The organism is Virgibacillus sp., from assembly GCF_013393565.1.
GTDB classification, from domain to species: domain Bacteria; phylum Bacillota; class Bacilli; order Bacillales; family Amphibacillaceae; genus Virgibacillus; species Virgibacillus dokdonensis.
In genome coordinates this window covers 1-57671 of sequence record NZ_JABXHF010000017.1, presented here as the reverse complement: position 1 = coordinate 57671, position 57671 = coordinate 1, and the positions used below count along the sequence as shown (strand labels likewise).

Sequence of the window (57671 nt, the reverse complement as noted above, 5' to 3'; positions counted from 1 at the left end):
TTAACGAAACTTTATTCGAGGAATTACTTAGAAGGAAAAATTAGTCAACAGCGACAAATAACACGAAATGGTTCTTTAATTCTTTTTGATATTGATGATTTTAAGAAAGTAAACGATACATATGGACACCATATTGGTGATAATGTGTTAAAACAAGTAGCGAAAATTATTCGGCAATTTTCGAATCATCACGCAATCCCAGCGAGATGGGGTGGGGAAGAGTTAGCGATTTACACACCGGATAAGGAAATTAACGAAGTGGTAGTATTGGCAGAAGAAATTTGCAACTATGTGGAAAATAATACGGATCCGCCGGTAACGCTATCTTGTGGTGTGTCTACTTGGAAAAACAACTGCAATGATTCTATTAGTGAGTTATTTGTTCGTGCAGATCGTGCACTTTACAAGGCAAAGCATAGAGGTAAAAATAGTGTTGTAAGAGGGTAGGTGTAATAAAAGAAGTACTTAACTTGAAAAAAATGGTGCAAGCCCCACCCTATGACAGTGTAAAAAACTACAGCTTCCGCTATAGAGCGTTGGCGGTAAGCCAAGATTTTTCTAATAAGTCGTTTCAGACATTTTTAAATAGTACTGCAACGTTTGAACGAATTTCTCCAAATAAATTCGATCTGTTTCATCAAATCGATCATGTATAGGGCTATCAATATCTAGCACGCCAAATATTTTATCATCTAGTATAATAGGTACGACTATTTCCGAATTAGTGTCCCCGTCGCAAGCAATATGACCAGGGAATTGGTGGACATCTGCAAGAAGTTGCGTCTTTTTTTTCGCAATAGCTGTACCACAAACGCCTTTTCCATAACCAATTCGAATACAAGCTGGTAAACCTTGAAAAGGTCCTAGTACTAATTCATTTTCTTCTTCTTTCCAAATATAAAATCCAACCCAGTTTGTGTTATCTAGAAATTGGTTTAAAAGCGCAGATGTATTAGAAAGAATGGCTATTTCATCTTGTTCACCATCGCTTAACGCTTGAAGCTGTCGAATTAACAAATCATAATCTCTCTGTTTATCTCCCGAATAATAAATAGTTTGAAACATAAAAAACGTCCCCTTTATTAAAGTTGATTTCGACAAAGGTGTTATTTTTGTCGAGTAAAAAATGCAGGATAAGTGATTCCGTTTGTCGTAAAGTTGATATAAGGAGTTGAATAAGATGAAAATGAATCCCTCGAAACAAAAGGTTATTGAAGCGGCTACTGAACTCTTTTTTCAAAAAGGGTTTCATGGTACATCTGTACGTGATATTGCAGATAAAGCAAGAGTCAATGTATCCTTAATCAGCTATTATTTCAAAGGAAAACAAGGTTTACTTGAATTCGCTGTTACAGACTATTATGAAAAATACCTTGAAACAGTAGAAGCTACCATTGAACAGAATCAACATCTAAACAAATTGCATCAATTAAAAGAATTAATTTTTTTTATTATACAGTATAAACAAACAAAGCATCAATTCTCTTGTTTTATCCACAGAGAGTTGTCATTAGATTCCGTTTTTGTAAGAGAAATTTCTGTTACATACTTAGCGAAGGAAAATCATCTATTGACTCAAGCGTTTTACGGAGTGCTAGATGAGCAACGGACATCAATTAATGATCGAACCTATTTGTTTATGCAATTGAAAGGTATGTTAGTAACACCATATATGATGCCGAATGAATGGAAACATCAAATAATTGGAGAATACTCGCACCAAATCTTTGTTCGGAATTATGTGAAAACAATTCATGACTGGCTTGATTGTTTAGTTATGAAGCAAAAAAATTATGTATAAAGGATAAGTTTGATAGCCAAATAAAGTTATCTCGTATAAGGTTTACTGATTGTATAATGAGAGAAATACTTGCTAGGGGTTATTTTTGTTTATCAAACGTAATATTTTTAACGATTATGCAATTAATTTGTATTTTTTTAGCAAAAGGTACGTGGAACATGGTATTATAATAGGTAGATTTATTATGATTCGCTGAATATAATGTTAAAAAACCATTCTCTAATTTTGTTATTATAAATATACCTATACGAACTACAGTCGAAAGTTGTGTGTATTTCCAACTTCCCTGGTTTAAGAGAATGTTTGTTATATATAAGAGTTACGTGATACCTGGACACCGCGTGAGTAGCGGTTTCAATTAAATACAGAAGGCGCACCGTTTTGATTATCGAAGCGTTGTAATTGAAAAATTAGGAATAGGTTCTTAGGAGATTTAGTTGGGAGGCATTTTATGGCATACATCATTGGCATTATACTTGTAGTTATCGCACTTGTTATTACAGGACTAATTTTACGTAAAAGGGTATATGATGTTGTCGATCGCAATGAAGCTTGGAAAATGGATATCATGGGTCGAAACATCAATGCCGAGCTCTCCCGTATAAAAATACTTAACTTATCTGGAGAAACGCAAGATAAGTTTGAGGCGTGGAAAGAGCGTTGGGAACATATTGTTACAAAGGAATTAACAGATATTGAGGAGCATTTGTTTGATGCGGAGGAAGCGGCAGACCGTTATCGCTTTTCAAAAGCAAAAAAAACTTTAGTAGAAGTGGAAAAAATACTTCAAAAAGTAGAAATGGAAATTGAACAAATTATTAAAGAAGTGGATGAGTTACTCAATTCTGAGGCAGAGAGTCGAAAAGAAATGGAATATGTTGAACCAGCGCTAAAAGATTTGCGGAAGAAACTATCGCAAAATCGTTATCAATATGGGAAAGCAGAGAGTTATTTTGAAACAAAATTAGATGAACTGTTTAAAGAGCTTGCTTCTTACTATGAACTAATAGAAGAAGGGAATTACATAGAGGCAAAACAATTGGTTGATAATCTAAACATATCTCTTGATCATTTGCAAATACAGCTTGAGGAATTTCCACATGTATATAAAATGTGTAAACAAGAGCTTCCTTCTCAATTAGATGATCTACTTTCGGGAATTAAGGAAATGAAAAGTGAAGGGTACCGCGTTGAGCACCTTGCGTTTGAAAAAGAAATTCGCAACTATCAGCAAAAGCTTACACAGATCGTGGATAAACTGGATAAAGGTGACATGGCTAATGGCGAGACATTAATTGAAGAGATCGAAACACGTTCCAAAGAAATGTATCAATTATTGGAAAAAGAGGCAATTGCTAAAAATTATGTGGAAACAAAATTACCCACTTATCAACAAACGATGCAAGAAGTTACAGCTACTTTTAATGACACAAAGCAAGAGGTAGAGCAGCTACAAAAGGCTTATTATTTTGAAGATAGTGATATGGAAAAATATATATCTTTGGAAAAATTAATTTCGAAATTAAATTCACAAATGGAAACAGTCGTCTCCGATATGGAAGAAGAAAAATCGCCGCATACAAAGCTTCGTAAAGAAATAGAAGAAGCACTTGAAGAAATTGAGACATTAAAAGAAAGCCATAAAGCATTCAAAAAACGAATTCAAAATCTACGCAAAGATGAGCTAAAGGCTAAGGAAATGTTGACAGAAATGCGGAATGAGTTGTATTCTGTACAACGAAAGCTTAAAAAGAGTAATGTTCCTGGAGTTCCTACATTTATTTGGAATCTTATGGAAACAGCTAATGATAAAAATCAACGTGTTGTAAAAGCATTAGAAAATCAGCCTTTAGAGATGGCAGAAGTGCAACAAGCATTAAATGATGCGAAAAACGCTGTGACCTATTGTGTAGAACAAACAGAATTGATGTTAGAACAAGCCTATTTGACTGAGCAGGTCATTCAATATGCGAACCGATACCGGAGCCAATACCCGCTGTTAGCGGAAAAATTGGCGGAGTCGGAGCGTTTATTTAGGAATTATGAATATGAATTAGCACTTGAGAATGCGGCTAAAGCAATTGAAGAGGTAGAGCCGGGAGCCCTAAAGCGCATTGAGGCTTACCAATCTGCTGTTGAGGAATAAGTATATACAAGGTCGTATGGAAAAAGGATATGCATTCGATGGTATCCTTTTTTTACTTTAAAATAGGTAATTAGAAGAACTTGAGTTATCGCCAAAAGCTGTAGTTTTTCTTACTATAAACCTTTGTTTTTATATTTATCCATAGATAACATGGCTTGTCGCCATAAAAATTTAGCGACAAGCCAAGTTTTTTGTAACACGTTTTAACTTGGGTATGAAACATAAAAAAAGAGAGGTATGGCAATATAGAAAATGATTTATTTAGATAATAGTGCAACTACTAAACCAGAAGCATCTGTGTTAAAAAGCTATGAAAAAGTGTCCATGAATTTTTTTGCGAATCCTTCCTCTATCCATTCACTAGGGGGAGAATCGGAGAAGTTGTTGCATCAAGCAAAAGGCGAGGCAGCTAAGTTATTAGAAGTTGCTCCTTCCGAAATTGTATTTACTTCTGGTGGAACGGAAGGGAATAATCTTGCAATTAAAGGAATTGCTTTTGAACATCAGCATAGAGGAAAGCATATAATTACAACTGCTATTGAGCATGCATCTGTATACGAGGCGTGCAAAGGCCTAGAAACATTAGGTTTTGATGTCACCTATTTACCTGTTAATCAAGAGGGTGTTATTAATTTAAATGATTTACAGGCGGCCATTCAAGATGACACAATTTTAATAAGTATCATGCACGTAAATAGCGAGCTTGGATCGATACAACCTATTGAGGGAATTGCAAAAATTGCCGAACATTATCCAAAATTATTCTTCCATGTTGACTATGTGCAGGGGTTAGGCAAAGTGCCTTTGACTCTCACAGATAGTGGAATAGATCTGTGTACAATGTCAGGCCATAAAATCCATGGTTTAAAAGGAACTGGTATTTTATATGTGAAAGATCGAACCACACTCTATCCATTATTTCATGGAGGGTCTCAGGAACAAGGAATACGTTCTGGAACAGAAAACCTGCCAGGAGCAGTTTCATTCATAAAAGCATTACGATTGATTTTGGAAAAAGAAAAAAATCAAAGAGACGACCTAATACAAATGCAACAATACATTCGTAAGGAGCTAGAGGAACTGCCGGATGTTTTTATTAATACACCGTTACATGCAGCACCACACATTATCAATTTTTCTGTTCCTGATATAAAGCCAGAGGTTCTCATTCACACACTAGCCAATCATGGTATTTATATTTCAACAAAGTCCGCTTGTTCTTCTAAGCAATCCGAGGAAAGTAGGATTCTTATAGGTTGCGGTTTACCTAAGTCAAGGGCAACATCTGCACTTCGTATTAGCCTTTCCTATATGAATACAATGGAAGAGTTACAAAGATTTATTAATATATTAAGCAAGAGTATACAGCAATTAAAAAATGTACTGGGGTAGATATATTATGCAATACGATCATATATTAATTCGTTACGGAGAAATGGCTTTAAAAGGAAAAAATATGAAAGCATTTGTTCTTCGTTTACAAGAGAATATTCAAAGTAAGTTGCAGGATTATAAAAATGTAAAGGTAAAACGCACGCAAGGAAGAATGTTTATTTTATTAAATGGTCATGATCCAGAACCGATCATAGCGAAGTGTAAATATATTTTTGGTATTCAGAGTTTAAGCTTGGCCATTAAAGAAGAAAATGAACCTGAAAATATTAAAGTAGCAGCGTTATATGCACTAAAGAAAAATACTGCTGCTAAGACATTTAAAGTGACAGTAAAGCGCATAAACAAAGCCTTTCCAGTCCGATCGCAAGAATTTAACCATGTAGTAGGACGATATTTGTTATTGAATACAAATGGTATTACAGTAGATGTTCATCACCCAGATATAGAAATTAAAATTGAAATTCGCCATGAAGCAACGTATATTACGTCCAGTGTTGTCCAAGGAGCTGGTGGGTTACCAGTTGGCACTTCGGGTAAATCGTTATTGCTATTATCCGGCGGAATTGATAGTCCTGTAGCTGGTTATCTAGCAATGAAACGAGGTGTTCAATTGGAGGCTATACACTTCCATTCCCCGCCATTTACGAGCGAGCGAGCAAAGCAAAAAGTGCTTGATTTGGCTAAACAATTGACACATTTTGGGAAATCTATTCAAGTTCATCTGGTGCCATTTACGAAGTTACAACAGGAAATATTTCGGCAAGTGCCCGATGGTTATGCAATGACGATTATGCGTCGAGTAATGATGCAAATTAGTGAAAAAATTTGTCAAGATCATTCCATTTTATCCTTAACTACAGGAGAAAATTTAGGTCAAGTTGCTAGTCAAACGATGGAAAGCATGCATGTTATTAATGAAGTTACAAACTTGCCTATACTGAGGCCATTGGTTGCAATGGATAAAACAGAAATTATTGACATAGCTAAAAGAATTGGCACATATGAGACCTCCATTCTCCCTTATGAAGATTGCTGTACGGTCTTTGTGCCAAAATCTCCAAAAACCAAACCAAAAAGAGATAAAGCTAACCATTTTGAAGCAAAAGCAGATTTCACGAAGTTAATGGATGACGCTATAATGGAAGTGGAGACAATTAAAATTACTTCTAACGAAAATGCTTACGTTGATTTATTTTAAGACAAAATGAATGGCTTGACATAATTGACGTTTTGTCGGTGATGTTTTTGTTTCTGGCCACTTATTCTAAGAATTTTTAGTGGAATATACGCTGTTTAGTTAGACGTGGCATCTTCTTGTGAAAGGTCTTATGGTACTTTGTTGTGTTTGGGTTATTTTAATGTAACATCTATTCAATTATTTACAGTAACTACCAAACAAAATTATGAATGGATTTTCTTCTTGGTACACATTCTATAAGTACCAAGGAGGTGATTTAATATGGCAACTAACAATTCAAATCAATTAGTAGTCCCTGGTGTACAACAAGCTCTAGATCAAATGAAGTATGAAATTGCTCAAGAATTTGGTGTTCAATTAGGACCGGATTCAACTTCTCGCTCTAACGGATCTGTTGGTGGGGAAATTACGAAACGTCTAGTACAAATGGCAGAGCAACAATTTGGTGGTCAACAAACTTACTAAAATAATATGTATGGTAGAAGAGGACTATCCGTTAAAGGGTAGTCCTTTTATTTGCTTTAAAAACTAAATTTCGCAATGCGTAGAAGAAGCAGGGTATAAACTAACTTACAGAAAGGTTCGTTTGACACGATCCCAGAAAGAGTTATTCTTTAATTTTACAGTTTTTACAACTTTGTCGCTTAAAGTAACAGTGATATCCTGAATGTTTTTAATGGAATATGCTTCATTATCAAGGCCAATAATTGGGTAATCATTTCCATCTTGACGCACAGACAAACGTAAAGTTCTGTCTTTGTTAAGTATAAAAGAAGAACCAAGTGTACGATAACGGTTATTGTTAATGGATGCCAGTTCTGTTACTTGGAAACAAGGAATGCGAGGGTCTATAACAGCACCATTTGTAGATTTATTATATCCTGTACTCCCAGTAGGAGTAGCAACAATTAAACCATCTCCGCGAAATGTTTCAAAATGTTGCTCATCAATGAATACATCCATCACAATGGACTTAATAATGGTAGAGCGAACACTTAGTTCGTTAAGGCAAAAGAAGCTAGTTTCATCGTTAATATTTGCTTTAATAATAGGAAAACGTCGTATTTCAAGTTCTTCATGCTGCATAGTATGCATCATTTTATCAAAATTGTCCAAATGAAAATCACAATATAAACTGGATTCTCCTGAGCGATTAATTCCAATATAAATGCAATCTTGGCGGTATTGTGTTTTTCTAGCTGCCTGCAGAAAAGCACCATCGCCACCGATACTCACAATTATATTTGCGTGTTTAGCATCTTCTACAACTTTAAAACCGTTTTCAATTGCGGCATGATGAAGAGTTGCTATCTTTTCTTCTATACCGGTTGGATTTAAGTAGTAAAAAAACAAGTTATTTCGTTCCATCCTATTATACCCTCCGTCTATGTAAGCTTCTATGTCGTTTTAATATGAAAGATTGTTTCACTTCATTCTACCATGTTTATCAAAAGTTTTAAAAATAAATACCGTTTGTAGTTAATTTTGGATAAAAATAGAATTGCAGTAGAATAATACCTTGTAATGGGGTGAAAAGCGTGTGGATTACATTTTGGGTTTTATTTATTTTGTTAATAACTATGATCATGATTTGTTCAATTAATTGGAAGATGAGTATTCGCATTGAATATTCTTCAACACAATTTATGTTACATATAAAAATAAGTTGGCTTTTTATTCAAATAGTAAATAAGACAATTCAACTTCAGCAACTGGAAACGTATGAAGAGCGTTCTTTTGATTCTTTATCTGACCAGTTACAAAAAATGTATCGTCTTCTAAAAGAGATCAATGCCATAGCCAAAGCTACTTTACAACATATAGTTATTCAGCAATGGCAATGGTATACGAAAGGAGGGACAGGAGATGCTGCTGTAACAGGCACACTTTCTGGTTTCGTTTGGGGAATTAAAGGTGTCATAACTAGCTGGATTATGGGGAAAAGTAAGCAAAGTTGCAAATCAGACTTGCAAGTGCAACCTTTATTTCAACAAAGATATTTAGAGGTGTATTTTTCTTGTATGGTATCCATTAAAATCACACAAGCTATAACTAGTTTTATACAAGTGTTACGAATAGTAGATATGCAAACAAAGCAAAGTTAAAGGAGTGTAAAGTATATGGAAGATCATCCAATACAAGGTTTAATGACAACAGCAATGGAAAACTTAAAGGATATGGTGGAGGCAAATACCATTATAGGTAATCCTGTACAATCTCCAGACGGTAGTATAATTATTCCTGTATCTAAGGTTGGGTTTGGTTTTGCAGCAGGCGGCAGCGAATTTCAATCAACAAGTAACCTTTCATCAGACAGTGAAGCGACATTGCCTTTTGGCGGTGGTAGTGGAGGTGGTGTATCCATTACACCTGTAGCCTTTTTAATCGCAAGTAATCAAGGAATTAAGATGGTGCATTTGGATGAGCAAACACATATTTATGAAAAAATGTTGCATTTTGCTCCTCAAGTTGTCGAAAAAGTACAAGAGATTATTCAATCTGCTGATAAAAAAAAGTCATCGAAGAAAGATACCGAAAAAAAAGATAAACAAGCTCCGACGCAATATGATGTTTGATTTAGGAGCAAGGATTACTTTCTTTTGGGGTGATTCTGTAAAAAGGAAAATTATTATTTTCCTATAAAATGGCAATTGGAGTGGTTTTTACACAGAATAGACGAAACAAAGTTGAATGCAAGTAAACAAAAATGAAAGCGGTTGTTATTTTGTTCACAAATTATTCCTCGTAAAATAGTGGACATGGATCATGAATCAATTCATAATAGTAGGGGAATACAATTATTTAGGAAGGAATGATTCTTATGGCAAATGTGACATTCCAACATAAACCAGTTACCCTGTTAGGTACAGAGGTGCAAGTTGGTGATCAAGCACCAAATTTCAGGGTATTGACGACTGATTTACAAGATGCAACGTTGGATGATTACAAGGGAAAAATAAAGCTAATCAGTGTTGTTCCTTCGATTGATACTGGTGTATGTGCTGATCAAACAAAGCGGTTTAATGAAGAAGCATCCGCAATAGGTAACGTTCAAGTACTAACAGTGAGTATGGATTTGCCTTTTGCACAAAAGCGTTGGGTAACCGAGCATAATATCGATAAATTAGAAATGTTATCCGACCACCGTAATGCAAATTTTGGTCATCAATACGGAGTTCTTATAAAAGAATTACGCTTACTGACGCGAGCTATTTTTATCATCGATCGTAACGACAAAGTTCAATACGTAGAATATGTGAGTGAAGTGAGCAATCATCCAGATTATGAAGCTGCTCTGGAGGCTGCGAAAAAAGCAATTTAACATCTCTCTCCATTGGGAGGGGGATTTTTACTGTCCAATCGGGTGAAAGCACAATTCATTGTATTCATTTAATCCTTTTGATACAATAGATGACGCTTTATAGCAACCGAATGGAGGCTGCAATGAATGAAGAATTCAAAATCAAATGTAGAGACACTTTATAGTTGGATAGATGAGATTACTACAACTATCCAAGAATATGTGAATGAAACTTATTTAGACAGCTTGATATATGCACAAGAATGTATTTTTCACTGCACACCTACGATAAATCATGACGAACAACTAACTCATAAGCTGGAAACATTATTACAAACCACATCCATAGCTGACTATACAGTTGAAGAGATTAGAAAGGCAAATCAGCTAGCAATATTAAAAGGAATGAAAGGCTCAATTCAAGCACAGCATATGATGACTCCTGAAACAATTGCTTTAATTATTGCTTATCTAAGCAACAAACTAATGGAAGGGCAAAAATCAATTCGTATTTTTGATCCAGCAAGCGGTACTGGAAACTTGTTGACAACTGTGTATAGCCAACTTCCTCAAGATAAAGAAGCGTATGCAAGTGAAGTCGATCCAACATTAATTCAACTAGGTGTATGGAATGCCAATCTACAAAAGCAGCAAATTGAATTTTTTCACCAAGATAGTTTGCAACCTTTTTTACTAGACCCGGTTGATTTAGTTGTAGCAGATTTACCAGTGGGCTATTATCCTGACGACATGCAGGCGTCACGCTTTGAATTACAAGCAAAAGAAGGACATTCCTATGCACATCATTTATTTATGGAGCAAAGTCTTAAATATACTGTAGATGGAGCATATCTTTTATTTGTTATTCCTGAGTTTTTGTTTGAAAGTGATCAAGCAGATCAATTAAAGAAATTTTTACATGAACATGCACATATTGTAGGACTACTAGGTTTACCTGATACAGCATTCCAAACAGATAAACAAAAAAAGAGTATTTTAATTTTACAAAAAAAAGGTCACCATACCACCACTCCTAAACAACCATTATTGGTGAAAATGCCTTCTTTTTCAAATACCAATGCAATGGGAGATATTTTAGGTCAAATAAATAATTGGTTCCAAACGTATAAAAAGAGGAGTTGAACAGCAATGAGTAACGTATTGGCTATTAATGCCGGTAGTTCATCTTTGAAATTCCAACTAATAAAAATGCCAGAAGAAACGGTTCTTGCTAAAGGGCTTGTAGAAAGAATTGGTCTTCATGAAGCTATCTTTGAAATGAAAGCACAAGAGAAAAAAGAGAAATTCGTAGGTGATATTCCTAATCATGAAGAAGCTGTAAGGAAATTATTAGAAGGTTTGAAAAAATCAGGCGTCATTACGTCACTTGATCAAATTAATGCAGTAGGTCATCGTATTGTTCATGGAGGAGAAAAATTTAGCGATTCTGTGTTAATAACTGAACATGTTATTCAAGGAATTGAAGAAATTTCTGAATTGGCTCCTTTGCACAATCCAGCACATTTAACAGGCATTCATGCATTTCGCCATATCTTGCCAGAAGTGCCTATGGTTGCTGTGTTTGATACTGCATTTCATCAAACAATGCCGCCTTCATCTTACTTATATAGTTTGCCATATAATTATTATGAAGATTATGGTATTCGTAAATATGGTTTCCATGGAACATCGCATAAATACGTTTCCCAGCGTGCAGCAGAATTGTTAGGTGCGCCACTTGAAAATTTAAGGTTAATCTCTTGTCACTTAGGAAATGGGTCTAGTATCGCTGCTATTCAAGGTGGAAAATCACTTGATACGTCAATGGGATTCACACCACTAGCTGGTTTAACAATGGGGACTCGCTCTGGAGACATTGATCCAGCACTTATACCATATATTATGGAAAAAACAGGGAAATCAGCTTCAGAAGTCGTTCATGTGCTAAATAAAGAAAGTGGTATGTTAGCTCTATCTGGTTTTTCTAGTGATTTAAGGGACATTGAGCAAAAGGCTGAAGAGGATACTAGAGCTAAGCTAGCATTAGATGTATTTGCTGAACGTATCCATAAATACTTAGGTTCTTATGCAGCTAAAATGAGTGGCGTCGATGCCATCATTTTCACAGCTGGTGTTGGAGAAAACAGTGTATTAATTCGAGAAAAAGTTTTACGCGGCTTAGAGTTTATGGGTGTATACTGGGACCCTACATTGAATAACACACGAGGAAAAGAACAATTTGTTAATTATCCTCATTCCCCTGTAAAAGTAATCATTATTCCTACAAATGAAGAAGTAATGATTGCAAGGGATACAGTTCGACTAACAGAATCAATTTAATTAAAAAGGTTTTGCGTGGTTTAGCCATGACAAAACCTTTTTAAAAACTTGTTGCTATAGTAAAAACAGTTCAGACAGCGCTTCGCTAACGGAAGCGCTGTGTACGGTTAAAGCCTTTATCGAACGACAAGAACGTCACATGTAGCGTAACGAGTAATGTTTTCGGATACGCTTCCAATTAAAAATCTTTCTACCGCGTTCATACCTGTTGCTCCACAAATAATTAAATCCGCTTCAAATTGTTTGGCAATATCTTTTGCGATTTTTACTTTCGGAGATCCATATTCCACACAACGTACTAAATCGTCCACTCCCGCTCCTTTAGCGTTATCAACATAAGTATCTAGTAGCTCTTTTGCATACTCATCTGCTCTTTCTGCTAAAGTACGATCGTATGCTTCTGCAGTAGCAAATGTTCGAGAATCAACAACATGTGCTAGAATGAGCCTTGCATCGTTATTCCTTTTGGCGATAGCGAGTGATTTCTTAAATGCTTTTTCAGATGCTTCAGATCCATCTACAGCAACAACAATATTTTTATATTCCACTTTTCATCTCCCCTTCCTATTTCCACTATATACCCATTTTACTTTTACAACAATCAATATATGGTGTTTTTGTTAAAATAATATTATAATATCGCTACATATCAAGGCAATACTATAAGTAAGTTCAAAAGCAATTTCGCTTTTGCTACAATCTCTATTCAGTGAAAGAGGGATATATTTGGCGAAAAATAATCAGCAAAATCATGGTTCTAAGAAATTGTTTACAGATGAAAAAGGTGTAGAGGCAGTTCGAAATCAGTTAAATGAAAGCTATCAAAGTGGGGTTGTGGAACAACTGCATAATAATAAGGGGATCTATACTTTTAATAATCGAAAAAATTAATTCTTCTTAATAGAGACTCTCGTCGCTACGGTTTTCCGTTAAAGACTAGTGAGTCTCTTTTCCTGTAGGCAAAGAAACGGTCGTTCATCATAATTTTTCTTCCTATCCCCTTCATTCCAATTGTTAATGATCACTTATCCCCATTTTAAACATTTTCATAAGCTGTTAGGAAATTTTTTCAAAAAAATGTATGTTTCAGTTTCTTTCTACTTCCTATTTTTTTAAATATTTGATACTGTTAGATTATAAATGAATTATATTTATGAAGGAGGTATTTACAAAATGAATATCGGAGTACCAAAAGAGATAAAAAACAATGAAAATAGGGTGGCCATGGCTCCGTCTGGTGTATTAACATTAACAAAGGCTGGTCATCAAATTTTCATGGAAACAAATGCAGGTTTAGGCTCAGGTTTTTCTGATGAGCAATACGTAAATGCTGGGGCTACCATTGTTTCAAGCCCGAAAGAAGCATGGTCACAAGAAATGGTAATGAAAGTAAAAGAGCCTTTACCAGAAGAATATAGTTATTTTTATGAAGGTCAAATTTTATTTACATATTTGCATTTAGCTGCAGAAGCAGAATTAACGAAGGAACTAGTTAATAAAAAAGTAACTGCAATTGCTTATGAGACAGTGCAATTACCAAATAATACATTGCCGCTTTTAACACCTATGAGTGAAGTAGCTGGGAAGATGGCTTCACAAATCGGCGCTCAGTTTCTAGAGAAAACAAAAGGTGGAAAAGGTATTCTGTTAAGCGGAATTCCTGGCGTCAGACGTGCCAAAATCACTATTATTGGTGGTGGAGTTGTTGGAACAAACGCGGCCAAAATAGCTGTCGGTTTAGGAGCAGATGTAACTCTAATTGATTTAAATCCAGAACGTTTACGACAGCTTGATGATATTTTTGGTTTCTCGATTAATACGATGATGTCGAATCCAATGAATATAAGTCTTGCTTTAGCTGAGTCGGATCTTGTCATAGGAGCCGTGCTAATCCCTGGAGCGAAAGCACCAAAATTAGTAACGGAAGAAATGGTACAAAATATGTCTGATGGGTCTGTCATTGTAGATGTAGCTATTGATCAAGGAGGAATATTTGAGACGAGTGATCATGTGACTACGCATGATGACCCAACTTATACGAAGCATGGTGTCTTACATTACTCGGTAGCTAATATGCCAGGAGCTGTTCCTAGAACGTCTACTATTGGGTTGACGAATGTCACTGTGCCATATGCTTTGCAATTGGCTAACTTTGGAGTCGAGACCGCTTTTCAAAATAACGAATCACTCTTAAAAGGGGTAAATACATGGAAAGGAATTGTAACTCATCAAGGTGTCGCAAATGCTCATGAAATGAACTATGTCGACCCACACACATTACTTGAGTTGTAATAATATATGAACCCAACATAAATAAGGTTTCTTGGTTTTTATCAAAGACCAAAGTCGCGGGGCGCCTGTTTTTAGTCGGCCTTCCTCTTAGCGACGAACCGATGATGCCTTAGCTTAGGATGATTTCGTGAAGTCGCCTAGTTGCTAGGCGATGGAGCTAGACGTGACTATTTGGTGATTTCTTTATCCATTTTATAATTTCCTGGACAATAAAAAAGCAGCGTGGCTACCCACCGCTGCTTCTTGTTACATTCATTGCTACACTTTCGATCATTTTTCAATTAACTAATCAACAATTATTAATTCCTTTGGAAATTGCGTTAAAACTTTTGGATCACTTTCTTTGATAAACAGCATATCTTCTATCCGTACACCTCCAATATTAGGTACGTAGATTCCTGGCTCAACAGTAAAGCACATATTTTCCTGCAATGGTAACGTGTTATCACTATGCATAGATGGATATTCGTGAGTTTGAATACCTAAACCGTGCCCAATTCGATGTGTGAAATAGTCCCCATATCCATTTGAGTTTATTTCGTTTCGTGCGACTTGATCTAATTTCCCTACAGCAACACCTGCTTTTGCTGTTTCTATCGTTTTTTGTTGTGCATGTAACACATTGTTATAGATACGATCTTGTTCCTTGGTAATCGATTTAAAGGCAACTGTTCTTGTAATATCAGAACAATAACCTTCATATACAACGCCTAAGTCAAATAAAACCAAATCACCTTTAGTTATTTTTTTCAACGATGGGTTCCCATGAGGAGAGGCTGTTTTTGTACCTGATAGAACGATCGTGGAAAACGACATCGCTTGCACACCTTGTTTTTTTAGTTCAAATTCAATTTTAGCGACAATTTCTAATTCCGTTATCCCTTCCTTTATTGCCTCAACCCCTGTTTTTATACCAAAATCGGCAAGTTCTGCTGCTGTTTTAAGCCTTTTGTATTCATATTCGTTTTTAATAAGCCTTAATTGAGCTAATAACGCTTCAGCTTGTCTAATTTCTGTTTGTGGTAAAATCTGTTGCAGCATAGTTTGACGGTCTAATGTAAAATGATTAAACTCCACACCAATTGTTTTCGGTATAGTTTCGTTTTTCTTTATTACTTTAGATAACATTTCCCAAGGGTTTTCGTGATCTTGATACGAAATAATAGAGTGTTTCCAACCTGCGTTTTTAGCATCTGCTTCCTCCATTGCAGGAAGGACGAGAATAGGGTCATCATGCTTACGTAAATATACAGCAACTAGACGTTCATGTGGGTCAGTAAAGTAATTCGTTATGTAATATACATTTGCCGGTGACGTGATTAAAATACTATCCATATGCTGCTGATCCATATGCTGTAAAAGTGTTTCGACTCTTTGTTCCATGATTATAACACTCCTTTATTGTTTGTGTACTATTATAACAAAGATGGTTTTAAGAAAGGTGTGAAATGAATGGAGAATGTAACGTGTCACAAAATGTTCTCTATTAGAAAGGATAAGAATTTTTGGTTTAACGTCTAGGAAAAACAAAGGCTTGGCGACAAGCCAAGTTTTACTAAAAATTATTGCTCAAAGAAAAATTTATCGGATAGGAAGCTGTTTTAATTTACTTTAGGTCACACTTGGTTACCTAACAAAAGCTCCAGTTCAAATGTGTAAAAAATAATCCCTTAGGGTATAAAACATATAGACAGGTTTGCTATAATGAATCAAAATACTTGAAAGGAGAGTTTGTTGTGAAAATATCTTATCATGGTCATTCTGTTGTACAAGTTGAAACCGATGAGCACAACATATTGATTGACCCATTCATTTCAGGAAATGAGGCATGTGATTTAGATGCTGAAACCGTTTCTCCAGATTACATTTTATTAACACATGGTCATAACGATCATGTGGGTGATACGATTTCGATTGCTAAGCGAACAAATGCAATGGTTATTGCGCCAAATGAATTAGCTGAATTTTTAGGAATAAAAGGTTTGCAAGTGCATCCAATGCATATCGGTGGGAAAAATAGCTTTGATTTCGGTACGGTAAAGTTTACACAAGCCTTCCACGGGTCAGCTTATACAGAAGAAGATGGCTCCATTGTTTATACTGGAATGCCCGCTGGTATATTACTTACTGTTGAAGGAAAAACCATTTACCATGCTGGAGATACAGGACTTTTCTCTGATTTAAAATTAATTGGTGAAATGAACGATATAGAGCTAGCATTTATTCCAATTGGGGATAATTTTACGATGGGTCCAGAAGACGCTCTCATTGCTGCGAAATGGGTGGGGGCTAAAACAGTTGTGCCAATTCATTACAATACTTTCCCCGTTATTGAACAAGATGCAGCTGCTTTTGCAAAGCAAGTCGAGCCTGGTAATGGAAAGGTAATGAAGATTGGTGAAGCTTTACATCTGTAATCGTTACAAGTCAACAGCCGTGGGTCCTCTACCCACGGTCTTTATAACTCCCTTTGGTCAAGACCTCGTCTTAAACCTCTTTACACTCAACATAAGATTTCTGTAAAGTCTTTATAACCCACTCAAATGTATAGTCAAAATGAAATAAAAATCCCCCGCTTAGTTATTGGTTTTAACTCCAGTGAAAAAACAATCTCATGTTTTGGTAGAAGTTTTTCTAAAAGCCCGACGTTCTTGAAGAAAACTCTTATATCAACTATAAATTTCAACAAATCTACGCCAAATTGTACGCTATGTTTAAAAGTGGTTCGTATAAAGTGCGTATTTCTTCTTAAGAAAAAATACCACTTTTTACATAAAATACACGAAAAATATAGGCGGAAAACTTGGTTTATTATTCAAGGAGATGATGTAGTGGAAATAGTTCGACTGTTATTTTTCTCATTAAGCGGTTTTATATTTGGATCTTTCTTTGTTGTTGTTGGTCTTCGTTTGCCGAAGCAGCAGCCGTTTACAACAGAGCGATCATGCTGTCCCAATTGTTGTATAAGGCTAAGCTGGTTTGAATTAATTCCTGTTTTATCCTATGCTTTTTTAAAACGTAGTTGCAGACATTGTAAAAATAAAATTTCCTCCATATATCCTATCATTGAAATATTGACTGCAGCCATGTTTACGATAAGCTATTCTATCATTGGTTGGAACCCGGAATTAGTTGTTGCTTTATTAGTTAGCTCATTACTTATCATTTGCCTGGTATCTGATATTTTCTACATGGTTATTCCCAATCAGTTACTATTATTTTTTCTTCCAGTGTTTATGTTGTTGCGTGTCCTAGAGCCGCTAGATCCTTGGTGGGATACATTTCAAGGTGGGCTAGTAGGTTTGCTTATCCCGTTATTGGTGGTTATTGTAAGCCACGGCGGGATGGGAATGGGGGATGTGAAATTATTTGGATTACTTGGCATCGTGTTAGGTACTACCAACCTTGTTCTCAGTTTCGTCCTTGCAAGTATTATTGGATCAATCATTGGTTTAGTGTTACTAGCATATAATCAAATAAGCTTAGGTAAGCCAACACCATTTGCTCCTTATATAGTAATCGGGACATGGATTGCTTATTTCTATGGAGATGCGATGATACATTGGTATATGACACGTTTTTTTACGCTACATTAAACGGTAGCTAAAGGTCTAAAACGATGAAAGGAGGAAAATAAATGAAAGGACAGTATGCGCTTTTAAGAATCTTGATTGCTGGATTTTTGTTATACGTAGCTTGGCCATTTATACCACAAAGTGTCACTTCTATTGAGCAATTGTTTTGGGGGAGTTGGCTATTCTTATTTTTGCTTGTAATTGGTGCAAATAGCGCTTCTTTATTACAAATAATTCAGCCTCCAATAATGGAACAGAAAAGAGAAAAACAGCGAAAAACCTATAATCATTGAGTTTCTATAAGATCAACTGTATAATAAATGGTAAATAATTTATTAGTACAGTTGAAAGATGGTGTATGTGCCATGAAAAGTAAACATGAACAAATTATCGAGCATATTCATTCTTTAGACGTAGGTCATAAAATTTCAGTTAGACAAATTGCTAAAGATTTGCACGTGAGTGATGGAACAGCTTATCGTGCCATTAAAGATGCAGAAAATAAAGGACTCGTTAGTACGATAGAACGTGTAGGCACAATCCGAATTGAACAAAAGAAAAAAGATAATTTTGAACAATTGACTTTTGCTGAATTGATCAATATTGTAGAAGGGCATGTTCTAGGCGGAAGAGAAGGGTTACACAAAACTTTAAATAAATTTGTTATAGGAGCCATGCAGCTAGAAGACATGATGCGATATACAGAGGCAGATGCCTTGTTAATTGTAGGTAACCGTACAAAAGCACATGAACTAGCTATTAAAGAAGGAGCCGCAGTCTTAATTACGGGAGGCTTTGATACGACAGAAGACATAAAAAGGTTGGCCGATGAAAGAAAATTGCCTATCATTTCAACCAGTTATGATACATTTACGGTAGCTGCAATGATAAATAGAGCGATCTATGACCAATTAATAAAAAAGGAAATTGTGTTGGTAGAGGATATTTATACACCTTATGAAAAAGCTTTTTACCTAAAAGAAGGTAACGAGGTAGAGGATTGGTATGCCTTAAATAATTATTCAAAGCATACGCGTTTTCCGGTTGTAGACGATCGGAGGAGGGTTTTAGGTATCGTCACGTCAAAGGATGTGGTTGGGAAATCGAATGATACTTCCATTAGTAAGGTGATGAGTAAACAGCCTAAAACTGTCCAAACGAATATTTCTTTAGCTTCTGTCGCTCACCTAATGGTATGGGAAGGAATTGAAGTGATCCCTGTAACAGATGAGCAAAATCATTTACAGGGAATAATATCTAGGCAAGACGTATTAAAAGCGCTTCAACAAAATCAACGTCAACCCCAGATTGGTGAGACGATTGATGATATTGTGTCGCGAAACATAGTAGAATCAGAGAGTGAACCCGGTGTTTTTGAAACGAAAGTTGCCCCGCAAATGACTAATCAACTCGGAACATTGTCAAGTGGTGTTTGTACAGCTTTAATGACAGAAGCGAGCAGGAGATTATTGCTACAGGATAAAAAAGGAGACTTAGTAGCCGAAAATTTAACGATTTATTTTATTAAGCCCCTGCAAATTGATAGCACGTTACGTATCAAGCCTAAATTATTAGAAATTGGTAGAGTGTATGCTAAGATTGATATTGAAGTATATGAGGAACAGCAACTTGCCAGTAAAGGATTATTAATGGCTCAATTAATGAATCGTTAACTTTATAACATACTGCAAGTCTTCTGATCCAAACAATAATATGTATATTGGACAAGTTTAAACCATGCAGCAGCACCAAACGCCTCTTTTTGGAACAAGCTTTTCGGTCATAAATATGGACTACGAACAACCAGTGTGGTTAAAAAAGAGAGAGATTCTCACTTTAAGCTAGATAATAAAAGTGGATGAGGCAATAAATACTTTCTGCCTCATCCAAAATTTACATAGACTAGTGTAAAGTCGGCAACAGTAGCTAACGATGGTTAACGTAAATCATTGGGACATGTTTAATCGCTTCCATTCACTTTTATAATGTTTAACTTCTTTGATTCCTCGACTAATAAGGGGAATAGCAAAAACAAGAAATACAATTCCAACGAATAGTGAAATACGTGTTTCGTAATAAATGTATTGATTAATCGTAAAGGCTACGAGGAAGCTACCTAAACAAATACGTGATTTTGCGTTAAAATAAGCTTGTTTTAAGCCGTCTTTGGTGTTTAAAATAGCTACTTTGTAATAAATCCAAAGCACAAATGCTGTGACGGTAATTACTGCAAAAATAAACATATAACTTCTCCCTTCATTCATGTTCAACAAATCTTATTGTGGTTTGTAATGTATATGTAGTGCAGTTGAATCTAAGATTAGATTCTTTGTCCATTTTACCTTTTATAAAAAAAAATTTCTACAGATAGACAAAATCATTTTCTAGTAGGTGATCTTTTTGAAGAATATATTAGCGTTAATTCAACAATATTCTACCGTTATCATTCATCGACATGTGCGACCAGACCCTGATGCAATTGGCTCTCAAGTGGGGTTAAAGGAATTAGTTAAGCATTCTTTTCCTGATAAAGAAGTTTATGCAGTCGGAGAAGAAGAAGCTTCTTTATCCTTTTTGGCAAAAATGGATATAATCTCTGATGAACAATATGAAGGTGCGCTTGTTGTTGTATGTGATACAGCAAATAGGGAACGGATTTCTGATCAGCGATTTACTTTAGGAGACAAGATTATTAAAATTGATCACCATCCGAATGTCGATGAATATGGAGACATACAATGGGTGGATACAAAAGCAAGCTCTACAAGCAAAATGATTTACGAACTTTATACATCTTCTGAAAATAACAGATTTACACTTACGGATGATGTTGCCCGTCTGTTGTATGCTGGCATTGTAGGAGATACAGGAAGATTTTTATATCCAAGTACTACGGAGAAGACATTTAAAGCTGCTGCGGAGCTGATTACGCATCACTTTGACCGTTCTGTTATATACGACAATTTGTATAGCATGCAACACAATTTAGTCAAATTGAAAGGATACATATACCAACAATTTTATATAGATGACACTGGAATGGCTTATGTAAAATTAACCAAAGAGTTATTGCGACAATACGGTATTGATCCAAATGAAACGAGTCAGTTAGTTAGTACTTTGGGAGATGTGAAGGGGATTGTTGCATGGGTTGTTTTTGTTGAAGAAGAAAAAAGCATTCGCGTTCGATTAAGGTCTAAAGGGCCAAGCATTAATGAATTAGCAACCAAGTACAATGGTGGCGGTCATCCAATGGCCTCTGGTGCGACTGTAATAACGTGGGAAGAGGCAGATCAAGTAATTGCTGATTTACAGATGATAGTGGAAGCTTACGAAGCGTAGCATTATTAGGAAGAGAAGTGTTAGTAAGGCACTGGAAATAAAGAAACAGAAGGGGGAGTTGCATCCCCTTCTCAAATATCCCGCTTGCGAAGCGCATGTAATGCGATATTAGAGTGGGTTTTTATGAATACCAAGTTTTGAGAGGGTTATACATTCTAATTTAGGAAGTTTTACTCCTGTTCTTTGGTATAAACCAGCAACCAGAAGCAGTTTCTTCACAGATTACTTCTAAATGCTCTTTTTCAATATCTCGCTTTATTAATCGAATTAATTCTTGAGATTCTGCAAATGCAGAATCACCTTGTTTCAAACGTGCTATTTTTTCATCTCTTTGTTGTCTGCGGCTTATTACCCACATGTTTCATCAACTCCTTTCTATACTCATTAGCTAGAAACGACAGATGGCTCTGTAATATATAATTTTTGAATATAAACGGGAATAAAAATGTTTACTTACTATAAGTATAAACGATTATTATGTTAAACATGAACAATTTTCCGATATTTCATAAAACGTTCAAAAAATGCATATGATGTAGTTCTAGTGATTACTACATACTTCGTATAAGGTTGACGCTTTTTTTGCATGAAACAAATAGCCAAGTTTTTCGGAACAAGCGCGCGAAGATAAAAGAAATCCTCAAGCCTTTTATTGAATTCTAAAAATAGCTATTTTCCAATAGCTAGAAGGAGGATGATTATGAATTTTAAAGTGTATGGTGGAGCGTCTGTTTTTGCTTTTGCAATTATCATTATTTACAGTTTAGTTTCTTGCTTATTTTATGATAAAGTAAATTGGATACAGGTCATATTATCTGGTATCGTTGCTTTTTGCTTATTTACAATCAGTTTATACATTGTGCAAAAATTGCATGAATAAAAGCAATTTCCTTTTTGAAAGGGATTCTTTTGATCATATCGTCCATGTTTTATGGAAGCCGTTTCTTATAAAGAGTAATATTCCTTCAATTTCACATACTTTATAAGAGGTACTATTAGTCTAGCTATGCTGAACGTTTGGCATTAGCCATTATTTTGATATTATTAGAGATAATGAGTTTGTTAACGGAAAGAGTGTAATCAAACTCTTTAACAGTAAATGTTTTATTTTCTAATGAAGCTACAATTAAGCTATCACTTTCAGCAATTATAGATAAATCTTTCCCTATAATATGTTTTAATTCCTCTTGTACCAGTTCTTCTAATTTACCTGCAATTAAGCGATCTATTCGTAATTCTTCTGTATTTTCGACCGTAAATGAGATGGATTCAATAGCAACTTGCTTTACTGATTTTTCATTAAGTTCGTCATTATCGGCAAGAAGTGATTCATTTTGATTCCTTAATTGACTTATTTCACTTTGCATATGATTCGTTCGGATAATTAGATCTTCATACATTGTTCCGTACATATAAAGCAAGATACAATAGGCTATTACCCCTCCAACCATTACTCCTACAAAAAAACGTTGCCATGTCACTTTTTTATGATATGGAGGAATGTGCATTATGCTATATCCTCCTGTGTTAACCAATTCAGAAGTAAAATAGCTGTTTTTACTCCTCCCATTGCAGATAGGATAAATAACGCTTGTTTAAATAAGTCCATGGTAGAGCCGTCATAAATGCCTCTTTCAAAATTTGCTATTGCATCAAATGTTCCTCCAATAGCTGCTACGATAGCCCATATTCTTAACTGCACTGCGATTCGCCCGATCTCTGTTAACGGCGCGTTTCCTGTAATAAATGCACCTACACTTCCGAGGATGGATCCGCCAATAACTACGCCAAAAGCTATAAAATAACAATGAATAAATGTTTCAAAAAAGCGTTCTTCCATGTTTATCATTTCCCCCTCTTTGTTTCTCCTCCATATAATGTAACGCGATTATTTTATAAAAAATGAATAGATAGTAAAGCATATGCTTATAGATTGTGGATAAATCATAAAAATTGTAAAAGGTTGTCTTTTTTGCACTATAGGAACGTATAAGGTTTTTTGGTTTATAGCTGATGCTTGTCAAAGAGCTAAGTTAGTGCTTGTAAACAAAACGCTAATGTCTGTTGTTTTCTACTTATAGGAATGGTATATTTGCTACTATATATTTATGAAACAATAGAACAAGTTATGCTAACCGCGGCTTTTCCTTATGCACGTTCTTCATTGATTGATATAATATGGGATAGAGCATGTGAAGGTGGGATACAATGGTTTTTACACATTTACAAATACGCAGTAGCTATAGCTTGTTAAACAGTACAATTACCATTGAAGAATTGGTGCAACGAGCGGCAGAACTTGGTTATACTGCTTTAGCACTAACAGATGAACAAGTGCTTCATGGGGCGATCAAGTTTTATAAAGCTGCAAAGAATAACGGTTTGAAGCCAATTATTGGTTTGACTATTTTAGTAGGCGATAGCCAAGAAGAAGCTCACGAAATGGTTATTTTAGCGAAATCAAATCAAGGTTTTCAAGAACTAATTAAATTAAGTACCTGGCTAAGAACTGAAGAACTGTCTTTCATAGAAGTGGAACAGCTCTTAACATATACTGCAGATTGTGTCGGCATTCTCTCTTTCAATCATGGCAATATAGTAAAACAATTGCGAAATAAATCCTTTGTTGAACTGAATGAATATATATCCGCATATAGACAAGCTTTTGGTGAGAACGACTTTTATATAGCATTAGAGTCTTATGGCGATGGAAGTAATCACCCATCTTTTTTTGCAGAGGTAAAACAGTTTCAAGAAATGTATCATGATTCCGTTGTGGCTATGCATGATGTTCGATATTTGAATAAAAAAGATGTGCTTGCGTATGATTGTTTACAGGCGATGAAAGTACAGCGAATTTGGGATGGCACTTATGTTGATGATAAATGGCGTAATCATCATTTGTGTTCAGAAAAGGAAATGCAACAGTATTTTTCTGAGTGGCCTGAGGCGGTTGAAGAAACTGCAAGCATTGTAGAAAAATGTAATTTAAATATTAATTTTGAACAACAACATCTGCCTTCATTTCCGCTTCCAGAAAACCAACAGCCTCATTGTTATTTAACAGAGAAATGTTTTGCAGTTTTATCACAAAAATATACAAAAGTAACAGATGAGATCCGAGAACGTTTACATCATGAACTTAATATTATTGAACAAATGGGGTTTAGTGATTATTTCTTAATTGTTGCAGATATGGTTGATTTTGCAAAAACAAATAACATTGTCGTTGGGCCTGGAAGAGGATCAGCGGCTGGTTCTTTGGTAGCTTATTTATTAGGAATTACAGATATTGACCCTATCAAATATGAGTTGTTATTTGAACGTTTTCTTAACCCAAATCGAATGACAATGCCTGATATTGATATCGACTTCTCGGATACACGTAGAGAGGAAGTTGTGGATTATGTACAAAGGAAATATGGCTCAGAGCACGTAGCGCAAATCATTACATTTGGAACGTTTGCTGCCCGCTCTTTAATGCGCGAGCTTATAAAAACGATGGATATTAATAAACAAGATGCTGCTTTTGTGTTACGGCACATTCCAGTGCAGTCGAAAAAAAATCTTGTGCAAATTGTTCAAGATTCAAGTGCATTAAAAGATTATATAAAGCATTCGGAAGTGCTACGTCGTTTGTTTAAGGTAGCTACGGTGCTAGAAGGTATCCCTAGACATATTTCTACTCATGCAGCTGGAATTGTTATCTCTAAAGAACCGCTTATGGAATATGCACCTTTAACTTCTGGTGCTGGTACAATGTATTTAACACAATATGCAATGAATGATGTCGAAGCTATAGGTTTATTAAAAATTGACTTATTAGGCTTACGAAATTTAACTCTCATAGAACAAATACTGCAAAAAATACGTTACGAATATAAAAAGGCTGTCTCATTAGAAGAAATTCCTCAAGAAGATCGGAAAACCTTTTTATTGTTGCAACAAGGAAGAACAAACGGTGTGTTTCAATTGGAATCACAGGGAATGAAGCAAGTATTACAAGATTTAAAGCCAACTCATTTTGAAGATATAGTTGCAGTTAACGCATTATATCGTCCTGGACCAATGGATTTCATTAAAACTTATATAAACCGGAAGCATGGTGTAGAAAAGATTTCTTATCCACATCCAGATCTCGCAACTATTTTAGAAAAAACCTATGGTGTGTTAATTTACCAGGAACAACTTATGCAAATTGCTCATCGCATTGCTGGTTTCTCCCTTGGACAGGCTGACTTACTTCGAAGGGCAGTAAGTAAAAAACAAGAAGAGGTCATGGAAGAACAAAAATCCGCGTTTATTAATGGATGCATACAGCAAGGGTATAGTCAATCGGTAGCAAATGAATTATTTGCTTGGATTGTCCGATTTTCGAATTACGGATTTAATCGGAGTCATGCTGTGGCTTATAGTCGTATTTCTTATCAGCTAGCATACTTAAAATGTCATTATCCGCAAGTTTTTTTCGCTGAATTATTAAGTGCTTCGATGCAACAACATCAGAAAATTACCTTGTATCGGAGAGAAATAAAGGAACTGCATATAAAATTACTTGGTCCATCGATCAATAATAGTTTTGGAAAATATGCAGTCGAAGGAAAACACATCCGAATGGGTTTGTTACAAATTAAAGGGGTAGGAAATCAGGCAGTTTCCGAAATTATTCGAGCACGTAAAGAGCGACCTTTTCAAAATTTATTCGACTTCTGCTTACGTACTTCCTTAAAAGTAATTAACCGAACAATCATTGAGCTATTAGTTCTATCAGGAGCTTTTGATGAGCTGCATAAAAATCGTGCTAGCTTATTAGCAACTATTGACCAAGCAATGGAGCAAGGTGAGTTGTTTGGTGAGTTCCAAGAGCAAGTAAGCTTACTAACGAACAACCTTGAATTGGAAGGCGATTATGTAGAAATAGAGGATTTCTCGGTAATAAAAAAACTATCTGATGAAAAAGAATTACTCGGTATATATATATCTAGTCATCCTGTTACAGTTTATCGAAAACAACTACAGCGAGCAGGGTATATTACCATAGATGCAGCTAGAAAAAGAGGGCATGGTTTTAAACATAGAAGTGCATGTGTTATTCAATCTATCAAAACTATCCGTACAAAACGTGGCGACCCAATGGCCTTTATTACCATTAGTGATGAAACAGATGAAATGGAGGCAGTTGTCTTTCCTGAATTATATCGACAAGTCCATCGTTGGTGGGAAGAAGGTATGCTAGTAGTAGCAAAAGGTAAGCTGGAGGCTAGAAGCAATGGACTACAAACATTATTATCTGCTATCCAAAGTTTTGAAGAGTCTGTTTTAGAAGATAAAACAAGCACAGATCGGCTGTTTATAAAATTAACAGGAAAAGATATTAAAGCAGACTTAGCTAAAATTAGCGAGGTAGCTCGTTATTTCCCTGGAAATACTCCAGTAATTGTTTTTCAAGAAAGTCTACAACAAACGTACCAATTATCCAAGGAATACAACCTTGCACCGAATTTACTTTGCATCCAGCGTTTACAAGACTACTTCGGTATCCATCAAGTTGTATATGACAAGTGACTATTTAGCCTGCTCTAAAAGTTAGTGGGCATATAGGTATCTAATATCAACCCATAAGGTAATCTTTTGTTCATTGCTCTAACGTTGGATGAAAGTTTTCGAAGGATGATTGAGATGAAAAAATAACTTTAGGAGGAAAAGGCATTTGTTTGTTAATTCAAATATAGATGTACTAAGTATCCTGATTAGAAAACAGCATTGTTTTACAGAAACGGAGCATCTGTTATAATGTAGTAGTTACTGGTGGTCAGACCACTGATGGATGGAAGAAATTATTTTTTCTATGAAAGGGAGCGAAGATGAAAAATGGCAAGCTTACGAGATAAAGCGCTACATGTTCATAAAGTTAATAAAGGGAAATTAACGACGGATTCCAAAATGCCTGTTACGAATGCGGATGAGTTAAGTCTAGCATACTCTCCAGGAGTAGCTGAACCATGTAAAGAAATTCACGATCGTGTAGACACAGTTTATGACTATACCATGAAAGGAAATATGGTTGCCGTTGTTAGTGACGGATCAGCAGTGTTAGGTCTTGGTAATATCGGGGCAGAGGCTGCACTTCCTGTAATGGAAGGAAAGTCTGTGTTATTTAAAAGCTTTGCCGGTGTAGACTCCTTTCCTATTTGTTTAGGCACCCAAGACGTGGAAGAAATTGTACAAGCAGTTAAAGTAATAGAACCGACATTTGGTGGCGTGAATTTAGAAGATATTGCTGCACCAAAATGCTTTACTATTGAAGAACGATTAAAAAAAGAGACAAACATTCCGATTTTCCATGATGATCAACATGGAACAGCTATTGTTACTGTTGCTGGATTAATTAATGCATTAAAGTTAGTTGGGAAATCATTTTCAGATATTAAAGTAGTTGCTAACGGAGCAGGGGCAGCTGGAATCGCTATTATTAAATTGCTTTATTTCTTCGGTGTTCGGGACATGATAATGTGTGATTCAAGGGGAGCCATTTATGAGGGTCGTGCAGAAGGTATGAATGATGTGAAGGAACGCGTAGCAACGTTCACGAATCAAGACAAGAAATCAGGCAGTCTAGAAGAAATGCTTGAGGGAGCAGATGTGTTTATAGGTGTATCTGTTGGGGGGGCGTTATCCAAGGATATGGTTGCGAAAATGAAAGATAATTCAATAATTTTCGCAATGGCTAATCCTGAACCTGAGATAATGCCTGAAGATGCAAAAGAAGCTGGTGCGAAAGTTATTGGAACAGGCAGATCTGATTTTCCAAACCAAGTAAATAATGTACTTGCCTTCCCAGGTATTTTTCGAGGAGCGCTTGATGTTCGGGCAACAAGAATTAATGAAAAAATGAAAGTTGCAGCTGCCGAAGCAATTGCATCACTAATTACCGAAAGTGAATTAGACGAAAATTATGTTATTCCAGCTCCGTTTGATCCAAGAGTAGCACCTATTGTAGCCAAAAGCGTAGCTAAAGCTGCTATGGAATCCGGAGTGGCTAGAATGGAAATAGATCCTGAAGAGATAGCTGAAAAAACAAGAAAGCTCTCGCAAATTGAGAATAAGTAATCTGTTAAAAGGAGTGAATCATGGCTGTGTCCATGTCTCATAAACAGAAAGCATACCAAGGAATTCTCCAAAAAATCCGTCAATACATGGATGCGCAACATTTACAGCCTGGTGACAAGCTCCCCTCCGAAAGGGAGCTTGCGCATACGCTTGGTGCTGGCCGATCTTCTATTCGAGAAGCGTTACGTGCAATGGAATTTTTAGGATTAATAGAAACCAGACGTGGTGAAGGAACATTTTTAAGTACATATCAGTCTTTTCAAACTGTGGAATTACTTGCTTCCTTTATCTTACAAGAGAAACAAACGAGGTTGGATTTAGCAGATGTCATTACAATTTTGGAAAAAGAAGCTGCGAAACTAGCTTTTTGGAATATAACAAAGCAAGATATACTTTATTTACAAGCTATTATTTATCAAGAAGCAGACTCGCTAAAAGATATGCATGCTATTTTTTTTCAATGTATTTTTAAGAAATCCAACAATAAACTATTAGCAAAAGTATGGAGCTTAATGTATGAATTTTTGGCAGTTGAACAAGAAATCAGCAATCATAATTTTTTTTATAAAGAGTTAATTCATATGTATGAAACACAGAATTATCAAGGGATTGAAACGTTGTTTGAAAAAATGATTCAAAAATAAAATATAACATTTGACGTTTTTTGACAGTATTCTTCATGATTTTTTTGTATAATGGCTAAAAGTGCGTGTTCAAAAAGATGCCATATTAAGTGTACTATGTAAATAATCTTTAAAAGCACTTTTAACTTTTCTGAGACAACAGAAGACTTATAAGTAAGTAAGAATTTTCTTTTGTTGTTTCTCTAAACGAACATAATACATTTCTGAGCGTATATAAGCCATAGCTTCATCATACGTATTAGGGGTCGTTTTGAAAAAAAGGAGGAATTGTCTTGCTTAAAGATTTTTTTGGCAAGCGAAAAAGATACGCATCTATTCCAAGTGAACAAGCAAAAACGGATGTGCCTGAAGGTTTAATGCAAAAATGTAGTGGGTGTCATAAGATTTATTATCGCAAAGAGATGAACAAAAATTTACAAGTATGCCCTCATTGTGATTATCATCATCCATTACAGGCCTGGCAACGAATTGAAACATTATTTGATGAAGCAAGTTTTGAGGAGTGGGACAAGCAATTATCAACTGGCAACCCTTTAGATTTTCCTGGATATGAAGAAAAAATAAAGAAAGATCAGGAAAAAACAGGTCTTCGTGAAGGCGTAGTTACTGGGAAAGGTACTATCGATGGTAAAGAAACAGCTTTTGCCGTAATGGACTCTTCATTTCGTATGGGAAGTATGGGATCGGTAATTGGTGAGAAAATAGCTCGTGCCATTGAACAAGCAAAAGAAGAAAAGATCCCATTTATTATTTTTACGGCTTCAGGAGGCGCGAGAATGCAAGAAGGATTGCTAAGTTTAATGCAAATGGCTAAAACTTCTGTAGCTGTAAAACTTTTTAGTGATGCAGGGGGGCTAATGATATCAGTTATGACTCACCCTACTACAGGCGGCGTTTCGGCAAGCTTTGCTTCTATTGGAGATTATCATCTTGCAGAACCGGGCGCGTTAATTGGTTTTGCTGGTAGAAGGATTATAGAACAAACGATTAGGGAGAAACTGCCGGATGACTTTCAAACGGCTGAGTTCCAGTTAAAGCATGGTCAATTGGATAAAGTTGTTCATCGATCAGATATGAAGAGTACCTTAGCGCTATTGTTATCGTTTCATCAAAAAGGTGGGAAAGAATCATGAAGCAAGTGTTGGATTTTGAGAAGCCCATTGTAAACTTAAAAGAAAAAATTGCAGAATTAAAACGATTCACCTCCGATAGTGATATAGATTTAACAGAGGAAATTAGAACATTAGAAAAGCGTCTTGCTGTATTGGAAGAAGATATTTATGGCAATTTACAGCCATGGGATCGAGTCCAATTAGCCAGGCACCCTGAACGACCAACTACTTTAGATTATATTGAGCAATTATTTACTGATTTTATCGAATTTCATGGGGATCGTTCATTTGGAGATGATGCTGCTATTGTTACAGGGCTGGCTTTTTATAAAGAAAAACCTGTAACCGTAATCGGTCATCAACGTGGTAAGGATACAAAAGAAAATATTCGCCGTAATTTTGGGATGCCACACCCGGAAGGTTATCGGAAAGCATTACGTCACATGAAACAAGCGGAAAAATTTTCAAGACCAATTATCTGCTTTATCGATACAAAAGGAGCTTATCCAGGAAAAGCAGCAGAAGAAAGGGGTCAAAGTGAAGCTATTGCAAGAAATTTAATAGAAATGGCGGGACTAACCGTTCCTATTATTTGTGTTGTTATAGGTGAAGGTGGCAGTGGTGGTGCATTAGGACTTGGAGTTGGTGATGAAATTCTTATGTTAGAAAATAGCACTTACTCCGTTATTTCTCCAGAAGGGGCAGCTTCTATATTATGGAAAGATGCTAGCTATGCGCAACAAGCAGCAGAATCTATGCAAATAACTGCTTATGATTTGAAAAAACTTGGGTTAATTGATCAAATTATACCAGAGCCTAAGGGCGGAGCGCACCGTGATTTAAACCAACAAGCAAGTTATTTAAACGAAGTAATCGATCATTCGTTACGTACATTAGAAAAGTATTCTATAGAAGAATTACTTGAAAAAAGATGGGAAAAGTATAAGAAAATGGGTTCCTATCAGATCCTTTAATTACGAACAATATGATAAATAAACATATGTTTTATACTCGAAAACTTTAAGGGATGAATTTCAGAAGAGCAACAAATTCGTGTAACTATGCTATTTAAAAGAAGGCTCATGGGAGAAATATGTTTGTGATGATAAGGGGGTAGGCAGAATTTTTGTCTCCCTCTATTCTCAATTCTCATTGTCTTGCGTACAAGGTGTTGCATTATTTTTTACATTATAGGGAAGTATAAAGTGAATCTTCAATTAGTGCAAGTAACAACGTTTGTAAAAAAACGTTCAAAAAAAGGGCTTACATTTTAAAATGTGCATTATTTTACAAGCTTTCGATTGCTATTTTAAGCATTTCCCATTATCTTTTAAGAGAGGACCTTTTTTATACTATAAGAAAGTATAAAAGTTTAAAGGTCTATAGTATAAGAAAACTACAGCTTTCGCCATAAAACTTGGCGACAAGCCAAGTTTTTCTAATACGATAGGAAAGTTATAAATGTTAGAAGTTGTAGCCTAAGAAAAACGGAAGCATTCGCTAAAGGCCTGGTGATAAGCTGAGTTTTTCTAAATTAAACTTGTAAGACCAGAGGTGGAATGTAACAATGAAAAAAATAGGTGTATTAACAAGTGGTGGAGACGCACCAGGGATGAATGCTGCTATTCGAGCAGTAGTTAGAAAAGCTATTTACCATAACGTTGAAGTCTATGGCATTAAATACGGCTATCAAGGTTTAATGGAAGGTAATATAGAACGAATGGAAATTGGTTCTGTTGGTGATATCATTCATCGTGGAGGTACAATTCTATATTCTGCAAGAAGTGAAGAATTTAAAACAGATGCCGGCCAAAAGAAAGCCATTGAACAGCTAAATAAATTTGGCATTGAAGGCTTGATTGTAATCGGAGGCGATGGTAGCTTTCGTGGAGCGCAAAAGCTAACAGAAAAAGGCTATCCTTGCATTGGCGTACCAGGAACGATTGACAATGATATTGCAGGTACAGATTTTACAATTGGATTCGATACAGCATTAAATACAGTAATTGAAGCAATTGATAAAGTTCGCGATACAGCAACTTCTCATGAAAGAACATACATCATTGAAGTTATGGGGAGAAATGCTGGCGATTTAGCATTATGGGCAGGATTAGCCGATGGTGCAGAGAGTATCCTTATTCCAGAAAGAGAAGAAGATTTTGCAACAGTTGTAAATAAATTGAAGCGCGGTCGTAAACGTGGTAAAAAACATAGTATTATTGTTTTAGCTGAGGGAGTAGGCAGTGGGTTTGATTACGGAAAACAAATTGAAGAATCTACTGATTTAGAAACGAGAGTTACTGTTTTAGGACATATACAAAGAGGTGGATCTCCAAGTGCTTCTGATCGAGTGCTTGCAAGTAGACTTGGTGCACAAGCTGTTGACTTAATATTAGAGGGTCAAGCAGGTAGAATGGTAGGAATTGAAAAAAATGTATTAGTCGATCATGATATTTCAAAAGTCCTTCATGATAAGCACATGATAAACGATGATATGTATAAACTTTCTCAAGAGTTATCGATTTAAAAATGCAGCTGTACGGACTATGTAAGGAGGATCTATAATGAGAAATACTAAAATTGTATGTACGATTGGCCCAGCTTCAGAGTCAATTGAGAAATTAGAAAATTTGATGGAATGTGGCATGAATGTTGCTCGACTTAATTTTTCACATGGAAACTATGAGGAGCACGCAGATCGCATCAAAAACATCCGTGCTGCGGCGGAGAAAACGGGGAAAACGGTAGCTGTTCTCTTGGATACAAAAGGTCCTGAAATCAGAACGCATGATTTTGTTGATGGACAAGCAGAACTCATGCAAGGTAAAACTGTTTACGTATCTATGAAAGAAGTGGAAGGTACTGCAGAACGTTTTTCTGTCACTTATCCTGGCTTAATTGATGATGTCCATGAAGGCTCGAAGATTTTGTTAGATGATGGTTTAATTGAATTAGAAGTAAAAGAAGTAAATAAGGCTAATCAAGAATTAAAGACAGTTGCACTGAATAGTGGGGTAATTAAAAACAAAAAAGGTGTTAACGTCCCTAATGTATCTGTGAATTTACCAGGTATTACAGAAAAAGATGCAAATGATATTCTTTTCGGTATAGGGCAGGATATCGATTTTATTGCAGCTTCTTTTGTAAGACGCGCATCAGACGTATTGGAAATAAAAGAGCTTTTGGAAAACCATAATGCAACACATATACAGATCATCCCTAAGATTGAAAATCAAGAGGGTGTCGATAATATTGATAGTATTTTAGAAGTAAGTGATGGGCTAATGGTTGCACGTGGTGATTTGGGGGTTGAAATACCTGCTGAAGATGTACCTTTAGTACAGAAACAATTAATTAGAAAGTGCAATACAGTTGGTAAGCCTGTTATTACGGCAACACAAATGCTTGATTCAATGCAGCGTAACCCTCGCCCAACAAGAGCAGAAGCTTCAGATGTAGCTAACGCTATTTTTGATGGTACAGATGCAATTATGCTCTCAGGCGAAACAGCAGCAGGTGATTATCCAGTTGAATCGGTGCAAACGATGAGCAATATTGCAGTTAAAGCGGAGACAGCAATTGATCATTCTTCTATATTGAAAGATCGATCTAGAAATGTTGATATGACAATTACTGACGCAATTAGTCAATCCGTTACGCATACAGCTATGAATTTAGCAGTAAGTGCTATTATAACTCCGACAGAAAGTGGACATACCGCAAGAATGATATCTAAATATCGTCCGCATTCACCAATCCTTGCTGTTACTTTTTCTGAAAGAATAAATCGAAGGCTTTCCTTAGTATGGGGAGTTCATGCCGTTATGTGTAGACGGGCTGAATCGACGGATGAAATGCTCGATATTGCAGTAGAACGTGGGTTGCGTTCTGGCATGGTCGAACATGGTAATCGCGTTATCATCACAGCCGGAGTTCCAGTCGGTCAAAGTGGAACTACAAATTTGTTAAAAGTGCACGTAATTGGTAATGTGATTGCTAGTGGACAAGGAATCGGTCGAAAAAGTGCTTTTGGTAAAGCTGTTGTTGTTAAATCAGCAGAAGAAGCAGTAAGCAAAGTAAGTGAAGGAGACATTGTAGTAACATATGGCTCAGATCGCGAAATGATGCCTGCGATTGAAAAGGCTGCTGGGATCGTTACAGAAGAAGGTGGCTTAACTTCCCATGCTGCTGTGGTAGGATTAAGCCTAGGTATCCCTGTTATTGTTGGTGTTAAAAACGTGTTTAAAGACATTAAAGATGGGGAAATTATTACAATTGATGGAGCAAATGGTGATATTTATCAAGGACATACGAAAGTTCTATAACATAAAAAAGGGGCGTTTCGCCCTCTTTTTTTATGTTATAGGCTATGAAAGTTTAAGCTGTTTTATACGGATAGCGTATGATATAGTTTGATCAGGAGGTGTGCAGTATGAAAATATTTTTACTTGTTGCATTTATCTTATCTGCTCTAGAGATAGGTGTTTTTATTTGGATAGGAGGTTGGATAGGTCCATGGTGGGTTGTAGGCTTTGTTCTCCTTACTGGAGCGGTGGGCTTTTATTTAGCAAAACAACAAGGGATAGAAACTTGGAACCGCGCGCAGCTTTCGATGCAACGTGGCGAAGCCCCAACAGGCTATATTATTGATGGAATTTGTATTCTAATAGGTGCTGTATTATTAGTAACTCCAGGCTTTATTTCAGATATAGTGGGATTTTTACTAGTTATTCCAACGACTCGAAAGCTGTTCAACCAAAGAATAGAAAAATTTTTAAAATATCTAATCAATAAACGAACTATTATATATCGGAGGTGGTAGCACTAACCTTTAATAAATTTCCATACATCTTGAAATATACCTGCTTGATAAAAAGCTTGTATGGAAATAAGTATAAGGGGAGCAATAATAAATCCAATGATTCCCCAAATTTGTAGCCCGATAAACAGTATAATAAGCGCTACTAGTGGGTGTGTCCCCATACTAGAAGATAAAATTTTTGGTTCAATTATTTGTCTAACAATGACAATAGAACCGTATAGAATCGCTAATTGAATCGTTAAAGCATGATCACCAACTATAAATAAATAAATCATCCACGGAAAGAAAATAATGCCAGATCCGACATACGGAATAAGGTCAACGAAAGCAACATATAGCGAAATGGTAAACGCATGATTAACATGTAAGAGTTTTAAACCTATATATACTAAAACAGCAGAAATGATTACTAAAATAAGCTGAGCCTTTACATATGCGATGACAGTTTTCTTAAATTGCATTTGTACACTATTTATTTTAGTTTGCAGTGAATGAGGGATTATTTTTTGACTGAACAAGGAAATTTGTTGGTAATCATTTGCTATTAGAAAAGCTGCTAATAAGATAAAAACCGTTACAGTAAAGGAACTTGGAAGCGCAGTAAATAAAGAAGGAATTTGCAATAAAATGAATTGGAGCGATTCCGAAAGTTTCGCACTAATATGTTCTGTAATATGTTTGACGGAATTGTTTATCGCTTCTTGTTGGGAAGTGTCCAATGCTTGTAAGTACGTCGTCATTTTCTCATATAGTGGCATGATTTTTTGATCCAAAATACTTGTTACATAATTGCTAAACGTTTGCACATAGTCTGGGAGGTGTGTTGCTAAAAAAGTAGTGCCTTGCATAAATTCAGAAAATAGAATAAATACGATGCTACTTAGAAAAGCAAACGTAAATAACATGGTTCCACTTACTGCCATCATCCGAGGAAGTTTCCATTTTTCCTCAAAAAAATTAGCAACTGGGTTTATTGCCATCGCTAAAATACTAGCTATAAGTAATGGATATAAATAGGAGAAACCTACAGTTAGTAACAGATAGCCTAAAATAGTAAGTGTTATTACAATTATAAAACGCAATAATTGGTATAATCTTGGCTTGTACATCTTTAAAACCTCAATCCCTTTTCTTATAAATTCCTTTCTGTTAGTTAAACAGAGAAGTACTCCTCGCTTGAACAATCTAACATGTAGTATGAAAATAAACCCTTTTAAAATAGGAGAAAACTTGGCTATCGCCAAGTCTTTATAGGAATGGAACGCCGTCGGTTTACTTATATGATAAAGCATAAAAATTTGATGCTTTCCTATAAAAATTAAAGCGTCGTTTAAGTATAAAGACAACTTCACCCACTCATTAAAACTTACTTGATATTTATGCAAGTCCAAATAAAATTAGAATAAAATTTTTGAGTCTTTTATTTTCTTAGTTTTTTAGTTTATAGTCTTATTTTAGTGGGTAAATACTACTGTCTTTTTTGCTGTAACTTAGCCTTTCTTATCACCAAAGTTGAAGCTAAGGAAACTCTTTTTTGCAAAATATGCAAGCTTCTAGTAAAATTTAATAGTAAGTTTAATCGGTTTCAATTCACATTAGATTCATAATACTTTATAATTATCATTGGGGGATATTATTTAGTTCTTAGATTGTATGTCGAAAGATAGTACACTGAATAATTTACAAAGGAGAGGGTTTGTTATGACAACAACAACGAAGGGGCTTGAGGGAGTTGTAGCAACTCAATCGTCAATTAGTTCTATAATAGATGATCAGCTTACATATGTAGGCTATAAGATTGATGATTTAGCTAAAAATTCCAGTTTTGAAGAAGTGATTTTTTTACTATGGAATCAAAGACTTCCGAAACAAGATGAGCTAGACGAATTAAAAAAAGAGCTTGCTTCAAATATGGTAGTACCAGAAGCAATTATTAAACATCTACATTCTTATGATTTGTCAACTGTACATCCAATGACTGCTCTACGCACCGCCGTTTCTATGTTAGGTTTGTACGATGAAGAAGCAGAAGTAATGGAAGCGCAAGCAAACAAGCGAAAAGCTATTCGTATTCAAGCAAAAATAGCCTCTATCGTAACCGCTTTTGCACGAATCCGTAAAGGAAAGGACCCTGTTCAGCCTAAGCTAAGTTATAATTATGCTGAAAATCTACTATTCATGTTAAATGGTAAAGAGCCGAAAGAAATTGAAGTAGAAGCTATGAACAAAGCACTTGTTCTTCACGCAGACCATGAACTTAATGCTTCCACCTTTACAGCAAGAGTATGTGTTGCAACACTGTCTGATATTTATTCAGGTGTTACAGCTGCAATTGGTGCATTAAAAGGTCCGCTACATGGTGGAGCCAATGAGGGCGTTATGAAGATGCTTACAGAAATTGGAGAAGAAGAAAATGCGATCCCTTACATTCAAGAAAAGTTAGACAATAAAGAGAAAATCATGGGAATGGGTCATCGTGTCTATAAAGGTGGAGACCCAAGGGCGAAGTTTTTAAAAGAAATGTCGAAACAATTAACAGAATTAATTGGCGAACCTAAATGGTATAAAATGTCAGTTAAAATTGAAGATTATATAAAAGATCACAAAGGTTTGCCGGCAAATGTCGACTTTTATTCTGCTTCTGTATATCACAGCCTAGGAATTGATCATGATTTATTCACACCGATTTTTGCAGTAAGTAGAACATCGGGATGGCTAGCTCATATTCTTGAGCAATACGCTAATAATCGTTTAATCCGTCCACGTGCAGAATATACAGGGCCTATCTCACCAGAATATAGTACAATTGATAAACGATAGTATGTAGCTAATTGTAGATTAACCGATTATTTTCTACTATAGCAACGAAGAGAAAATGATCCTTATAAATAAGGGCAGTGTGCAAAAGATGTTCATTGGGACTTATTTTTGCTAAACTATATACAGAATGAATTTAGGAGGTAATCATTGTTATGACAAAGGGAGAAAAAATTGTTGTAGAAAATGGAAAAATGGATGTACCAAACCATCCGATTATACCATTTATTGAAGGTGATGGAACAGGACCAGATATTTGGTCAGCTGCGCGTGAAGTAATCGAAGCTGCTGTGGAGAAAGCGTATAATGGGGAGAAAGCAATTGATTGGCTGGAAGTATACGCTGGAAAAAAAGCTTACGATAAAACAGGCGAATGGCTACCTCAAGATACATTAGATAAAATTAACCAATATAAAATTGCTATTAAAGGGCCGTTAACGACCCCTGTTGGCGGCGGGTTCCGCTCATTAAACGTGGCACTTCGTCAAGAACTTGATTTATTTACGTGCTTACGTCCGGTACGATATTTCGACGGTGTTCCATCTCCAGTTAAACGCCCTGAAGATGTGGACATGGTCATTTTCCGTGAGAACACAGAAGATATTTATGCAGGAATTGAATGGCAAAAAGGTTCAGAAGAAGTAGATAAAGTTATTAATTTTTTACAAGAAGAAATGAACGTTTCCAATATTCGTTTCCCTGAAACTTCTGGAATTGGTGTTAAACCAGTATCTGAAGAGGGAACGAAACGTTTGGTGCGTGCTAGTATCCAATATGCACTCAATGAAGGACGCAAAAGTGTTACTTTAGTACATAAAGGTAACATCATGAAGTTCACAGAAGGCGCTTTTAAAAATTGGGGATATGAAGTAGCAGAACAAGAATTTGCTGATCAAGTATTCACTTGGGCAGAATACGATCGCATTGTTGAAAAAGAAGGTAAGGATGCTGCTAACAAAGCGCAAGACGAAGCAGTTGCTGCAGGGAAAATTATTGTTAAAGATGCGATTGCAGATATTTTCTTACAACAAATTCTCACGCGTCCAAAAGAGTTTGATGTAGTAGCAACAATGAATTTAAATGGAGATTATATTTCTGATGCTCTTGCTGCACAAGTAGGAGGAATTGGCATAGCTCCAGGGGCAAACATTAACTATGATACAGGGCATGCTATTTTCGAAGCGACACATGGGACAGCTCCTAAATATGCAGGCATGGATAAAGTAAATCCTTCATCTGTTATTCTGTCTGCTGTTTTAATGCTTGAACATCTGGAGTGGAGAGAGGCAGCTAACTTGATTACGAAAGCGATGGATAAAACAATCGCTTCTAAGGTCGTTACGTATGATTTTGCACGTTTAATGGACGGTGCTAAAGAAGTGAAATGTTCCGAGTTTGGAAAAGAATTAATTAAAAACATGGACTAATAACGGATTTGCTGCACAATAGACGTAAAACTTACGTCTATTGTGTGATGAATGCACACATAGATATTGTTAAGTTTTTGCCGAACTAATCGACTAACTTTATACCAAATAGAACAAAGGGGTTTTTTATAATGGCAATAAAGAGAAGTAAAATTTCTGTAATCGGTTCCGGATTCACTGGTGCGACGACTGCATTAATGCTTGCGCAAAAAGAATTAGGTGATGTTGTGCTTGTTGATATACCTAATATGGAAGATCCAACCAAAGGTAAAGCTTTAGATATGCTAGAGGCTAGTCCTGTTCAGGGTTTTGATGCGTCTATTATTGGTACCTCGAATTATGAAGATACAAAAGACTCGGACTTGGTAATTATTACAGCGGGGATTGCTCGTAAGCCAGGAATGAGTCGTGACGACTTAGTAAATACAAATGCTAAGATTATGAAGTCTGTCACACAAGAAATTATGAAATACTCTCCGGAAACGTATATCGTCGTATTAACAAATCCAGTTGATGCTATGACATACACAGTATTTAAAGAATCTGGTTTGCCAAAAGAGCGGGTGATTGGGCAGTCAGGTGTACTAGATACAGCTCGTTTTCGAACTTTTGTTGCCCAAGAATTAAATGTTTCTGTTAAAGATGTAACAGGATTTGTACTAGGCGGACATGGGGATGATATGGTGCCTTTAATTCGCTACTCGTATGCGGGAGGAATTCCACTCGAAACATTAATATCTAAAGAACGTTTAGATGCTATTGTAGAAAGAACAAGAAAAGGCGGTGGAGAAATAGTAGGGTTACTTGGTAATGGAAGTGCTTACTATGCTCCTGCTGCTTCTCTTACAGTAATGGCCGAAGCAATTTTAAAGGATCAGCGTCGAGTTCTACCTGCTATTGCTTACCTTGAAGGAGAATATGGCTATTCAAACATTTATCTTGGAGTGCCAACTGTATTAGGTGGAAATGGTATAGAAAAGGTCATCGAGCTTGAATTAACGGAAGAGGAGAAAGCTGCACTTGATAAATCGGCAGATTCTGTTAAAAAAGTGTTAGATGTCTTAAATTAAAGGCTTATAGCATAACGAAAAACACATGAAACAAATTGTCGTTTCATGTGTTTTTTGTACCATAGGAAAGCAAACACTTTTTATGATTTATCCCGAACATAAGGTGCTGTAAGACTCCCACTTCAAGATTTGGAGATGTGAAATTGATCAAGTCTAAGTTGGAGATAACAGTACTTAAATCGCTACGTTGCTAAATGGGCGCTTGTACCCTTTTTCTACTATCCCTGAATTTCGTGAAGTACTACAAAAGCATTAGTTTAGTAGATGACCTCGTATGGATTGGCAAATGACTGAATTTTTGCTATAATAGAAAGCGTTTACATGGATAGGGGGATGAAAGGATTGATTGGAAAAAGACGACCGTTAGGCAAATCCTTATATGATATCAAAATTGGTGATACGTGCAGCCGAACGACTCGAATGAATGATCGAGATTTATTGTTGTACTTAGGATTAACGGATGATGCAAACCCGTTATATTTACAACATGACTATGCTTCATTAACACCTTATAAACAACCAATCGTGCCATCTGTCATGCTTTATGGCATGGTATCTTCTTTAGTATCTATGGAATTGCCAGGGCCAGGAAGCCATATTATTCATCACGAAATGGTTTTCCCTAGAGCAGTCTATCATAATTCCGAAGTAGATATTTCTCTAGAAGTAATTGCCATTGATGAGAGCAATCAGTGTCTAGCTATGAATGTACTTGCAAAGGATGAGGAAGGAGAAGTCGTTTTAAACGGTAAGTTGTATGTGACACCAGCTCATAAACCAAATACGTTAACTGCGCAATCTTTAGAAAACTTCTTTTAAAACTACTCTAAAACTTTGTTCATAACTTATCCCTTATTAGCATAAAATGTATTATCGTTCAATAAACATTCCTTTTCATACATTGATACTGTGTAAAAATAAATTTACAAATTCTTATCGTATTCACATTCTTAACAATTCAGTGTAAGATGTAGATGGAACCTATTAAAGTATGTAGAAACGGGGACTGGATATGAACGAGAAAATTTTAATTGTAGATGACGAGAAATCTATTGTAACATTGCTTAACTTTAATATCGAAAAAGCGGGCTTTGTGACAGATGTTGCTTATGATGGTTATGAAGCAGTACAAAAAGCACAAAGCAACAGTTATGATTTGATTGTTTTAGATCTTATGCTCCCTGAGATGGATGGCATGGATGTTTGTAGGTATTTAAGGAATAACCAAATAAACACACCAATTCTTATGCTTACTGCTAAAGATGAGGAATTTGATAAAGTGCTTGGATTGGAATTAGGTGCAGATGATTATTTAACGAAGCCTTTTAGCCCAAAAGAAGTGGTAGCTAGAATTAAAGCTATTTTACGGAGAGCAAAGAGAGTAGAAAAATCTAATTTTTCATTTATACAAGTTGGTGATTTAACGGTGTTCCCTGAAAGATATGAAGCAGAAATGGCAGGGAAAGTGATTACCTTTACGAGAAAAGAATTTGAACTGTTATATTATCTAGCAAAGAATAAAGGAAAGGTTATTTCACGTGACCAACTTCTTAGCGGTGTATGGGATTATGATTTTGTTGGTGATACCCGTATTGTGGATGTTCACGTTTCTCATTTACGGGATAAAATAGAACCAGATTCTAAAAAACCTGTTTATATTAAAACGGTACGAGGTCTTGGTTATAAATTGGAGGACCCTAGTTAATGCGATTTTTGTTTGAAAAACCTATATTCGGTTACACAGTAGGTGTTTTTTTAGTTGTTTTAGTAACCGGTATTTTGTTAAGTGTTTTAATTGGAGATTATCTAGTATTAGCTGCAGTACTAGTAATTCAATTTATCGTTTTATTGTTATTTATCATACATTTATATGAAACAGTCTTAAAGCCTATTAAAAAAGCAACGAAGACAGTGGATGAGATTGTAAAAGGTAATTATCGAGCTAGATTTCATCATCCAAGTACAGACAGTATTGGGCAGTTAAGTACGAAGATTAATGCTTTAGCGCGAAATTTAAATGAATTAACTATTCAAGAGCAAATGCAGGCAGAACAATTATCTACGATTATAGAAAATACACAAAGTGGACTTGTTTTAATTGATGCAAAAGGGTATATCCACTTCGTTAACCGTAAATTTCTTGTTATGTTTGGGCAAACAACGAATGATTTTCAAGGCCATCTTTATTATGATGTTCTGCACAATGAAGTTATTCATGAAACGGTTCAAAAAACTTTCTTGTACGAGCGAAATATTAAAGAGGAGTTTACGCATTATAAAGGCTTGGATAAATACTATATTGAGATAGTTGGCGCCCCTATTTTTGATGAACGTAATTTATTAAAAGGGGCGGTGCTCGTTCTTTATGATATAACGGAGTTAAAAAAGCTGGAATTAATGCGAAAAGACTTTGTTGCGAATGTTTCGCATGAGTTAAAAACTCCAATTACGTCTATTAAGGGATTTGCTGAAACATTATTAGATAATCCGATGAAAGATTTGGAGAAAAACAAAGAATTCTTAGAAATAATTTATAATGAGAGTCACCGGATACAATTATTAATTCAGGATTTGTTGATTCTTTCTCGACTAGAAAAAGAAAATCACCAACTAGTTCTTTCCACCTTTTCTATGCGTGAATTGGTAGATGAAGTAATTCCAGTCATTCATCAAAAGTTTGCTGATAAAGGATTGACATTTGATAAATCTATTCAGCAAAGTTTACAACTTACAGCGGATAAAGAAAAAGTGAAGCAAATTATTATTAATCTTATCGATAACGCTATAAACTATACACCAGAGCATGGACATATTTATTTACGGATTATGAATCAAGGCAGTAACGCGCTTATTGAAGTGGAGGATACAGGGATAGGTATTGAGAAGGAAGCTCTGCCTCGTATATTCGAACGTTTTTACAGAGTGGATAAAGCTAGAAGTCGTAATACCGGAGGAACAGGACTCGGCTTAGCGATTGTCAAACATATTGTAGAAGTACATGATGGTACGATTGATATAGAAAGTGAAATTAATAAAGGGACAAAGATAGTGGTTAGTCTGCCAATGAATAAGGACGGTAAGATACAATAACGAATAAAAGGGATAGGAGCTGAAACCTAAGGGTCTCCTATCCCTTTTTTCTTGAATGATAGAAAATTAGGGGTAAGTAGTAGAGAAGACGAGCTACAGCTAAGTTTTAATAAAAACAGTGAGCTTGGCTTATTTTATTAATATACATTTAGAATATTGTAGTATAAACAAATAAGACGTGACGCATACGGCGTTTCACTTTATAGGGATAGAATGATAAAATATGCTTAATGATGAAATAATCGGAGGCGAAACTATGAGCAATAAATTGGTATTAATTGATGGTAACAGTATTATTTACCGTGCATTCTTCGCGTTGCCGCTTTTAAATAATGATAAAGGCGTATATACAAATGCTGTATATGGCTTTACAACCATGCTATTAAGAATGATAGAGGAAGAAAAGCCTACACATATGTTGGTTGCGTTTGATGCCGGTAAAACAACTTTTAGACATGATACATATAAGGAATATAAAGGAGGAAGACAAAAAACACCTCCAGAACTATCGGAACAATTCCCTTTATTAAAAGAAGTATTAGATGCATTTTCTATCCCACATTATGAACTGGATAATTATGAGGCAGATGATATAATCGGTACACTATCCAAGCAAGTAGAAGAAAATGGATGGGAAGTAACCGTTATATCTGGTGATAAAGACTTGCTTCAATTAGTTTCTGATCACGTGACTGTAAGTTTGACTAAAAAAGGAATTAGCGATGTTGAGCGTTATACACCTGCTTTTTTAAAGGAAAAAATGGAAATTACGCAAGAACAAATTATTGATTTGAAAGCATTGATGGGAGATAATTCAGACAATATCCCAGGTGTCCCTGGGGTGGGGGAGAAAACGGCAGTCAAATTACTAAAACAATTTCATACATTAGAAAATGTGTATGACCATTTGGAAGATGTTAGTGGGAAAAAGCTGAAAGAGAAGCTAGCAACTCATAAAAAAGAAGCCTTTATGAGTAAAGAACTTGTAACCATTAACCGATCTTCACCAATTACAATTAAACCTGACGATGTTATCTATAGCGGATATGCGCAAGATAAAGTCAGAGCGATTTTTACCGAACTCGGCTTTCAATCGTTATTAACTCGTATGCAAGGGTCTGACGAAGATAAGCCAATGGAAACAGCGGAACAACATCCTCCAATTGAATTTTCCATATTAGATGAAGTAAACCATGATTTGTTTACTGGAGAAGAAGCACTTATTGTTGAAATGTTAGAAGAAAATTATCATCAAGCATCCATTCAAGGCTTTTCCATCGTTAATGAGGAAGCGGCTTACTTTTTACCAAAAGATATAGCCATGCAATCCGAACAATTTCAATCATGGTTACGGGATTCTTCTATGAAAAAATATGTATTTGATGCCAAAAAAACATTTGTTTCTTTATCACGAGTTAATATGCACATTGAAGGTATCGCGTTTGATATGCTCTTAGCTTCTTATTTAATTAACCCATCGGAAAACAATCATGATATACCAGCTATTAGCCACAGATTAGGAAGAACGGATGTGTATCTAGATGACGAGGTGTATGGGAAGGGAGCAAAGCGGAAGCTCCCAGAACAGTCGATTTTTAGAGAACATGTGGTAAGGAAAGCAAGCATGCTGTACGAGCTGAAACCACAGATGGAAAAGCAACTTAAAGAAAATGAACAGTACGGATTGTTTAAGGAGTTAGAAATGCCATTGGCGCTTATCCTTGGAGAGATGGAGCATACGGGCGTGCTTGTTGATACAAAACGTTTAGAAGAAATGCGCACCGACTTGAAAAATCGTTTAGCAGAATTAGAGAAAGAGGTTCATGAATTGGCTGGTGAGGAGTTTAATTTAAACTCTCCAAAACAGCTGGGTCCAATTCTGTTTGAAAAACTAGGTCTCCCAGTTATTAAGAAGACTAAAACGGGTTATTCCACTGCTGCTGATGTGTTAGAACAACTTCAGGATGAGCATGAAATCATTCCGAAGCTGTTATTATATCGCCAATTGGGTAAATTGCAGTCCACTTATATTGAAGGGTTATTAAAAGTAGTAGATGAAAAAACAAATAAAATTCACACTCGTTTTAATCAAGCACTAACGCAAACAGGTCGTTTAAGCTCCATCGAACCAAACTTACAAAATATCCCTATACGTTTGGAAGAAGGTAGGAAAATACGTCAAGCCTTTATTCCTGCTCAAAAGGATTGGGTTATGTTTGCTGCTGATTACTCTCAAATTGAGTTGAGAGTATTAGCACATATTGCACGCGATGAAAAATTAATGACGGCATTTAAACAAGAAAAAGATATTCATACGCAGACAGCGATGGATGTCTTTCATGTGAATAAAGAAGAAGTTTCCGCAAATATGCGTAGACAAGCAAAAGCAGTTAACTTCGGTATTGTATACGGCATTAGTGATTACGGATTATCGCAGAACCTAGGTATTACTCGAAAAGAAGCGAAACAGTTTATTGATCGATATTTTGAGAGTTACCCAGGGGTAAAGACATACATGGAAGAGATCGTTCAAGAAGCAAAACATAAGGGGTACGTAAGCACGATTATGAATCGTAGAAGATATTTGCCGGATATTACCAGTCGTAACTTTAATCAAAGAAGTTTTGCTGAACGAACTGCTATGAATACGCCAATTCAAGGAAGTGCAGCGGACATTATTAAAAAAGCAATGATTGATTTGCATGGTAAGCTAGAGGGACAACAGTTGCAAGCACGAATTTTATTACAAGTACACGATGAATTAATTTTAGAAGCACCGCAGTCTGAAGTAGAGACATTAAAAGAAATAGTGCCAGCTATTATGGAACATACAGTGGATTTAAATGTACCTTTAAAGGTTGATTATGCTTATGGAGATAGTTGGTTTGATGCTAAGTAAGGAGTTAAGGAGATGCCGGAATTACCAGAAGTAGAAACCATTCGCAACACGTTAAAACGATTTGTAATCAACAGAACGATTGATCAAATAGATATTCATTGGCCAAAAATAATTAAGCAACCTGATGATATAAAGCAATTTCAGTCAGAGATTATAGGGCAAAAAATTTTAGACATTCATCGAAAAGGGAAATTTTTATTGTTTGAACTAAACGATTATGTTCTCGTTTCACATCTTCGAATGGAAGGGAAATATAGCGTTCATCAAGAAGGAGAACCGGTAAAGAAACATACGCATATTATCTTTCGATTTTCTACCGGAGAAGAATTACGTTATAATGACGTCCGAAAATTTGGCACGATGCATTTGTTTCATCGGGGAGAAGTAATGAATCAAAAGCCGTTATGTTTGTTAGGTCCTGACCCATTCGATGATGCATTTACGGCAGAATACTTTATTGAGAAGCTGAAAAAAACAAAGCGCGTTATTAAATCCGCTTTATTAGATCAAACGATTGTAGCTGGATTAGGAAACATCTATGTGGATGAAACATTGTTCAAGGCACGTATTCATCCTTTAGTACCAGCAAACAAATTAACGCAGAAAGAAATAAAAGAAGTTCGCAAGCAAGCCATTGCTACTTTAGAAGAGGCTGTATTGCAGGGCGGTACAACGATACGCTCTTATGTCAATAGCCAAGGTGAAATGGGGATGTTTCAACAAAAACTTTATGTATATGGTCAAGAAAATAAAGCTTGTAAAACATGTGGTAATACCATTGCCAAATTAAAAGTTGGTGGACGTGGGACACATATTTGTACAAGCTGTCAGCCAATAAAGAGGTGATATAATGAGTGTAATTATTGGTCTAACTGGTAGCATTGCAACGGGAAAAAGTACTATTTCTTTAATGTTTGATGATCTTCGTATTCCTGTAATTGATGCGGATAAACTTGCTAGGGAAGTTGTAAAACCCGGGGAGAGAGCGTATGAAGAAATTATTCGACATTTTGGCCTGGAAATCTTGAGAAAGGATAAAACATTAAACCGAGAGTTGCTAGGTGAAATTATATTTGCAGATGAACAGAAGCGAGAGCAATTAAATCATATTGTTCATCCTGCTGTAAGAGAAAAAATGGTTGAAAAAAGAGACGCTTATCTTCAATCAGGATATACATGTGTTGTGCTTGATATTCCTTTATTGTTTGAGAATAATTTGACTTCGCTCGTTGATAAAACAATTGTTGTTTATGTTGATGAAGCTACGCAATTACAGCGTTTAATGGAGAGGGACGACTATTCTGAAGCGGAAGCGAAGCAGCGAATAAAAGCGCAAATGCCTATAACAGAAAAAGTCAAAAAAGCTGACGGCGTTATTGATAATACTGGATCAAAGCTTGAATCTTTTGAGCAACTGGAAAAGTTGCTATTAGCATGGAATATACTCCCTGGTTAAATCAAAAAAACATTCGCATCCATTCTTGGTGCGAATGTTTTTTATAAGAAAGCATAGAACTACGGGTTTCTCGCATAAGCAAAAAGAAAGCCCTAAGCAAATTTTTTCTAAAAAGATATTAAATTATAAAGTGAGGTGTTTTTAGATAAGGAATCATCCAACAGCTAGGCGACATCAGGAAGTAGCCCTAGGATAAGTCGCCATCGTTCCGGCCACTTACTGTGATGCCTTTATCTTCGTTGATTTGTTCCATTCGCCACGTTGCTAAACAGACGACCGACGCTTCGTTCTTATAAAAATTATGATATGAAAAACCTTTTATAAACCATTAAAACGAACTGAGTATGTCAAAATACTATAGTTCGAAATCATAAGAAAACTGAAATATATTCGAAATCGAATTTTATAGTCACATATTTCTTTAAATGTGTTATACTAATTAATAAATAAATTAAAAAAGTATAACTCATAATAGGGGGAAGTCGTATGAGAAAAACGAGAATTGCAATAAATGGATTTGGCCGTATTGGGCGAATGGTTTTTCGACAAGCGATAAAAGATAAAAATTTAAATGTGGTAGCGATTAATGCTAGTTATCCAGCTGAAACGTTAGCACATTTAATTAAATATGACAGCGTACATGGAATTTTAGACGAGGAAGTGAAACCGCTTCACAAAGGAATTATGGTAGGAGAAAGCCATGTTGAATTAGTTAATTCTCGAGTTCCAGAACAATTACCTTGGGAGGAACTAGCAATTGATGTCGTAATTGAAGCTACTGGAAAATTCAAAACGAAAGAAAGCGCTGGTGGGCATCTTCGTGCAGGAGCTAAAAAAGTAGTCATTACTGCACCAGGTAAAGAAGTAGATCAAACGATAGTAATGGGAGTTAACGAAGATGCTTATGATCCACAAAAGCATGATGTTGTTTCCAATGCTTCCTGTACTACAAACTGTCTTGCACCTGTTGTAAAAATTATTGATGATTATTTCGGTATTGAAAATGGGTTAATGACGACTGTACATGCTTTTACAAATGACCAAAAAAACATTGATAATCCACATAAAGACTTAAGAAGAGCTAGAGGTTGCACCCAATCTATTATCCCAACTTCTACTGGTGCAGCTAAAGCTTTGGGAGAAGTGCTCCCTCATTTAAATGGCAAACTTCATGGCATGGCTTTACGTGTACCAACACCTAACGTTTCATTAGTAGATCTTGTAGTGGATGTAAAAAAAGAAGTTACAGCTAGACAAGTTAATGAAGTATTTAAAAAAGCTGCCGATGCTGACTATAGCGGCATTATTCAGTATAGTGATGAGCCACTAGTGTCTATTGATTATACAACTACTGAATATTCCGCTATTATAGATGGTCTGTCAACGATAGTCATGGAGGGGCGCAAAATCAAAGTATTAGCATGGTATGATAATGAATGGGGCTACTCTAAGCGTGTATTGGATTTAACGAAACTTGTAGGTCATTATCTTGTTGAAAAGCATATGCAAATGAGCTAATTAACATCAAATGAATAAGTAGCAAAACTTTTTACGTTTGACACTTCTACAATATTATAATGTTCTTATCCCAAGTCGGTCTTGTAGGTAAAAATGATGGCGCTGACAATCAGTGGGGATAGTGAATGGCCCTACTGATTGAAGATTCACTTTATGGAAAATAAATTACATTTCAAGAACGGGCCTATGCAAAGTTCACTTTGAACGGAATGAAAATATTGCAATCCATATAGAAAACGTTTATACTTTTCGTTGTATTCAAATGAAACAATCATGCTATAATTATAGTTATGAGCTTTTCAGTTAAATGAAGAACACTATAAGGATGAAGTAGTGAATGGATACAAAGGGAAGGCATATCATTGTTGAACTTTGGAAATGCAATAAAGATGTATTAAATAACATAATAGAAATGAAACGGTTTTTCGTTGAAGCTGCTTTAAAGGCTGGAGCAGAAATAAGAGAAGTTACGTTTCATAAGTTTGCACCAATTGGAATAAGTGGTGTCATTATTATTTCTGAATCTCATCTTACAGTACATAGTTTCCCAGAACATGGCTATGCCAGTGTTGATGTATATACATGTGGATAAAATATTGATCCTTACATAGCGGTAGAATGTATATCACAACACCTGCAGGCAGGCAAAGTAGAAAAAATGGAAATTACAAGAGGAATGGGAACATTAAGTTTCAGCACAAAAAAATAAGTAATTAATATCCTTTTTCTATAGTTATTGTGTAAGTAGAAGAAAACAGAGCGTGAGGTACTTAACGTGCTGAATCAGAGTTTATATGGGGTTAGTGTTAAGCCAAGTTTTCTAAGCTGAGGGAAACAGATATTATGCGAAAATTGTAACATAATGAAAAAAGTGGGTTGATAGACATAACATAGTCTATCAACCCATTCTTGTCTATGTTTATAGTTTATTAGAAGAATTAGTTCTGAAGTAATTTACTAGTATGCTTTATGTACGTAAGGTCTGTTATGTCAAAGGCTTTTGTTATGTATGCGCTATTTGCTTTTGTTGTGATATAGAGGTTTTATGAAAAACATGTTAAAATGAAACTACTATACAATAGAATATCTATGTTATGAAGGTGGCTTTTTAAAATGGGTTTTCGGAATACCATTTCCAAATATTTTAGTAATCATGCTGAAACACAAGATAATCATTGGAATGCCAGTTTACAAACACATTATTATAAAACAACGAAAGAAAAAGCAATGCAAGCACTTGAAAATTTATTTGAACAGTCTTCAAAATATGACATTCATGCTATATCTAAAGAGCATGGAGAATTAAGTATACAAGTTAAAAAAGGGAAAAAAGCATTTATTATTGCAACAGTAATTATGGTACGACCGTATCAAACCGCTATTGATTTTTCTGTTACAACAGAATCTCAACTACCAATAGATTTTGGTTATAGTACAAAAGTCATTCAACAATTATATAGAGAAATAAATAAAGCATTACCTTTCATCACGAAACAAGACAGGTAACGGTTGAAATGAGGAGTGGGCAGAACGATGAGATGTTCAAATTGCCAAAATAAAAGCACAAAAGTACTCGATTCCAGACCAATAGAAGAAGGACAAGCAATTCGGCGAAGAAGAGAGTGTGAACGTTGTGGCTTCCGGTTTACAACATTCGAACGGATTGAAGATGTACCGTTGATCGTAGTGAAAAAAGACGGCGCGAGGCAAGAATTTAGTCGGGATAAGTTAGTTCGTGGCTTAATTAAAGCTTGTGAAAAACGCCCTGTACCGTTAGAAACCATTGAAGAGATTGCTTTAAATGTAGAAAAAGAATTACGAAATGAAGGTATTTCAGAAGTTCATAGTAAAGATGTAGGGGAACAAATTATGGACCGCCTTTCTGAGGTCGATGAAGTTGCATATGTACGTTTTGCTTCAGTATATAGACAGTTTAAGGATATAAATGTTTTCCTAGACGAGCTAAAGGATATTATGAATAATAATAAAGAATATAACACGGATGGAAAGGGTTAGATGGGGATGAACAGGATAGGCAAAATTTTACCCATTGAAGGATACTGGGTGGAATTTCAAGGAAATCTGCCAACGGATTATGCAAAATCATTAACTCATTTATACCAACCTTTAATTGGAATGGCTGCTATTATCCTGTATCAAACATTACTCCATGAACGAGAATTACAAGCTGATAAGCAAATTCCTCAGACGCATCACACTTTAATGAATTACTTAAATCTTCCTTTAGACGGGATTTACGTTGCCAGACGCAAATTAGAAGGCATTGGTTTACTTAAAACTTATGAGTTGAATAGCAATGATAATCGAGTGTTTACGTATGTGTTAAAGCCTGCTTTTTCGCCTGGGCAATTTTTTAAAGATCCAATGCTTTCTCAGCTTTTATACCATCATATTGGTAGAGAAAAATATGCCCATTTAGAGCAACATTATGCTGTAAACAAACAGTCAGTAGATGGTAATAATATAACTGCTTCCTTCCAAGATGTATTTCAAACGATTATTCCTGATTCCTTGCCAAAGGAGGAGCAGAAGCAAATACAGCAAGGCGTGAATTTAGATAATGTAGATTTTACTTCTGTTGAACATAGCTTGAAGCAACGTATGATTCCAACTAAAAAGGTACTTACAGCTTACAATCGTAAAGTAATAACCCAGATGATGTTACTATATGAGTTGGAAACATATGAAATAGAAAAAGCAATTTTGTGGGCTTTAACGGAAGAAAATAGATTGCATATAAATGAATTCAAAGCAGCTTGCTTTGATTTATTTCAGTCGAAAAATCAGGAAAAGTCTGTCCGTCTCGTAGAAAAAGTGACTAAAGAAGTGCATAAGGGAGAAGAACCAGTAGGAAGTACGAAAGAAGAACAGCTCATTTATCATTTGGAGCATATTTCGCCTAAACAATTGTTGGAAGATTTGTCAAGTGGCCATCATGCTTCTGAACAAGACCTACGATTAATCGGCGACATTATGACATCACAAGGATTGCCAGCACCTGTTATGAATGTTTTAATACATTATGTACTTTTGCAAACAAATATGAAGTTATCTAAAAATTATTTATCTAAGATTGCTAGTCATTGGTCTAGGGCTAATTTAAAAACTGCGAAAGAAGCAATGGCTTTTGCGAAAAAAGAAGTAACTAATTATAAAAATTCAAAAAAGCCAACTAGAAAAACGCAATCGAAAGAAGTCGTTCCCGATTGGTTTAAACAACAAAAAAAGCAACAAAAACAGGAAGTTGCTGCTACGAAGGAAGACAAAGTGGATGAAGTGCAAGAGCAGAAAGAAATTGAAATGCTGTTAAAGCAGTATTCAAGCTATAACAAATAAACGCATTATCAAGGATGATGGATATGAAACCAGTACAATCGACGTTGCAAAAATGGATGAGACAAAACCAAAATTTTCAGGAGCACTATGCTAAAATTCGCCAAGAAATATTAAGTGACCCGGAAATAAAAGCACTTATAGCTGAGCATCCAGAGTTAACTAAGAAAGAAATAGATAAAAACTTAATTAAACTACATGAGTTTAAGACACAGTCTAAACAATGTAGTCACTGTACATGTTTTAATGATTGCATGAATATGATTCAAGGGTACTCCCCCGTGTTAAACGTCGAAGGTGGAGAGATCCATTTGTCCTATGAAAAATGTTATCGGCGAATTGATTATGAAAAGCAGCGAGAACAACAGCAATTAGTTCAAAGCTTATATATGCCTAAACAGATATTGGAAGCTAAAATTGATCATATTGATGCTGATCCAAAACGTAGCCAAGCTGTTCGAGAAATTGTGAAGTTTATAAGTGGTTGTGAACAAGAAATTCCTTCTAAGGGATTGTATTTATACGGTCCTTTCGGTGTAGGAAAAACTTATTTCCTCGGGGCGCTTGCTAATAAATTAAAAGAAATGTATATCTCTTCAGCATTAATTTATATGCCTGAATTTGTAAGAGAAATGAAGGCTTCGATGAAAGATGACTCGTTGAATAAAAAATTGGCGTATTTTAAAAAGACGGATGTTCTTATGCTTGATGATATAGGTGCGGAGATGCAATCCCCGTGGTTTCGCGATGAAATTCTAGGGTCTTTATTGCAGTATCGTATGATGGAAGGGTTACCCGTATTTTTCACTTCCAATTACAGCATGGAAGAACTTGAAACACACTTAGCTTCTACTAGAAATGGTGTGGAAGAAGTGAAAGCAGGTCGTATCATTGAGCGAATGAAACAAGTGAGCCAACCAGTAGCCGTTTTTGCTGAAAACAGGCGAACGTAATAATCCATTGATATTTCTAGTAAACTTGTTTCTTTCTTTTTGGAATAATGGTGATTGATATGGACCGTTCCTCTATCATGGAAATGAATCTCTAACCTAAGAGAGAACATAAATCCAAGTGAAAATTTCACTTGGATTTTCCAATTACACTAAAAGAAAGTATAAAAATTTAAAGATTTATAGTATAAGAAAAACTACAGCTCCCACTATAAATAAAGATAAGCCAATTTTTTTCTAATAAGTTAAGAAAGCACAAATTAGGTGCTTGTGTATAAAGAAAAAACCGAATAGCCACGTCCTTCTCCATCGCCCAGCAACTAGGCGACTTCACGAAAACGCCTATGATAAGTCATCATTGGTTCTTAGCTAAGAGGAAGACCGACTAAAAAGGGGCTTGCCACCCTGAGCCTTTGTTCCACTATAAGAAAGTATAAAAGTTTTAAGGGTTATAGTATAAGAAAAACTATGCCAATCGCCATAAGACTTGGCGACGACAAGTCAAGTTTTTCTAATAAGAGGTAGGATTTAAATACCTCTATTATAATAAAAAAGCATTATTAACATTTCTATTTTTATCGATCTTTACTAGTTTTTACTGATTACTCATTATTTTCACCCTTTGTCCATATAATGTAACAGTTTGGTTGGATGAGGGTGATATGTATTGGTGGAATTATTTATCGAGTCAGATAAAGAAGTCATTCGTTTCTGTGAAAAGATGCGCCAGCATAATAAACAGATTAACCTGTATTGGAAAACACATAAAGAATGGGGGAATCATTTACAATTTGATGCAAATATTCCAAATCAAGTACTTATCCCAGCAATTGCGAAATCTTTAACGAATGTATTTATTACACACCGTATGGGAAAATGGATAACGTCGGTTATAGAAGATTATTATTTTTATACAGATACAAATGAAAAGGAAAAGATCTTAGAGTTAACGAATTGGGTAATGACTGGTACGGATAAAGATAGCCTATTTGTAAGAAAAAATGAAAACCCACAGCAGCTACTTGAATCACTCTTCATTGCAAACATAAAAGATACATCGACCATTCACTATGACTCATTAGTGAAATTTCGACTAAAAGTATTTCAGGATAATGTTGTTCATTATGTCGGTCTTGCAATTGATGAGTATAAAAGAGAAGAAGAGCACCAAGAATTCATTAATATGCTAAGAGGTTTCGTCTTAAATCGTAAATCTTCTGTACCTCATATTTATATGGTACAAGGTGAAACATTTTCTTTTTACAATGGCAACGGTAAACCTCTTTCACGGCTAGAATTACGAATGTTGATGCAAAAAGAACCATTGTATTTAGTAGGTTTGGATGATAATGAGTTTAATTTAGCTCCACTTATTGCGATGGCACCTGAGCATATTTATATTTATGGAGATGAGCCGTCAGAACCAAAAACGTTAACAGTGATTAATGTATTTCAGGAAAGAGTGACTTTTGAACCACTTCGCAAGTTTCCATTCTCTCACTATATGCAGAAAGAACAACAATAGGCTTGCTTTTTCTATAATCAAGCGCTATAATACAAATTATATTATTATTAACTTAACAATCGGCGATGAAAAGGACAAGAATCATTTACGAGGTAGGATAGAGAAGGGAATCATTGGCTGGAAGTTCCCGCTTACTAGGAATGGTTTACCACCTTCGAGCCCTGTTGCGATAGCAAAGCAACAGCGTACCATCTACGTTATAGATGAATGAAGCCGTAATGATTTACGGGAATTAGGGTGGAACCACGACGTGACCAACGCTCGTCCCTTTGCAAATAAGCAAAGGGATGGGCGTTTTTTAATTTGACGAGGAGTGATGATAATGGCAGAAGAATTAACTTTTGTATTTCCAGACGGAGCAGAAAAAGCTTTTCAAAAAGGCGTAACTGGCGAGGAGGTTGCCGGTTCCATTTCCTCTGGATTAAAAAAACAGGCATTAGCTATTAAGTTAGATGGTATACCGTTTGATTTAAGACGTAAATTAGACCATGGTGGATCCATAGAAATTATTACGAACAAAGATGATGCGGGTATAGAAATTATGCGTCATTCGACAGCTCATTTAATGGCTCAAGCGATTAAGCGATTGTATAAAGATGTGAACTTTGGTGTCGGTCCAGTAATTGAAGAAGGTTTTTATTATGATATGGACATGGAGCATTCGATTACACCTGAAGATCTGCCGAAAATTGAAAAAGAAATGAAAAAAATAATAGACGAAGCTCTAGAAATAGAACGTTTAGAAGTATCAAGAGAAAATGCTATAGAAATGTTTCAAGACGACCCCTTGAAGCTAGAGCTAATTGATGCCATCCCAGAAGATGAACAAGTTACGATTTATAAACAAGGAGAGTTTTTTGATTTATGTCGCGGAATTCACGTACCTTCTACAAATAAAATTAAGGCTTTTAAGCTGTTAAGTATTTCAGGTGCTTATTGGCGTGGGGATAGTAATAATAAACAATTACAACGCATTTATGGAACGGCGTTTGCAAAACAAAGTCAAGTGGAAGCTTATTTAAAGTTGTTGGAAGAACGTAAAGAACGTGACCATCGGAAACTAGGTAAGGAATTAGATATTTTTACTATCTCGCAAAAGGTAGGACAAGGTCTACCGCTTTGGCTTCCAAAAGGTGCGACAATCCGTAGAATTATTGAACGCTATATTGTTGATTTAGAGGAACGTCTTGGTTATGACCATGTCTATACGCCTGTATTGGGAAGTGTCGAGTTATATAAGACGAGCGGGCATTGGGATCACTATCATGAAGATATGTTCCCAGAGATGAAGATGGACAACGAAGAATTAGTACTAAGACCAATGAATTGCCCACATCATATGATGGTATACAAAAATCAGCTGTACAGCTATCGGAGTCTTCCTGTACGTATTGCTGAGCTTGGAACAATGCATCGTTATGAGATGTCTGGAGCATTAGCTGGGTTACAGCGTGTGAGAGCCATGACTTTAAATGATGCCCATATTTTTGCTCGTCCAGATCAATTAAAAGATGAATTTATTCGTGTTGTTGAGCTTGTGCAAAAAGTATATGAGGATTTTGGTATTAAGGATTATTATTTCCGCTTATCCTATCGTGATCCCGAAGATAAAGAGAAATATGTGGACAACGATGCGATGTGGGAAAAAGCACAAGCAATGCTTAAAGAGACGATGGAAGAACTACAAGTAGATTATGTAGAAGCTGAAGGTGAAGCAGCGTTTTATGGTCCAAAGCTGGATGTACAAGTGAAAACAGCATTAGGAAAAGACGAAACATTGTCAACCGTTCAACTTGATTTTCATCTTCCTGAACGATTTGATTTAACATATATTGGTGAAGATGGTCAACATCACCGCCCGGTAGTTATTCATCGCGGTGTCGTTTCTACAATGGAACGTTTCGTTGCATTCCTCATTGAAGAATATAAAGGTGCGTTCCCTGTATGGCTTGCTCCTGTTCAGGTAAAAGTGATTCCAGTGTCTCCAAAGGCGCATTTGAATTATGCGAAACAGGTTGCTGATAAATTAAGGTTAGAAGGAGTAAGGGTTGCAGTAGATGAGCGTGATGAAAAGATTGGTTATAAAATTCGAGAGGCCCAAACGCAAAAAATACCATTTGCGCTTGTTCTAGGTGATAATGAAGTGAACGAACATGCTGTAAATATTCGCCGTTACGGGGAAAAAGAAACAGAAACGGTTTTGCTTGATGCGTTTATCGCTATGATTAAGCAGGAAATTGACAATAAAGTTTTGCACAAAGCTAAATAATAGTAGCTAATTTCGCTTATCACTAGTGTTTTATGGAGAAAACTCTCGTTCATTGCCTCATAATATTAACCTTTATATTGTATACATTCTATATTATGCAGCTGATTGGCTGGATTGAGTTCGGTATTCTACTGGACTTAATCCAGCCAATTTTCCTTTTGAACGTTCATGGTTGTACCAGTAGATATATTCTTCAATCCGTCTTTTTAATTCTTCAT

Annotated in this window: 53 protein-coding genes and 1 pseudogene (1 of these 54 running past the window's edge); 44 read left to right on the top strand and 10 right to left on the bottom strand. The window is 35.7% G+C overall.

Annotation, left to right across the window (positions count from 1 at the left end):
- Positions 1-447, top strand: part of the annotated coding region (locus HLX49_RS05455; RefSeq protein WP_296360961.1) for a sensor domain-containing diguanylate cyclase (this coding region is incomplete at its 5' end). Its footprint begins 765 nt before the window's first position; 447 of its 1212 annotated nt are in view.
- Positions 448-558: 111 nt separating this feature from the next.
- Here the strand turns inward: HLX49_RS05455 and HLX49_RS05450 are convergent.
- Positions 559-1065: a GAF domain-containing protein gene (locus tag HLX49_RS05450; RefSeq protein WP_296360960.1), complete on the bottom strand. Its 507-nt coding sequence runs from the start codon at positions 1063-1065 to the stop codon at positions 559-561.
- A gap of 115 nt (positions 1066-1180) precedes the next feature.
- Here HLX49_RS05450 and refZ point away from each other — a divergent pair, with 115 nt between their 5' ends.
- The 5 genes from refZ to HLX49_RS05425 all read left to right on the top strand — a co-directional run bounded on the left by refZ (position 1181) and on the right by HLX49_RS05425 (position 7005).
- Positions 1181-1801: a forespore capture DNA-binding protein RefZ gene (gene refZ, locus HLX49_RS05445; protein ID WP_077703265.1), complete on the top strand. Its 621-nt coding sequence runs from the start codon at positions 1181-1183 to the stop codon at positions 1799-1801.
- Between the two features lie 451 nt (positions 1802-2252).
- Complete coding sequence (ezrA, locus tag HLX49_RS05440; protein WP_296360959.1) at positions 2253-3947, top strand: septation ring formation regulator EzrA; 1695 nt, start codon at positions 2253-2255, stop codon at positions 3945-3947.
- Positions 3948-4199: 252 nt separating this feature from the next.
- The gene (locus tag HLX49_RS05435) at positions 4200-5339 is read left to right on the top strand and encodes a cysteine desulfurase family protein (protein WP_296360958.1); all 1140 of its coding nucleotides are present in this window, start codon (positions 4200-4202) and stop codon (positions 5337-5339) included.
- 7 nt (positions 5340-5346) lie between these two features.
- Positions 5347-6540, top strand: a complete 1194-nt coding sequence (gene thiI / locus HLX49_RS05430; RefSeq protein ID WP_077703268.1) for a tRNA uracil 4-sulfurtransferase ThiI — start codon at positions 5347-5349, stop codon at positions 6538-6540.
- Positions 6541-6801: 261 nt separating this feature from the next.
- On the top strand, positions 6802-7005 hold the full coding sequence (locus HLX49_RS05425; RefSeq protein ID WP_073010034.1) for an alpha/beta-type small acid-soluble spore protein: 204 nt from the start codon (positions 6802-6804) through the stop codon (positions 7003-7005).
- 105 nt (positions 7006-7110) lie between these two features.
- On the opposite strand, the gene HLX49_RS05420 is transcribed toward HLX49_RS05425, so the two are convergent.
- Positions 7111-7908, bottom strand: coding sequence for an NAD kinase (locus tag HLX49_RS05420; RefSeq protein WP_101933770.1), 798 nt, complete (start codon positions 7906-7908; stop codon positions 7111-7113).
- Positions 7909-8078: 170 nt separating this feature from the next.
- Between HLX49_RS05420 and HLX49_RS05415 the strand changes: the two genes are divergently transcribed.
- The 5 genes from HLX49_RS05415 (at position 8079) to HLX49_RS05395 (ending at position 12181) form a co-directional block, all read left to right on the top strand.
- On the top strand, positions 8079-8645 hold the full coding sequence (locus HLX49_RS05415; protein WP_077703270.1) for a DUF2953 domain-containing protein: 567 nt from the start codon (positions 8079-8081) through the stop codon (positions 8643-8645).
- A gap of 15 nt (positions 8646-8660) precedes the next feature.
- A complete protein-coding gene (gene ytfJ / locus HLX49_RS05410) occupies positions 8661-9116 on the top strand; it encodes a GerW family sporulation protein (protein ID WP_296360957.1) in 456 nt (151 codons plus the stop codon).
- A gap of 245 nt (positions 9117-9361) precedes the next feature.
- The gene (gene tpx, locus HLX49_RS05405) at positions 9362-9862 is read left to right on the top strand and encodes a thiol peroxidase (protein WP_077703272.1); all 501 of its coding nucleotides are present in this window, start codon (positions 9362-9364) and stop codon (positions 9860-9862) included.
- A 126-nt stretch (positions 9863-9988) separates the two neighbouring features.
- Entirely contained in the window at positions 9989-10984 is a 996-nt protein-coding gene (locus HLX49_RS05400) for a class I SAM-dependent methyltransferase (RefSeq protein WP_077703273.1), read from the top strand.
- A gap of 6 nt (positions 10985-10990) precedes the next feature.
- A complete protein-coding gene (locus HLX49_RS05395) occupies positions 10991-12181 on the top strand; it encodes an acetate kinase (RefSeq protein WP_077703274.1) in 1191 nt (396 codons plus the stop codon).
- Between the two features lie 116 nt (positions 12182-12297).
- Here HLX49_RS05395 and HLX49_RS05390 read toward each other — a convergent pair whose 3' ends face one another.
- Positions 12298-12729 carry a universal stress protein gene (locus tag HLX49_RS05390; protein WP_077703275.1) on the bottom strand — a complete coding sequence of 144 codons (432 nt, stop codon included), beginning with the start codon at positions 12727-12729 and terminating at the stop codon, positions 12298-12300.
- A 178-nt stretch (positions 12730-12907) separates the two neighbouring features.
- Here HLX49_RS05390 and HLX49_RS05385 point away from each other — a divergent pair, with 178 nt between their 5' ends.
- Both HLX49_RS05385 and ald read left to right on the top strand, forming a co-directional pair.
- Complete coding sequence (locus HLX49_RS05385; RefSeq protein WP_164085509.1) at positions 12908-13072, top strand: hypothetical protein; 165 nt, start codon at positions 12908-12910, stop codon at positions 13070-13072.
- A gap of 282 nt (positions 13073-13354) precedes the next feature.
- Entirely contained in the window at positions 13355-14473 is a 1119-nt protein-coding gene (gene ald / locus HLX49_RS05380) for an alanine dehydrogenase (RefSeq protein WP_077703276.1), read from the top strand.
- Between the two features lie 285 nt (positions 14474-14758).
- Here ald and HLX49_RS05375 read toward each other — a convergent pair whose 3' ends face one another.
- A complete protein-coding gene (locus HLX49_RS05375; protein WP_296360956.1) occupies positions 14759-15856 on the bottom strand; it encodes a M24 family metallopeptidase in 1098 nt (365 codons plus the stop codon).
- 353 nt (positions 15857-16209) lie between these two features.
- Here HLX49_RS05375 and HLX49_RS05370 point away from each other — a divergent pair, with 353 nt between their 5' ends.
- The 4 genes from HLX49_RS05370 (at position 16210) to HLX49_RS05355 (ending at position 19721) form a co-directional block, all read left to right on the top strand.
- Positions 16210-16890, top strand: coding sequence for a metal-dependent hydrolase (locus tag HLX49_RS05370; RefSeq protein WP_077703278.1), 681 nt, complete (start codon positions 16210-16212; stop codon positions 16888-16890).
- Positions 16891-17304: 414 nt separating this feature from the next.
- Positions 17305-18069, top strand: a complete 765-nt coding sequence (locus HLX49_RS05365) for a prepilin peptidase (RefSeq protein ID WP_254843956.1) — start codon at positions 17305-17307, stop codon at positions 18067-18069.
- A 41-nt stretch (positions 18070-18110) separates the two neighbouring features.
- Positions 18111-18341, top strand: coding sequence for a hypothetical protein (locus tag HLX49_RS05360; RefSeq protein WP_077703280.1), 231 nt, complete (start codon positions 18111-18113; stop codon positions 18339-18341).
- Between the two features lie 72 nt (positions 18342-18413).
- Positions 18414-19721, top strand: coding sequence for a DRTGG domain-containing protein (locus tag HLX49_RS05355; RefSeq protein ID WP_077703281.1), 1308 nt, complete (start codon positions 18414-18416; stop codon positions 19719-19721).
- Positions 19722-19994: 273 nt separating this feature from the next.
- Here the strand turns inward: HLX49_RS05355 and HLX49_RS05350 are convergent, their stop codons facing one another.
- Positions 19995-20291 carry a YtpI family protein gene (locus HLX49_RS05350; protein ID WP_077703282.1) on the bottom strand — a complete coding sequence of 99 codons (297 nt, stop codon included), beginning with the start codon at positions 20289-20291 and terminating at the stop codon, positions 19995-19997.
- 151 nt (positions 20292-20442) lie between these two features.
- Between HLX49_RS05350 and HLX49_RS05345 the strand changes: the two genes are divergently transcribed.
- The gene (locus HLX49_RS05345; RefSeq protein WP_296360963.1) at positions 20443-21390 is read left to right on the top strand and encodes a DHH family phosphoesterase; all 948 of its coding nucleotides are present in this window, start codon (positions 20443-20445) and stop codon (positions 21388-21390) included.
- 160 nt (positions 21391-21550) lie between these two features.
- Here HLX49_RS05345 and HLX49_RS05340 read toward each other — a convergent pair whose 3' ends face one another.
- A complete protein-coding gene (locus HLX49_RS05340) occupies positions 21551-21748 on the bottom strand; it encodes a YtzJ family protein (protein WP_077703283.1) in 198 nt (65 codons plus the stop codon).
- 342 nt (positions 21749-22090) lie between these two features.
- Here HLX49_RS05340 and HLX49_RS05335 point away from each other — a divergent pair, with 342 nt between their 5' ends.
- Positions 22091-22270 carry a hypothetical protein gene (locus HLX49_RS05335; RefSeq protein WP_077703284.1) on the top strand — a complete coding sequence of 60 codons (180 nt, stop codon included), beginning with the start codon at positions 22091-22093 and terminating at the stop codon, positions 22268-22270.
- 124 nt (positions 22271-22394) lie between these two features.
- Here HLX49_RS05335 and ytrI read toward each other — a convergent pair whose 3' ends face one another.
- Complete coding sequence (ytrI, locus tag HLX49_RS05330) at positions 22395-22898, bottom strand: sporulation membrane protein YtrI (protein ID WP_296360955.1); 504 nt, start codon at positions 22896-22898, stop codon at positions 22395-22397.
- Positions 22898-23230, bottom strand: coding sequence for a sporulation membrane protein YtrH (ytrH, locus tag HLX49_RS05325; RefSeq protein WP_073010088.1), 333 nt, complete (start codon positions 23228-23230; stop codon positions 22898-22900). Before ytrH ends, ytrI begins: the two co-directional genes overlap by 1 nt.
- 368 nt (positions 23231-23598) lie before the next feature.
- On the opposite strand from ytrH, the gene dnaE reads away from it, so the two are divergent.
- The 8 genes from dnaE to HLX49_RS05285 all read left to right on the top strand — a co-directional run bounded on the left by dnaE (position 23599) and on the right by HLX49_RS05285 (position 35078).
- Positions 23599-26955, top strand: coding sequence for a DNA polymerase III subunit alpha (dnaE, locus tag HLX49_RS05320; RefSeq protein WP_296360954.1), 3357 nt, complete (start codon positions 23599-23601; stop codon positions 26953-26955).
- A 306-nt stretch (positions 26956-27261) separates the two neighbouring features.
- Positions 27262-28500, top strand: coding sequence for an NADP-dependent malic enzyme (gene ystJ, locus HLX49_RS05315; protein WP_077703287.1), 1239 nt, complete (start codon positions 27262-27264; stop codon positions 28498-28500).
- 20 nt (positions 28501-28520) lie between these two features.
- Positions 28521-29144, top strand: coding sequence for a FadR/GntR family transcriptional regulator (locus HLX49_RS05310; RefSeq protein WP_296360953.1), 624 nt, complete (start codon positions 28521-28523; stop codon positions 29142-29144).
- 272 nt (positions 29145-29416) lie between these two features.
- Positions 29417-30277, top strand: a complete 861-nt coding sequence (accD, locus tag HLX49_RS05305) for an acetyl-CoA carboxylase, carboxyltransferase subunit beta (RefSeq protein WP_077703290.1) — start codon at positions 29417-29419, stop codon at positions 30275-30277.
- Positions 30274-31230: an acetyl-CoA carboxylase carboxyl transferase subunit alpha gene (accA, locus tag HLX49_RS05300; protein WP_073010095.1), complete on the top strand. Its 957-nt coding sequence runs from the start codon at positions 30274-30276 to the stop codon at positions 31228-31230. Before accD ends, accA begins: the two co-directional genes overlap by 4 nt.
- Before the next feature lie 593 nt (positions 31231-31823).
- Complete coding sequence (gene pfkA / locus HLX49_RS05295) at positions 31824-32783, top strand: 6-phosphofructokinase (RefSeq protein ID WP_296360952.1); 960 nt, start codon at positions 31824-31826, stop codon at positions 32781-32783.
- A gap of 37 nt (positions 32784-32820) precedes the next feature.
- Positions 32821-34581 carry a pyruvate kinase gene (gene pyk / locus HLX49_RS05290; RefSeq protein WP_077703292.1) on the top strand — a complete coding sequence of 587 codons (1761 nt, stop codon included), beginning with the start codon at positions 32821-32823 and terminating at the stop codon, positions 34579-34581.
- Between the two features lie 107 nt (positions 34582-34688).
- Positions 34689-35078, top strand: a complete 390-nt coding sequence (locus HLX49_RS05285) for an FxsA family protein (protein WP_077703293.1) — start codon at positions 34689-34691, stop codon at positions 35076-35078.
- Between the two features lie 2 nt (positions 35079-35080).
- Here the strand turns inward: HLX49_RS05285 and ytvI are convergent, their stop codons facing one another.
- A complete protein-coding gene (gene ytvI, locus HLX49_RS05280) occupies positions 35081-36187 on the bottom strand; it encodes a sporulation integral membrane protein YtvI (RefSeq protein ID WP_176087301.1) in 1107 nt (368 codons plus the stop codon).
- A 592-nt stretch (positions 36188-36779) separates the two neighbouring features.
- On the opposite strand from ytvI, the gene citZ reads away from it, so the two are divergent.
- From citZ to thrS, 17 genes and pseudogenes are all read left to right on the top strand, one after another.
- Positions 36780-37898 carry a citrate synthase gene (gene citZ / locus HLX49_RS05275; protein ID WP_077703295.1) on the top strand — a complete coding sequence of 373 codons (1119 nt, stop codon included), beginning with the start codon at positions 36780-36782 and terminating at the stop codon, positions 37896-37898.
- A gap of 152 nt (positions 37899-38050) precedes the next feature.
- Positions 38051-39322: an NADP-dependent isocitrate dehydrogenase gene (gene icd, locus HLX49_RS05270; protein WP_077703296.1), complete on the top strand. Its 1272-nt coding sequence runs from the start codon at positions 38051-38053 to the stop codon at positions 39320-39322.
- Positions 39323-39453: 131 nt separating this feature from the next.
- A complete protein-coding gene (gene mdh, locus HLX49_RS05265) occupies positions 39454-40392 on the top strand; it encodes a malate dehydrogenase (RefSeq protein WP_073010117.1) in 939 nt (312 codons plus the stop codon).
- A gap of 342 nt (positions 40393-40734) precedes the next feature.
- On the top strand, positions 40735-41211 hold the full coding sequence (locus HLX49_RS05260) for a MaoC/PaaZ C-terminal domain-containing protein (RefSeq protein WP_077703297.1): 477 nt from the start codon (positions 40735-40737) through the stop codon (positions 41209-41211).
- Between the two features lie 193 nt (positions 41212-41404).
- Complete coding sequence (locus tag HLX49_RS05255) at positions 41405-42097, top strand: response regulator transcription factor (protein WP_077703298.1); 693 nt, start codon at positions 41405-41407, stop codon at positions 42095-42097.
- Complete coding sequence (pnpS, locus tag HLX49_RS05250; RefSeq protein WP_296360951.1) at positions 42097-43482, top strand: two-component system histidine kinase PnpS; 1386 nt, start codon at positions 42097-42099, stop codon at positions 43480-43482. Before HLX49_RS05255 ends, pnpS begins: the two co-directional genes overlap by 1 nt.
- A gap of 256 nt (positions 43483-43738) precedes the next feature.
- Positions 43739-46381 (top strand): DNA polymerase I, encoded by a 2643-nt coding sequence (gene polA, locus HLX49_RS05245; RefSeq protein ID WP_296360950.1) that lies wholly within the window; start codon positions 43739-43741, stop codon positions 46379-46381.
- 12 nt (positions 46382-46393) lie between these two features.
- The gene (gene mutM / locus HLX49_RS05240) at positions 46394-47227 is read left to right on the top strand and encodes a DNA-formamidopyrimidine glycosylase (RefSeq protein ID WP_101933781.1); all 834 of its coding nucleotides are present in this window, start codon (positions 46394-46396) and stop codon (positions 47225-47227) included.
- Positions 47228-47231: 4 nt separating this feature from the next.
- Positions 47232-47837 (top strand): dephospho-CoA kinase, encoded by a 606-nt coding sequence (gene coaE / locus HLX49_RS05235; protein WP_296360949.1) that lies wholly within the window; start codon positions 47232-47234, stop codon positions 47835-47837.
- 486 nt (positions 47838-48323) lie between these two features.
- A complete protein-coding gene (locus HLX49_RS05230; RefSeq protein WP_101933783.1) occupies positions 48324-49355 on the top strand; it encodes a glyceraldehyde-3-phosphate dehydrogenase in 1032 nt (343 codons plus the stop codon).
- 337 nt (positions 49356-49692) lie between these two features.
- A pseudogene (gene speD / locus HLX49_RS05225) lies at positions 49693-50064 on the top strand (adenosylmethionine decarboxylase).
- Between the two features lie 404 nt (positions 50065-50468).
- A complete protein-coding gene (locus HLX49_RS05220; RefSeq protein WP_077703305.1) occupies positions 50469-50861 on the top strand; it encodes a cytosolic protein in 393 nt (130 codons plus the stop codon).
- A gap of 27 nt (positions 50862-50888) precedes the next feature.
- Complete coding sequence (gene nrdR, locus HLX49_RS05215) at positions 50889-51371, top strand: transcriptional regulator NrdR (protein WP_077703306.1); 483 nt, start codon at positions 50889-50891, stop codon at positions 51369-51371.
- Entirely contained in the window at positions 51372-52712 is a 1341-nt protein-coding gene (locus HLX49_RS05210; protein ID WP_296360948.1) for a replication initiation and membrane attachment family protein, read from the top strand.
- Between the two features lie 23 nt (positions 52713-52735).
- Positions 52736-53662, top strand: a complete 927-nt coding sequence (gene dnaI, locus HLX49_RS05205) for a primosomal protein DnaI (RefSeq protein WP_101933784.1) — start codon at positions 52736-52738, stop codon at positions 53660-53662.
- A 667-nt stretch (positions 53663-54329) separates the two neighbouring features.
- Positions 54330-55184, top strand: coding sequence for a putative sporulation protein YtxC (gene ytxC, locus HLX49_RS05200; protein ID WP_237342864.1), 855 nt, complete (start codon positions 54330-54332; stop codon positions 55182-55184).
- A gap of 322 nt (positions 55185-55506) precedes the next feature.
- Complete coding sequence (thrS, locus tag HLX49_RS05195; RefSeq protein ID WP_077703309.1) at positions 55507-57453, top strand: threonine--tRNA ligase; 1947 nt, start codon at positions 55507-55509, stop codon at positions 57451-57453.
- 93 nt (positions 57454-57546) lie between these two features.
- Here the strand turns inward: thrS and HLX49_RS05190 are convergent.
- Positions 57547-57671, bottom strand: a 125-nt coding sequence (locus HLX49_RS05190) for an IS3 family transposase (RefSeq protein ID WP_296360962.1), incomplete at its 5' end; no start/stop codon positions are given.

Coding starts and splice junctions, on each gene's coding strand:
- HLX49_RS05450 (WP_296360960.1), bottom strand. CDS start 1,065: ATGTTTCAAACTATTTATTATTCGGGAGATAAACAGAGAGATTATGAT.
- refZ (WP_077703265.1), top strand. CDS start 1,181: ATGAAAATGAATCCCTCGAAACAAAAGGTTATTGAAGCGGCTACTGAA.
- ezrA (WP_296360959.1), top strand. CDS start 2,253: ATGGCATACATCATTGGCATTATACTTGTAGTTATCGCACTTGTTATT.
- HLX49_RS05435 (WP_296360958.1), top strand. CDS start 4,200: ATGATTTATTTAGATAATAGTGCAACTACTAAACCAGAAGCATCTGTG.
- thiI (WP_077703268.1), top strand. CDS start 5,347: ATGCAATACGATCATATATTAATTCGTTACGGAGAAATGGCTTTAAAA.
- HLX49_RS05425 (WP_073010034.1), top strand. CDS start 6,802: ATGGCAACTAACAATTCAAATCAATTAGTAGTCCCTGGTGTACAACAA.
- HLX49_RS05420 (WP_101933770.1), bottom strand. CDS start 7,908: ATGGAACGAAATAACTTGTTTTTTTACTACTTAAATCCAACCGGTATA.
- ytfJ (WP_296360957.1), top strand. CDS start 8,661: ATGGAAGATCATCCAATACAAGGTTTAATGACAACAGCAATGGAAAAC.
- tpx (WP_077703272.1), top strand. CDS start 9,362: ATGGCAAATGTGACATTCCAACATAAACCAGTTACCCTGTTAGGTACA.
- HLX49_RS05400 (WP_077703273.1), top strand. CDS start 9,989: ATGAAGAATTCAAAATCAAATGTAGAGACACTTTATAGTTGGATAGAT.
- HLX49_RS05395 (WP_077703274.1), top strand. CDS start 10,991: ATGAGTAACGTATTGGCTATTAATGCCGGTAGTTCATCTTTGAAATTC.
- ald (WP_077703276.1), top strand. CDS start 13,355: ATGAATATCGGAGTACCAAAAGAGATAAAAAACAATGAAAATAGGGTG.
- HLX49_RS05375 (WP_296360956.1), bottom strand. CDS start 15,856: ATGGAACAAAGAGTCGAAACACTTTTACAGCATATGGATCAGCAGCAT.
- HLX49_RS05360 (WP_077703280.1), top strand. CDS start 18,111: ATGAAAGGACAGTATGCGCTTTTAAGAATCTTGATTGCTGGATTTTTG.
- HLX49_RS05355 (WP_077703281.1), top strand. CDS start 18,414: ATGAAAAGTAAACATGAACAAATTATCGAGCATATTCATTCTTTAGAC.
- HLX49_RS05350 (WP_077703282.1), bottom strand. CDS start 20,291: ATGTTTATTTTTGCAGTAATTACCGTCACAGCATTTGTGCTTTGGATT.
- HLX49_RS05340 (WP_077703283.1), bottom strand. CDS start 21,748: ATGTGGGTAATAAGCCGCAGACAACAAAGAGATGAAAAAATAGCACGT.
- HLX49_RS05335 (WP_077703284.1), top strand. CDS start 22,091: ATGAATTTTAAAGTGTATGGTGGAGCGTCTGTTTTTGCTTTTGCAATT.
- ytrI (WP_296360955.1), bottom strand. CDS start 22,898: ATGCACATTCCTCCATATCATAAAAAAGTGACATGGCAACGTTTTTTT.
- ytrH (WP_073010088.1), bottom strand. CDS start 23,230: ATGGAAGAACGCTTTTTTGAAACATTTATTCATTGTTATTTTATAGCT.
- dnaE (WP_296360954.1), top strand. CDS start 23,599: ATGGTTTTTACACATTTACAAATACGCAGTAGCTATAGCTTGTTAAAC.
- ystJ (WP_077703287.1), top strand. CDS start 27,262: ATGGCAAGCTTACGAGATAAAGCGCTACATGTTCATAAAGTTAATAAA.
- HLX49_RS05310 (WP_296360953.1), top strand. CDS start 28,521: ATGGCTGTGTCCATGTCTCATAAACAGAAAGCATACCAAGGAATTCTC.
- accA (WP_073010095.1), top strand. CDS start 30,274: ATGAAGCAAGTGTTGGATTTTGAGAAGCCCATTGTAAACTTAAAAGAA.
- pfkA (WP_296360952.1), top strand. CDS start 31,824: ATGAAAAAAATAGGTGTATTAACAAGTGGTGGAGACGCACCAGGGATG.
- pyk (WP_077703292.1), top strand. CDS start 32,821: ATGAGAAATACTAAAATTGTATGTACGATTGGCCCAGCTTCAGAGTCA.
- HLX49_RS05285 (WP_077703293.1), top strand. CDS start 34,689: ATGAAAATATTTTTACTTGTTGCATTTATCTTATCTGCTCTAGAGATA.
- ytvI (WP_176087301.1), bottom strand. CDS start 36,187: ATGTACAAGCCAAGATTATACCAATTATTGCGTTTTATAATTGTAATA.
- citZ (WP_077703295.1), top strand. CDS start 36,780: ATGACAACAACAACGAAGGGGCTTGAGGGAGTTGTAGCAACTCAATCG.
- icd (WP_077703296.1), top strand. CDS start 38,051: ATGACAAAGGGAGAAAAAATTGTTGTAGAAAATGGAAAAATGGATGTA.
- mdh (WP_073010117.1), top strand. CDS start 39,454: ATGGCAATAAAGAGAAGTAAAATTTCTGTAATCGGTTCCGGATTCACT.
- HLX49_RS05255 (WP_077703298.1), top strand. CDS start 41,405: ATGAACGAGAAAATTTTAATTGTAGATGACGAGAAATCTATTGTAACA.
- pnpS (WP_296360951.1), top strand. CDS start 42,097: ATGCGATTTTTGTTTGAAAAACCTATATTCGGTTACACAGTAGGTGTT.
- polA (WP_296360950.1), top strand. CDS start 43,739: ATGAGCAATAAATTGGTATTAATTGATGGTAACAGTATTATTTACCGT.
- mutM (WP_101933781.1), top strand. CDS start 46,394: ATGCCGGAATTACCAGAAGTAGAAACCATTCGCAACACGTTAAAACGA.
- coaE (WP_296360949.1), top strand. CDS start 47,232: ATGAGTGTAATTATTGGTCTAACTGGTAGCATTGCAACGGGAAAAAGT.
- HLX49_RS05230 (WP_101933783.1), top strand. CDS start 48,324: ATGAGAAAAACGAGAATTGCAATAAATGGATTTGGCCGTATTGGGCGA.
- HLX49_RS05220 (WP_077703305.1), top strand. CDS start 50,469: ATGGGTTTTCGGAATACCATTTCCAAATATTTTAGTAATCATGCTGAA.
- nrdR (WP_077703306.1), top strand. CDS start 50,889: ATGAGATGTTCAAATTGCCAAAATAAAAGCACAAAAGTACTCGATTCC.
- HLX49_RS05210 (WP_296360948.1), top strand. CDS start 51,372: ATGGGGATGAACAGGATAGGCAAAATTTTACCCATTGAAGGATACTGG.
- dnaI (WP_101933784.1), top strand. CDS start 52,736: ATGAAACCAGTACAATCGACGTTGCAAAAATGGATGAGACAAAACCAA.
- thrS (WP_077703309.1), top strand. CDS start 55,507: ATGGCAGAAGAATTAACTTTTGTATTTCCAGACGGAGCAGAAAAAGCT.